At 65.6% G+C, this 56,312-nt stretch carries 52 protein-coding genes and 1 tRNA gene (2 of these 53 running past the window's edge); 40 read left to right on the top strand and 13 right to left on the bottom strand.

Features of this window, described 5'->3' with window-relative positions; genetic code table 11:
• The 14 genes from ACSFBF_RS06900 to ACSFBF_RS06835 form a co-directional block, all read left to right on the top strand.
• On the top strand, positions 1-673 hold the end of the coding sequence (locus tag ACSFBF_RS06900; protein ID WP_435465569.1) for a hypothetical protein. It extends 785 nt beyond the left edge of the window; only the last 673 of its 1,458 coding nucleotides appear in the window; its start codon lies off the left edge, out of view; its stop codon occupies positions 671-673.
• A complete protein-coding gene (locus ACSFBF_RS06895) occupies positions 670-1,578 on the top strand; it encodes a hypothetical protein (RefSeq protein WP_435465568.1) in 909 nt (302 codons plus the stop codon). Before ACSFBF_RS06900 ends, ACSFBF_RS06895 begins: the two co-directional genes overlap by 4 nt.
• Positions 1,575-2,000, top strand: coding sequence for a hypothetical protein (locus ACSFBF_RS06890; protein WP_435465567.1), 426 nt, complete (start codon positions 1,575-1,577; stop codon positions 1,998-2,000). Before ACSFBF_RS06895 ends, ACSFBF_RS06890 begins: the two co-directional genes overlap by 4 nt.
• Before the next feature lies 1 nt (position 2,001).
• Positions 2,002-2,703, top strand: coding sequence for a hypothetical protein (locus ACSFBF_RS06885; protein ID WP_435465566.1), 702 nt, complete (start codon positions 2,002-2,004; stop codon positions 2,701-2,703).
• Positions 2,700-3,218 (top strand): hypothetical protein, encoded by a 519-nt coding sequence (locus tag ACSFBF_RS06880; RefSeq protein ID WP_435465565.1) that lies wholly within the window; start codon positions 2,700-2,702, stop codon positions 3,216-3,218. Before ACSFBF_RS06885 ends, ACSFBF_RS06880 begins: the two co-directional genes overlap by 4 nt.
• Positions 3,200-3,979, top strand: coding sequence for a hypothetical protein (locus tag ACSFBF_RS06875; protein ID WP_435465564.1), 780 nt, complete (start codon positions 3,200-3,202; stop codon positions 3,977-3,979). Before ACSFBF_RS06880 ends, ACSFBF_RS06875 begins: the two co-directional genes overlap by 19 nt.
• A gap of 9 nt (positions 3,980-3,988) precedes the next feature.
• Positions 3,989-5,656, top strand: coding sequence for a hypothetical protein (locus ACSFBF_RS06870; RefSeq protein ID WP_435465563.1), 1,668 nt, complete (start codon positions 3,989-3,991; stop codon positions 5,654-5,656).
• Between the two features lies 1 nt (position 5,657).
• Positions 5,658-7,934 (top strand): hypothetical protein, encoded by a 2,277-nt coding sequence (locus ACSFBF_RS06865; RefSeq protein ID WP_435465562.1) that lies wholly within the window; start codon positions 5,658-5,660, stop codon positions 7,932-7,934.
• 121 nt (positions 7,935-8,055) lie between these two features.
• Positions 8,056-8,820, top strand: coding sequence for a phage tail protein (locus ACSFBF_RS06860; protein ID WP_435465561.1), 765 nt, complete (start codon positions 8,056-8,058; stop codon positions 8,818-8,820).
• 9 nt (positions 8,821-8,829) lie between these two features.
• Entirely contained in the window at positions 8,830-9,162 is a 333-nt protein-coding gene (locus ACSFBF_RS06855) for a hypothetical protein (protein ID WP_435465560.1), read from the top strand.
• Between the two features lie 32 nt (positions 9,163-9,194).
• On the top strand, positions 9,195-9,452 hold the full coding sequence (locus ACSFBF_RS06850; protein WP_435465559.1) for a hypothetical protein: 258 nt from the start codon (positions 9,195-9,197) through the stop codon (positions 9,450-9,452).
• Positions 9,449-9,961: a hypothetical protein gene (locus ACSFBF_RS06845; protein WP_435465558.1), complete on the top strand. Its 513-nt coding sequence runs from the start codon at positions 9,449-9,451 to the stop codon at positions 9,959-9,961. The genes ACSFBF_RS06850 and ACSFBF_RS06845 overlap by 4 nt, the downstream gene beginning before the upstream one ends.
• Before the next feature lie 2 nt (positions 9,962-9,963).
• Positions 9,964-10,380, top strand: coding sequence for a 3TM-type holin (locus ACSFBF_RS06840; RefSeq protein WP_435465557.1), 417 nt, complete (start codon positions 9,964-9,966; stop codon positions 10,378-10,380).
• A gap of 74 nt (positions 10,381-10,454) precedes the next feature.
• Positions 10,455-10,533, top strand: a tRNA-Val gene (locus ACSFBF_RS06835).
• A gap of 55 nt (positions 10,534-10,588) precedes the next feature.
• Here ACSFBF_RS06835 and ACSFBF_RS06830 read toward each other — a convergent pair.
• Both ACSFBF_RS06830 and ACSFBF_RS06825 read right to left on the bottom strand, forming a co-directional pair.
• On the bottom strand, positions 10,589-10,969 hold the full coding sequence (locus ACSFBF_RS06830) for a hypothetical protein (RefSeq protein ID WP_435465556.1): 381 nt from the start codon (positions 10,967-10,969) through the stop codon (positions 10,589-10,591).
• Entirely contained in the window at positions 10,960-11,562 is a 603-nt protein-coding gene (locus ACSFBF_RS06825) for a peptidoglycan recognition protein family protein (RefSeq protein ID WP_435465555.1), read from the bottom strand. The genes ACSFBF_RS06830 and ACSFBF_RS06825 overlap by 10 nt, the downstream gene beginning before the upstream one ends.
• Positions 11,563-11,958: 396 nt before the next feature.
• On the opposite strand from ACSFBF_RS06825, the gene ACSFBF_RS06820 reads away from it, so the two are divergent.
• The 3 genes from ACSFBF_RS06820 to ACSFBF_RS06810 all read left to right on the top strand — a co-directional run bounded on the left by ACSFBF_RS06820 (position 11,959) and on the right by ACSFBF_RS06810 (position 14,287).
• Positions 11,959-13,062 (top strand): NAD(P)/FAD-dependent oxidoreductase, encoded by a 1,104-nt coding sequence (locus ACSFBF_RS06820; RefSeq protein WP_435465554.1) that lies wholly within the window; start codon positions 11,959-11,961, stop codon positions 13,060-13,062.
• Between the two features lie 154 nt (positions 13,063-13,216).
• Entirely contained in the window at positions 13,217-13,513 is a 297-nt protein-coding gene (locus tag ACSFBF_RS06815) for a glycine zipper domain-containing protein (RefSeq protein ID WP_093052316.1), read from the top strand.
• Positions 13,514-13,567: 54 nt separating this feature from the next.
• On the top strand, positions 13,568-14,287 hold the full coding sequence (locus ACSFBF_RS06810) for a phage holin family protein (protein WP_435465553.1): 720 nt from the start codon (positions 13,568-13,570) through the stop codon (positions 14,285-14,287).
• 16 nt (positions 14,288-14,303) lie between these two features.
• On the opposite strand, the gene ACSFBF_RS06805 is transcribed toward ACSFBF_RS06810, so the two are convergent.
• Positions 14,304-15,383, bottom strand: a complete 1,080-nt coding sequence (locus ACSFBF_RS06805; RefSeq protein WP_435465552.1) for a quinone-dependent dihydroorotate dehydrogenase — start codon at positions 15,381-15,383, stop codon at positions 14,304-14,306.
• Positions 15,384-15,423: 40 nt separating this feature from the next.
• On the opposite strand from ACSFBF_RS06805, the gene rpiA reads away from it, so the two are divergent.
• A complete protein-coding gene (gene rpiA, locus ACSFBF_RS06800; RefSeq protein WP_435465551.1) occupies positions 15,424-16,137 on the top strand; it encodes a ribose-5-phosphate isomerase RpiA in 714 nt (237 codons plus the stop codon).
• Positions 16,138-16,165: 28 nt separating this feature from the next.
• On the opposite strand, the gene ACSFBF_RS06795 is transcribed toward rpiA, so the two are convergent.
• The 5 genes from ACSFBF_RS06795 to ACSFBF_RS06775 all read right to left on the bottom strand — a co-directional run bounded on the left by ACSFBF_RS06795 (position 16,166) and on the right by ACSFBF_RS06775 (position 23,001).
• Complete coding sequence (locus ACSFBF_RS06795) at positions 16,166-16,807, bottom strand: glutaredoxin family protein (RefSeq protein WP_435465550.1); 642 nt, start codon at positions 16,805-16,807, stop codon at positions 16,166-16,168.
• A 30-nt stretch (positions 16,808-16,837) separates the two neighbouring features.
• Positions 16,838-18,907, bottom strand: coding sequence for a M3 family metallopeptidase (locus ACSFBF_RS06790; protein WP_435465549.1), 2,070 nt, complete (start codon positions 18,905-18,907; stop codon positions 16,838-16,840).
• Between the two features lie 5 nt (positions 18,908-18,912).
• The gene (gene folD / locus ACSFBF_RS06785) at positions 18,913-19,764 is read right to left on the bottom strand and encodes a bifunctional methylenetetrahydrofolate dehydrogenase/methenyltetrahydrofolate cyclohydrolase FolD (protein ID WP_435465548.1); all 852 of its coding nucleotides are present in this window, start codon (positions 19,762-19,764) and stop codon (positions 18,913-18,915) included.
• A 76-nt stretch (positions 19,765-19,840) separates the two neighbouring features.
• Positions 19,841-20,473 (bottom strand): response regulator transcription factor, encoded by a 633-nt coding sequence (locus ACSFBF_RS06780; protein WP_012747279.1) that lies wholly within the window; start codon positions 20,471-20,473, stop codon positions 19,841-19,843.
• On the bottom strand, positions 20,470-23,001 hold the full coding sequence (locus ACSFBF_RS06775) for a PAS domain-containing sensor histidine kinase (RefSeq protein WP_093052292.1): 2,532 nt from the start codon (positions 22,999-23,001) through the stop codon (positions 20,470-20,472). The genes ACSFBF_RS06780 and ACSFBF_RS06775 overlap by 4 nt, the downstream gene beginning before the upstream one ends.
• A gap of 228 nt (positions 23,002-23,229) precedes the next feature.
• On the opposite strand from ACSFBF_RS06775, the gene aceE reads away from it, so the two are divergent.
• The 4 genes from aceE to lpdA (ACSFBF_RS06755) are packed head-to-tail and all read left to right on the top strand — an operon-like array spanning position 23,230 to position 30,050.
• On the top strand, positions 23,230-25,944 hold the full coding sequence (gene aceE, locus ACSFBF_RS06770; protein WP_435465547.1) for a pyruvate dehydrogenase (acetyl-transferring), homodimeric type: 2,715 nt from the start codon (positions 23,230-23,232) through the stop codon (positions 25,942-25,944).
• Between the two features lie 49 nt (positions 25,945-25,993).
• Positions 25,994-27,652: a dihydrolipoyllysine-residue acetyltransferase gene (gene aceF / locus ACSFBF_RS06765; protein WP_435465546.1), complete on the top strand. Its 1,659-nt coding sequence runs from the start codon at positions 25,994-25,996 to the stop codon at positions 27,650-27,652.
• On the top strand, positions 27,649-28,242 hold the full coding sequence (locus ACSFBF_RS06760; protein WP_435465545.1) for an Ntn hydrolase family protein: 594 nt from the start codon (positions 27,649-27,651) through the stop codon (positions 28,240-28,242). Before aceF ends, ACSFBF_RS06760 begins: the two co-directional genes overlap by 4 nt.
• A complete protein-coding gene (gene lpdA, locus ACSFBF_RS06755; protein ID WP_435465544.1) occupies positions 28,239-30,050 on the top strand; it encodes a dihydrolipoyl dehydrogenase in 1,812 nt (603 codons plus the stop codon). The genes ACSFBF_RS06760 and lpdA (ACSFBF_RS06755) overlap by 4 nt, the downstream gene beginning before the upstream one ends.
• 85 nt (positions 30,051-30,135) lie before the next feature.
• Here lpdA (ACSFBF_RS06755) and ACSFBF_RS06750 read toward each other — a convergent pair whose 3' ends face one another.
• Positions 30,136-30,711 carry a C40 family peptidase gene (locus ACSFBF_RS06750; RefSeq protein ID WP_093052277.1) on the bottom strand — a complete coding sequence of 192 codons (576 nt, stop codon included), beginning with the start codon at positions 30,709-30,711 and terminating at the stop codon, positions 30,136-30,138.
• Positions 30,712-31,033: 322 nt separating this feature from the next.
• On the opposite strand from ACSFBF_RS06750, the gene ACSFBF_RS06745 reads away from it, so the two are divergent.
• Positions 31,034-32,083 carry a PQQ-dependent sugar dehydrogenase gene (locus tag ACSFBF_RS06745; protein ID WP_435465936.1) on the top strand — a complete coding sequence of 350 codons (1,050 nt, stop codon included), beginning with the start codon at positions 31,034-31,036 and terminating at the stop codon, positions 32,081-32,083.
• Positions 32,084-32,099: 16 nt separating this feature from the next.
• Here ACSFBF_RS06745 and ACSFBF_RS06740 read toward each other — a convergent pair whose 3' ends face one another.
• Complete coding sequence (locus ACSFBF_RS06740; protein ID WP_435465543.1) at positions 32,100-32,897, bottom strand: alpha/beta hydrolase; 798 nt, start codon at positions 32,895-32,897, stop codon at positions 32,100-32,102.
• 10 nt (positions 32,898-32,907) lie between these two features.
• Positions 32,908-34,530 carry a 4-hydroxyphenylacetate 3-hydroxylase family protein gene (locus ACSFBF_RS06735; protein ID WP_435465542.1) on the bottom strand — a complete coding sequence of 541 codons (1,623 nt, stop codon included), beginning with the start codon at positions 34,528-34,530 and terminating at the stop codon, positions 32,908-32,910.
• 106 nt (positions 34,531-34,636) lie between these two features.
• Between ACSFBF_RS06735 and ACSFBF_RS06730 the strand changes: the two genes are divergently transcribed.
• The 8 genes from ACSFBF_RS06730 (at position 34,637) to ACSFBF_RS06695 (ending at position 45,581) form a co-directional block, all read left to right on the top strand.
• Entirely contained in the window at positions 34,637-35,308 is a 672-nt protein-coding gene (locus tag ACSFBF_RS06730) for a TetR/AcrR family transcriptional regulator (protein ID WP_435465541.1), read from the top strand.
• A gap of 12 nt (positions 35,309-35,320) precedes the next feature.
• Positions 35,321-35,923, top strand: a complete 603-nt coding sequence (locus tag ACSFBF_RS06725) for an isochorismatase family protein (RefSeq protein WP_435465540.1) — start codon at positions 35,321-35,323, stop codon at positions 35,921-35,923.
• 123 nt (positions 35,924-36,046) lie between these two features.
• Entirely contained in the window at positions 36,047-37,984 is a 1,938-nt protein-coding gene (locus tag ACSFBF_RS06720; protein WP_435465934.1) for a propionate--CoA ligase, read from the top strand.
• A gap of 179 nt (positions 37,985-38,163) precedes the next feature.
• Positions 38,164-41,040: a 2-oxoglutarate dehydrogenase E1 component gene (locus ACSFBF_RS06715; RefSeq protein ID WP_435465539.1), complete on the top strand. Its 2,877-nt coding sequence runs from the start codon at positions 38,164-38,166 to the stop codon at positions 41,038-41,040.
• A gap of 54 nt (positions 41,041-41,094) precedes the next feature.
• Positions 41,095-42,360: a 2-oxoglutarate dehydrogenase complex dihydrolipoyllysine-residue succinyltransferase gene (gene odhB, locus ACSFBF_RS06710; RefSeq protein ID WP_435465538.1), complete on the top strand. Its 1,266-nt coding sequence runs from the start codon at positions 41,095-41,097 to the stop codon at positions 42,358-42,360.
• Between the two features lie 14 nt (positions 42,361-42,374).
• Positions 42,375-43,805 carry a dihydrolipoyl dehydrogenase gene (gene lpdA / locus ACSFBF_RS06705; protein WP_435465537.1) on the top strand — a complete coding sequence of 477 codons (1,431 nt, stop codon included), beginning with the start codon at positions 42,375-42,377 and terminating at the stop codon, positions 43,803-43,805.
• A gap of 16 nt (positions 43,806-43,821) precedes the next feature.
• Positions 43,822-44,922, top strand: coding sequence for a cell division protein ZapE (gene zapE, locus ACSFBF_RS06700; protein ID WP_435465536.1), 1,101 nt, complete (start codon positions 43,822-43,824; stop codon positions 44,920-44,922).
• A complete protein-coding gene (locus ACSFBF_RS06695) occupies positions 44,919-45,581 on the top strand; it encodes a hypothetical protein (protein WP_435465535.1) in 663 nt (220 codons plus the stop codon). Before zapE ends, ACSFBF_RS06695 begins: the two co-directional genes overlap by 4 nt.
• Positions 45,582-45,592: 11 nt before the next feature.
• On the opposite strand, the gene ACSFBF_RS06690 is transcribed toward ACSFBF_RS06695, so the two are convergent.
• Positions 45,593-46,363: a PP2C family protein-serine/threonine phosphatase gene (locus ACSFBF_RS06690; RefSeq protein WP_435465534.1), complete on the bottom strand. Its 771-nt coding sequence runs from the start codon at positions 46,361-46,363 to the stop codon at positions 45,593-45,595.
• A 107-nt stretch (positions 46,364-46,470) separates the two neighbouring features.
• Between ACSFBF_RS06690 and ACSFBF_RS06685 the strand changes: the two genes are divergently transcribed.
• Positions 46,471-46,674, top strand: coding sequence for a YdcH family protein (locus tag ACSFBF_RS06685; protein ID WP_093052238.1), 204 nt, complete (start codon positions 46,471-46,473; stop codon positions 46,672-46,674).
• Positions 46,671-48,758 carry an ATP-dependent DNA helicase gene (locus ACSFBF_RS06680; RefSeq protein ID WP_435465533.1) on the top strand — a complete coding sequence of 696 codons (2,088 nt, stop codon included), beginning with the start codon at positions 46,671-46,673 and terminating at the stop codon, positions 48,756-48,758. Before ACSFBF_RS06685 ends, ACSFBF_RS06680 begins: the two co-directional genes overlap by 4 nt.
• A 43-nt stretch (positions 48,759-48,801) precedes the next feature.
• On the opposite strand, the gene ACSFBF_RS06675 is transcribed toward ACSFBF_RS06680, so the two are convergent.
• Entirely contained in the window at positions 48,802-49,608 is an 807-nt protein-coding gene (locus ACSFBF_RS06675; RefSeq protein WP_435465532.1) for an outer membrane protein assembly factor BamD, read from the bottom strand.
• A gap of 23 nt (positions 49,609-49,631) precedes the next feature.
• Between ACSFBF_RS06675 and ACSFBF_RS06670 the strand changes: the two genes are divergently transcribed.
• The 7 genes from ACSFBF_RS06670 to ACSFBF_RS06640 all read left to right on the top strand — a co-directional run.
• Positions 49,632-50,657 (top strand): RluA family pseudouridine synthase, encoded by a 1,026-nt coding sequence (locus tag ACSFBF_RS06670; protein ID WP_435465932.1) that lies wholly within the window; start codon positions 49,632-49,634, stop codon positions 50,655-50,657.
• 129 nt (positions 50,658-50,786) lie between these two features.
• Positions 50,787-51,710, top strand: coding sequence for an SMC-Scp complex subunit ScpB (scpB, locus tag ACSFBF_RS06665; RefSeq protein ID WP_435465531.1), 924 nt, complete (start codon positions 50,787-50,789; stop codon positions 51,708-51,710).
• Positions 51,707-53,578, top strand: coding sequence for a pseudouridine synthase (locus ACSFBF_RS06660; protein WP_435465530.1), 1,872 nt, complete (start codon positions 51,707-51,709; stop codon positions 53,576-53,578). The genes scpB and ACSFBF_RS06660 overlap by 4 nt, the downstream gene beginning before the upstream one ends.
• Positions 53,579-53,731: 153 nt before the next feature.
• A complete protein-coding gene (gene ndk / locus ACSFBF_RS06655; RefSeq protein WP_435465529.1) occupies positions 53,732-54,157 on the top strand; it encodes a nucleoside-diphosphate kinase in 426 nt (141 codons plus the stop codon).
• Between the two features lie 21 nt (positions 54,158-54,178).
• Complete coding sequence (gene rlmN, locus ACSFBF_RS06650) at positions 54,179-55,327, top strand: dual-specificity RNA methyltransferase RlmN (protein WP_435465528.1); 1,149 nt, start codon at positions 54,179-54,181, stop codon at positions 55,325-55,327.
• Between the two features lie 4 nt (positions 55,328-55,331).
• A complete protein-coding gene (gene pilW, locus ACSFBF_RS06645) occupies positions 55,332-56,186 on the top strand; it encodes a type IV pilus biogenesis/stability protein PilW (RefSeq protein ID WP_435465527.1) in 855 nt (284 codons plus the stop codon).
• Positions 56,179-56,312 carry the beginning of a helix-turn-helix domain-containing protein gene (locus tag ACSFBF_RS06640; RefSeq protein WP_435465526.1) on the top strand. The gene runs 826 nt beyond the window's last position, so the window shows 134 of its 960 coding nt (coding positions 1-134); it begins with the start codon at positions 56,179-56,181; its stop codon lies off the right edge, out of view. The genes pilW and ACSFBF_RS06640 overlap by 8 nt, the downstream gene beginning before the upstream one ends.

Genomic DNA, 56,312 nt, shown 5'->3' with positions numbered 1-56,312 from the left:
GCGGCCTACGCCACTGGGCGAGGGTGTGCTGCGCGACTGGTTCCGCCGCAACTCCAGTCAGACCTTCCGCTACCGCACGAAGTGCACCTACGACCGGCAGCGCAATCTGGTCTGGATTGCCTATCCATCCCCAACCTCTACCGGCGCATGCGATCGCACGCTGGCAATTCACATCGGAAACAAGCGTTGGGGCAGTTCCGACCGCGTGCTGCAGGCAGCACTGAACTTCACCGCGCCGGGCGTGACCATCGACGGCTTGGACGTCTATTCCTCCAGCATCGACAACCTGCCGCCCATCCCGTTTGACTCGCAGTACTGGCTGGCAGGTGGTCGGCTCTATGCCTACTTCGATTCCACCAACCAGTTGGTGTCCAACACCGGAGTGGCTGGCGCCTCCAGCTTCACGACCGGCGACATGGGCGACGAAGAGAGCGTCAGCACATTGGACGAATTCCGCGTGCGCTTCACGCGCGTGCCTGCAACGGCCCAGGCGACGGCGTTCTGGGCGATGAACGAAGGCGAAACGCTCACAACTGGCCCAAGCTGCGCGATTAACGAAGGGAAGTTTGACCTGCTGCAGAGCGGGCGCTTTCATCGGGTGCGCGTCGACATGACGGGCGATCATCGTGAGACAGCCTTCCGTCCGAAAATTCTGGATGAGAGCGGGCGATGAGGAAGCTTGACGCCGAGCCGCGCCTTAATGGGGTAAGCCCCACGGTGATGGAATGGGCCCGCTTGGTTGCGCAAGTCGTCAACACCGCGGTCGACCTGCTGCAGATCATCGCGGACTACTTCGTCAACGGTGTGTTGGGCATCGTGAATGGTGGAACTGGAGCTACCACCGCAGCGGGTGCCCGTGCAAATCTGGGTTTGGGCTCAGCAGGCTCCGCCGGGGGCCGCAATCTAGTCGACAACCGCACGTTCATCGTGAACCAGCGCAATAAGGCCGGCACCGTTGTGCTGGCAGCTGGTGCATATGGGCATGACCGCTGGAAGGCTGGTGCGAGCGGATGCACATATACCTTCGCGGCCTCCGGCAACGACATCGTGATCACGATCACGGCGGGCTCGCTGCTGCAGATCATCGACGCCGGTGCCATCGAGGGTGGCACCTACAGCATGTCGTGGTTCGGCACTGCACAAGGGAAGATCGCAGGCGGCTCCTATGGCGCCTCCGGCATCACGGCCGCCGGTGTCGCAGCCAATGCGGCCATGACCATCGAGTTCAACACCGGAACACTCTCTCGGGTGCAGGTTGAGCCAGGTGCCACGGTCACGACATTCGAGCGGCGCCTGGCGGACGCCGAGCTGATCCGATGCCAGCGCCGATACGAAACCGGTAGCGGGGAACTGCAGGCCTACAACAGCGCCGGCAACGGAACTGCGGTCCGGATTCCATTCAAGGTCACGAAAGCGACCACACCCGTTGCGCTGACCTACACGGTGGCAGCCAGCACGAACTGCAATGTCTTCGATGCGCGCACCTCGACCGTGGACGGCCTGACCTGGTTCGCCACGCCCATCGCCACCGGGACCATCGCATGGATTGGTGCCTGGACAGCCTCTTGCGAGCCATGACTTACACCATCTACCCCAACTACATCAAGTGTGATGACGGCGTGTGCTTCGCGCGCGATCCCGAGCACCCCGATTACAAGATCTTCGAGGCATGGGTGGCCGCGGGCGGCGTGCCCAAAGAGCCGCCAGAGCCTTCGCTCGAGCAGCGCATTGCTTTCTTGCAGGCGGGAGTGGATGAGCATCTGAATGCGGCGGCGCATGCGAAGCGCTACGACAGCATCCACACCGCTGCGCTGCGTGCCGGCTACCCTGGTCCGTTCCACGACGAAGGCATGGCGTTCGCTGTCTGGATGGATGCCGTGAATGCCAAGTGCTACGAGGTGCTCTCGCAATTCATGGCAGGTGCGATCAAAGAGCCCTCGTTGGAGCAACTCCTCGCGATGTTGCCCGCGCTGAATCTCCCCGACCCCAAAGGAGCCTGACATGGCATACGACCCCTACAACCTCGGGCTGGGCACCACGGCCACCAACCCGTATATCGGACAGGCGAATCCGAATCTGGATGCCGTCGTCGGCCAGGTGACGGGCGACCTGACGAAGCAATTCAACCTGACTGCGCAGCCGGCCTACAACGCCGGGATGATCAAGTCGGGGAGCTTCGGGAACTCAGCCATCGACGAGCTGAACCGCAACGCCCAGGGCCAGTTGCAACAGAGCATCGGAGATGCTGCCTCGAAGTTGCGCTTCAATGACTACACCCAGCAGCAGCAGATGTATCAGTGGCAGCAGCAGCAGGACGCGAACAACCAGCAATGGAACCTTGGGTTCGGCCGCAACTTGTCCAACGATGCTTACTCGCAGAACATGGGCAACCTGCAGGCCGGCATTGGACTGTTGGGCACGCTGGGCGGCTACAACCAACAGGACATTGCCAACAGCACGACGCAGCAGAACGCGCCGCTGAACTACTGGCAGCAGTTCCAGAACGCCGCGAACGGCCTGGCCAACGGCTTCGGCTCGACGACCAGCACCGCGGGCACCACCAGCAACCCGCTCGCCTCTCTGCTCGGCGGAGCGCAGCTCGGTAACTCGTGGTGGAACAGTCGCAACACCGGCACCAGCGGCTCGGGTAGCTCGAGCAGCACACCCAGCACCAGCGGCAGCGATACGAGTTGGTGGGCATGAGCATGAACGCGGTTTCGCTCTACAGCGTGCCGGGTGCGCCCAATCTGGCGCTAGGCGGCCCGGATCGGCACGCCAAGATTGATGCGCTCGAAACGGCCATCCGCGCGCAGCCGCGCACGACGCTGGAGTGGGAGACAGTGCACCACTTCGCGCCCGGCATCTATGCGCGCGAAATGCGCGTGCCCGCCGGCGCGGTGATCACCAGCAAGGTGCACAAGTTCGAAAACCTTTCGATCCTGTCCAAGGGCCGCATGGCTCTCTACATGGAAGACGGCACCGTGCGCGAGGTGTCGGCCGGTTTCCACATCGTCGCACCGCCTGGGGCGCGCCGCGTGGCCTTCGTGCTGGAAGACGCGGTGTGGACCTGCATGCACAACACCGACGAGCGCGACCTGCAAAAGATCGAAGCGCACTTCATCGCGCAAAACGTCGACGAGTACCTCGCCTTCATGCGGGACCAGAAACACATTGCGGCCACGGCCGAAGGAGAGACGCCATGTCTTGGGGAGCAGTGATCGGGGCCGGCGCGGGCCTGTTGGGCAGCGCGATGAGCAGCGACAAGAACGGCGGCGCGGGCACGCAAACGCAGAGCAAAGAGCCCTGGGCACCCGCGCAGCCCTGGCTGCTGTCGAACATCGTGCAGGGTCAGAACTTGCAGAACCAGTACACCGCGCAGCCCTTCAGCCCGAAGCAGCAGGCGGCGTACGACAACAGCTATGCGCAGAGCGACTACATGCGTGGCTTGATTCCCAGCCTGCTCAATCAGCTGCAGGGCCAGCCCATCGGGTTCGATCCCAGCAACCCCACGGCCAAACAGAAGGCATGGGACTGGAACGCTCTGGCCGATGGCGCGCTCGGGCAGCGCTCGGTCGCCAATGCGACGGCGGCGCCAGCGGCGGCGCCCGCGCAGCAGAGCCTGGGCGACTTCATCCAGCAGAACGGCGCGGTGAGCGGCATGAATCATTCCTCGTGGGATGGCACAACCATGCTGGGCGGCGGTGGCTACGGATCGTTCAAGTACGGCATGCCCACGCCGCAGCCGGGCACGCAGGCCTATCGCGACATGTCGGCCTACTTCGCGAACGGCGGCGCCGATCCGAACGGCTATTACGGTGCCACGGGCTCGAAGCCCTATGCAGACCCGAACGTCAATCCGCTGTCGCGCCTGTGGACGTCTGGCGGATTGCTGGGGGCTGGAGCCCCTGGCGAAGGCGAGGGCCCCAGCTCCGGCGCACCTGGTGGTGCCGCGAGCGCCGGCCCTGGCGGCACTTTCTAAGGAGCAGCCATGGCCGGACTTCTTGATTTCCTCTCCACCGACGATGCGCAGCTAGGCCTCGGTCTGCTCGCGGCCGGCGGCCCGTCGACCACGCCGATGGATTTCGGCCAGCGCATTGCCGCTGGCGTCGGCCAAGCGATGGCTGCGAAAGACGCCGGCTTGAATCGCAAGCTGAAGCAGTCGCAGATCGACGAGAACACCTCCCAGGACGCGCTGCGCCGCGCGCAACTGGAGCGCCAGGCCCGACAGGACGCCTACTACCTGGGCGGCAGCTTCAGCGCACCAGGTGCTGGCGCCGCATCGCCCGCAAGCACTGGCGGCTCGCCCGTGGCAGCTGGTGGTGCTCCTGCATCCGCTGGCGCCGCGCTGAAGGCCGCCGCCGGCGCGCCAGCTGACGCTCCGCCGCCCGGCCAGGGCAAGTTCACCGAATGGTCGAAGCAGTTCAACATCCCCGTCGACGCGCTGGTGGCCGACTACTTTTCCAACGGCGGCAAGGGCATCGCCGACATGCTGTTCAAGCGCGGCACGCCCGACATGCAGGTGACCAACGGCTATGCCTACGACAAGAACCGCGTGGGCCCGGGTTACCTGCCGCAACTCAACATCTCCAGCAACGGCCAGGCCACGCAGGTGCAGATCGGCCCGGACGGTCAACCGGTCGTGTCGGCGCCGCAGGGCGCTGTTGGCACCTTCGGCGCCTACCAGAACGCACAGGGCCAAGCCGCGGCTAACTGGCAGGAGGGAACGCCGGTTTTCAACGCGCAGGGGCAGAAGGTCATTCCATCGCGCGCCGATTTGCTAAATTCCTCGCGCGCGCCAGCACCGGTGCTGCCGGGCCGGCCGCTGGGCGCCGCTGGGCCAGGCTACGCAGGCGGTAGCGCGTCGGCGGCCGCTGGCGGCCAAGCCGAGATCCTGAACACCGAACTGCAGCGCGCCACACAAGAAACGGCAGCGGCGCAGCAGCGCGGTGATGCGGCGGCGGCCGCGCGGGCGCAGCAGGACGTTGCAGGTATCCAGCGTGAGCTGCAGCGGCTTCCTGGTGGGGTGCGCCCCGCAGCGCCTGCGCCGCTGATCGGCCCCGGTGCCGGCATTGTTCCGGGTGCAGGTCGCGGCACGATGGGCACCCCTGGCGCGCCGGTTGTCACCGCTGGCAATGTCGCCGAACTCTCGCCACAGCAGCAGGCAGAAAACGAGGCCAACCGCGTGGCCATGGTCGACCGCGCGAAGGCCGGCGTGGTCCGGGAAACAGCTTCTGCCGCCACGGGGCGCCAGATGTCGCAGATGCAGGAGGCGGCCAGCCTTGCGAACAGGTTGCTCGACGAAGGCCCCACCGGCTCGGGCGTGGGCGCGCTGGTCGATCGCGTCGGCAACTTTGTGGGGCAGCCCATCAAAGGCGCTTCGCAGGCCGCGCAGCTCAAGGCACTCGGAGGCTGGCTCGTTGCCAACGTCCCGCGCATGGAAGGGCCGCAATCCGACCGCGACGTGGCGAACTACAACACCATGGCCGGCCAGGTCGGTGATGAAACCCTGCCGCCGTCTACCCGCAAGGCGGCCCTGCAGACGGTGATCGCACTACAGAACAAGTACGCGGCCATCAACGGCGGCGCTGTACCCGATGGCCGGAGCAATTCGGCGCCGGGCACTCTGCCGTCAGGCTGGACTGTGAAGGTGAAGTGAAATGCCAACCTACGAATTCACCGCGCCCGACGGCAAGACCTATGAGGTAGGCGCGCCCGAGGGTGCGACGCAGGAGCAGGCCTTCCAAATACTGCAGGGGCAGATCTCCAGTGGCTCTGCGCCCGCTGCTGCGCCTGCCTCCGCCGCGTTCTCGGCTGGCCGTGCCGTCAACGATGTGGGCCGCCAGCTCGGGCTGTCCGCTCGCTACGCGCTGGAGGGCCCCGCACAGGCGCTGCAGGTGGTCACCGAGCCCATCCGCTACTTCACCGACAAGTTGCTGCCCGACCGCGGCGGGGTGTCCAACCTGGTGACCGGCCAGCCCGCGCCGCCGAAGTCCACGCCGCTGGGCGTGCAGGCATCCAAGCTCGCCGATGCCCTGGGCCTTCCAACGCCGCAGAATGCGAACGAGCGTGTGATCGGTGACGCCACGCGGCTGGTGGCTGGCGCTGGCGGCATGGCTGGCGCGGCGAATGCCGGTGCGCGGGCGCTTGCAACGCCTGTTTCTAACTTCGTCGCCGGGCTGGCGGATGCACCGGTGGTGCAGGGTGTGCAGAGCGCCGCACGTGCCGCAGTGCCTGCCGGCGAGAACCTGCTGCGCGGCCTGGCTGCAAACCCCACTTCGCAGCTCACCGCCGCGACTGGTGCAGGCCTTGCCGGCGGCGCATCGCGCGAGGCTGGCGGTGGCCCATGGCAGCAGGGCGGCGCGGCATTGATTGGCGCGGTGCTGGGCGGCGTCGCCCCTGGTGCAGCACAGCCAGTAATCGACGCTGGCCGCCGCGCGCTGGCGCCGAAGATGACGCCGCAGCAGCTCGACGTGCAGTTGTCGACGGTGCTGCAGCGCGCGGGCACTGACTACAGCCAGTTGCCGGCGAATGTGCAGCAGTCGCTGCGCACCGAACTGGCCGACGCCTTGCGCACCGGCCGTGAGCTCGATCCGGCCGCCGTGGCGCGCCTGGCAGAGTTTCGGGCGGTGGGCGCGACGCCGACGCGCGGCATGCTCTCGCAGAACCCGGTGCAGATCACGCGCGAGCAGAACCTCGCCAAGATGGCGGCCAACAGTGCCGACGGCGAGCTGCATGGCCTGCCGCTGATGCAAAACCAGAACAACCAGACGCTGATCGGGCGCCTCAACGACCTGGGCGGCCGCAGCGAGGTCGATCCTGTGACGGCCGGCCGCCTGGTCACTGGTCAAGTTCAGGGCACGCGGGATGCGCTGCGAGGTGCTGAGCGCACAGCGTGGACCGAGGCCCGCAATGCACCAGGCTACACGCAGCCGATCTACCCCGATGGCCTGAACGCAATCAACCGCGCGCTGGGCGACGAGGGAATGATGGGCTTCATGAACCCGACGATCTCGCGCTACATGGAGGCGTTCCAGACCGGGCAGCAGCCCTTCACGCCGCAGGCCTACCGCAACCTGCAGTCGATGTTGGCCGGCGAGCTTGCCAAGGGCGGCAACGAAGCGGCGGCCGCGGGCATCGCGCGTCGCGCGCTGGAGGCCTCGCCGATGCGTCCGATCACCAACCCGGGCGGCATCGACCTTGGCGCCTCTCCAGTGACTGCTGGCCTCGCCGGCGCCCTGCGCTCGGCAGATGAGCAACCAGGCGCGGCCATTGATGCTGTGAACCGTGCACGCGCTGCCACGCGCGCGGCCTATCAGTACGAGGACTCCTCGCCGCTGGTGCGCAGCGTGTTGTCGGATGGTGCTACCGCAGACCCGACGCGGATCGCGCAGCGCTTCGTGATCGGTGGCACGCCCGATGAGGCTGCGACGGTGGCGCGCGAGGTAGGCGATGCCGGCCGCGCAACGATCCGTGACGCCCTGACCACCTACATCAAGCGCCAGTCGCTGAGCGGTGCGGCCGACGAGGTGGGCAAGATTTCGCAGTCGCGGCTCAACGCCACGCTGAACAAGATCGGCGACGAGAAGCTACGCCTGTTCTTCTCGCCAGAGGAAGTCGCGCAACTGCGTTCGGTGGGTCGCGTGGCGAGCCTGATGCAGTCGCAGCCGGTGGGCTCAGCGGTGAACAACAGCAACAGCGGCGCGCTGATTTTGGGCCGCGGCATGGACATGCTGAACGGGGTGGCGGGGCGCATTCCCTTCGGGCAGGCGGCCATCGTCGACCCGCTGCGCAATCTGAATATTTCGATCAGCCAGCGTGCTGCGCAGAACGTGACGCCAGGACTTCTGCGCACTCCTCCGGCGGCCGCCGGCCCGGGTGCGCCTTTCTTGCTGCCTGGTGCAGCAGTGGCCGGAGGCCTACTTTCGGCCCCGTAGGTATCGGATCAGCGCCAGCACACAGAGGCCGGCAAGCCATCCCAGCACGATCGGATCGAATTTCAAGTCAGCACTCCAGAACCCGCTTCGGCGGGTTTTCGCATTCTAGAGGGACCACACCATGGCCATCACTACCACGCTCGCCGCATGCAACACCAACCCGACGCTGAACGGGCCGGACGGCGCTGACCTGCCATCCACGCTCGACGACGCGATCCGCTACGCGCTGAGCTTCATCGCCCAATTGCGCGACGGCGCTGGGTTGCCCGTGGGCATGGTGGCGCCTTTTGTCGGCGGCACCTCCGCACCGGGCTGGATCAAGCTGAACGGCGCGCTTGTCTCGCGCACCACCTATGCAGCGCTGTTCGCCTATGCGTCTGCACAAGGACTGGTGAGCGAGGCGACGTGGACAGCGTCGAACCAGGGCCGGTTCTCGGTGGGGGATGGCTCCACGACATTCCGCCTCCCTGACACCCGCGCGATGTTCATTCGCGGCCTCGACGAGTCGCGCGGAATTGATACCGGCCGCGGCATCGGCACTTTTCAGGACCAGGACAACTCGCCACATGCGCATGGTGTAAGCGATCCGACGCACAACCACGGCGACCCCGGGCACTTTCACACGGGCTCAACGAGCGACTCGGGAGACCACGCGCACATCTACTCCGGGTGGAATCCGTCCGGCGCCGGTGCGGGCGTGGGCGCAACCACCGTGTATGCGCCGTCGAGCACAGGCACCAGCCCGTCTGGCAATCACGCGCACACGTTCTCTACAACGACCCGCACCACCGGGATCCAAGCGGCATCCACCGGGGTGTCGATCCAGTCGCAGGGCACCGAGGGGCATCCGCGAAATCTCGCGTGGCCCATGTACATCAAATTTTGAGGTCTCACCATGTACGTCTTCCACTACGACCCCACCACCATGGGCTACACCGGCAACAGTCCGGTGGACTTCTGTCAACTGGAGCCCGGCACCGTCATCGTGCCAGCGTGGGCTACCAAGACGCCCCCGCCGGGCGGCTGGGACAGCAGGACGCATTTGCCGTTCTATGTGCCCGCGAAGGACGCGTGGCAGGTGCGCCCATTGCCGCCTGTCGAGCCTCTGGTCACGTCTGCGCCCGTCGAGTTCACCGACATCGAGATCATGCGGGCGACGCTGAAAAACCATCTGGAAGCCGCGCAGATGCTGATCGCGGAGTTGAAGGATCGGGAGGGCGCGGCGTGACTCAAGAAACCCAACCCGGGGAACTCGCACGCATGTCGCGCGTGATCGATCTGAAGCTACCCCTGACGTGGCTGCTCGGCGTGGCTTTCGCCATCGTCGCTGGTGGCTTCGGCCTCTACCACCAGATCGGCAGCCAGGGCGAGACGCTGAAGGACATGAAGGACCAGATCAAGGATTTGAAGATCACGGTCAACGCCGGCAACAGCCAAGCGATGACGCTGGCCGGCGAGATCGCGATCTTGAAGTTTCGGATTGAAAACCTCGAATCGGACAGAAAGGCAATGCGATGAACTTCGACCGACCAATGCAATTGGCTGATGTGATCGCCAAAATCGTCAATCCTGGACTGGCCATGTTGCCTCTGGCCATGGACTCGCCGCGGGCACGCCTGCTGCTGCTCACTATCGGCCGGCAGGAATCGAAATTCAAGGATCGCGCGCAGGTGCTCAATGGAGGCGGAAGGGGGCCGGCCCGCGGCTTCTGGCAATTCGAGCAGGGCGGCGCCGTCAAGGGCGTGATGAACCACCCGGCGACATGCGGGCATGCGCGGCGCGTCTGCGACGAGCGCGGCGTGCCGTGGGATCGCCCAACGATCTGGGCAGCGCTCGAGCAGGACGATCTGCTGGCCTGCGCCTTCGCGCGGCTGAACCTCTGGTGGGCGCCCGGCGCGCTACCCGAGATCGGCGACAGCGCTGCAGCGTGGAAGTTGTATGCCGACGTGACATGGCGGCCCGGCAAGCCGCACCCCGAAACTTGGCAGGGCTACTACAACGAGGCGCGAGCAGCGCTAGGAGTTTGACCATGGGCGCACTTCTTTCCCTCATCCCCGTTTTTTCCCAGCTGCTGGACAAGATCTTGCCTGACAAGGGTGCGGCTGACGCAGCGAAACTGGAACTGCTCCGCCTCGCTCAACAGGGCGAGCTCGCGCAGATCAACGCGGACGTGTCGATCGCCACCGCTCAGTCAGAGACGAACAAGATTGAGGCCGGCAGCACACGCCTGTTCGTGGCCGGATGGCGTCCCTTCGTCGGCTGGATCTGCGGCTTCGCGGTGGGTTTCAAGTTCATCGGCGGCCCGTTGCTGTTCATGGTGGGCCAGGCCCTCGGGCATCCAGTCGACTTGCCGGTGATTGAGACGTCCGAACTGTGGCCGTTGCTGCTCGGCATGCTGGGCCTGGGTGGACTTCGCACTGTCGAGAAGGTGAAGGGCGCGGCATAGCGCCCTGTGCAATTCCTGTGCAAAAAGCGGCTCGCGGGTACCGTTTTCTGACGGGCCAGATCGCCGCTTTCATTGGGAGTCAAGCCTACGGCGTGACGCGTGTTGGCATTCACACTGCTGGGGTCGGAGGTTCGAAACCTCCACCGCCCACCAAATCAAAAGCGACCTGGATCTCCAGGTCGCTTTTTTGTTGTGCGTCTTGGCTCGTCTATTTTGCGGTCCCGAACAGGTCACCGCAGGTGTCGCACGCGAAGTACAGCTTCTGCTCCCCGCATTGCACCGAGCCTGTTGCCCCCGCCCGGATCTGCCAGTCGCAGGACTTGCCCTGGCGGGTCAGCGTGCCCTCGGCATAGCAGGGCGCCAGTTCGTAGTGGTCATGCAGGGTCTTGTAGTCGACCTCGCGAGCCTTCGAGAAGAATTCGCGCGCCTGTCCGTGGTTCCGGGGCACGTCGGAACTGCGACAGGTGGCCGGTGCATCGGAATGGAAATCGGCGACGTAGACGTTCGCGAACGCAGCGTCGCGGGTCGCGCAGGATGCGACCAGCATGGCGCCGACCGCGAGGCACAGGACGCGGATTCTCACTTCCATATCGCCGAACTCGCTTCGCCGGGGTTCTTGTACGAGACCGTCGGGTGCCTGTAGACGTCGCTCGCCTTGAGGTTGAACTGCGCGTACAGCTCTTCGATCAGCCACTGAAGCGAGCTGTTCTGTGCCGCGGTCACTGCGTCATAGCTCTTGTCGTCGATGTGCTGGCCGACCAGCTCGATGCCGATCGAATCGCTGTTCACCGGATACCGGTCTGGGTACGGCTTCGCGCGCTCATGCGCATCGATGGCGTTGATCTGGTTGGTCCACGACATCGCCAGCATCTTGGCCATCGCGGCTGTGTCGCAGCTGCTCTTGTTGATGGTCAGGCATTTCGACTTGATCAGCTTGCCGACGTGGTAGCAGCGTGCGAAGACGCTGGCGGTCTGGTAGATCTGGCCGTTCTTGTCGATCAGGAAGTGAGCGCCGTTGCCGCCCACTTGGTAGCCGTTGAGGCTGGATTCGGCGGTGGCCGAGTCGGTCTGGTGGACGACGATGGCGAGCACGCTGGGCAGGGCGCCATGTTCGATTCCCGATGACCGTCTGAGGATCACCTTGGGATCGATCAGCATCCCGTTTGCATCGATGGTGGACATTTCTCTCCCTCAAGAAAGCAACACCTGCCGGGTCTTGGCAGCGCGTTGAAGTACAGCACATCCGCTGGCGATTCCCAAGCCGCAGTCGTAACGTGATTTGTCTGCGCCGGGTTCACGGCGTGTCGCGTTCTGGGCATTCGTCGATCGAGCTGTCGGTCCGCACTGACGGCAAGTGGAGCCAAGGGCTGTTGAACTTCGTCCGGCGGCGGCCTAGAACCAAAGGGCAAGGAGCACCGCCATGGCCACTCATCCCGATCTTCCGCCCCCCGTCACTCCAAACCTGCCCGTCGAGCCCGACGAAGGGGCCGAGACGTCACCCGACGAACCCACCGATCCCGAGCCGCCGCCCTCCGTGCAATAAGGAAATCTGCGCGCGAGCCGCGCTAAGCTCGCACGATGGACGAAATAGATTGCGCCGTCATCGGCGCTGGCGTAGTGGGGCTGGCAGTAGCACGCGCCTTGGCGCTCGCGGGCCGGGAAGTGCTGGTGCTCGAATCCGAAGGTGCCATCGGCACGGGGACGAGTTCGCGCAACAGCGAAGTTATTCACGCCGGCATCTACTACCCGCAGGGTTCGCTCAAGGCGAAGCTCTGCGTCGAAGGAAAGGAAATGCTGTACGCCTACGCGGCGGAACGCGGTGTGCCGCACCGGCGCTGCGGCAAGCTGATCGTGGCGACCTTGCCCGAGCAGGCGGACCAGCTCGAAGTCATCCGGATGAAAGCGGCTGCGAACGGCGTCGATGATCTGGCGCTTATCACCGCGCAGCAAGCCTTGGCGATGGAGTCGCAGCTGCATTGCGTGGCGGCGCTTCATTCGCCGAGCACCGGCATCGTCGATAGCCACTCGCTCATGCTGAGCCTGCTCGGCGACCTCGAGAACGCGGGCGGCATGTTGGCACTGAAATCACCCATCGTGCGTGCCGAATGCGGCGATGGTGCCATCGTCCTGGTGGCCGAGGATGGCACTGCGTTGCGTTGCCGCAGCGTGGTCAATGCGGCGGGTCTGGGGGCTCCAGCGCTGGCGCGGCGCTTCGAGGGTCTGTCGGCCTCGGCGGTGCCCAGGGAGTACTTTGCCAAGGGTAACTATTTCACCCTGTCGGGGCGGGCGCCGTTCGGGCGTCTGATCTATCCCGTGCCGGAGCCGGGCGGGCTGGGCGTGCACCTCACGATCGACCTGGGCGGCCAGGCCAAGTTCGGGCCCGACGTGCAGTGGGTGTCTTCGTCCGACGAACTGGTGGTGGACCCGGCCCGCGGCGAGGGCTTCTATGCCGAGGTGCGCAAGTACTGGCCCGCGCTGCCCGACGGCGCCTTGATCCCGGGCTACGCGGGCATGCGGCCCAAGATCTCGGGCCCGGGCGAGCCGGCGGCTGACTTCATGATCGACGGGCCCGCGTCGCATGGCGTGCCGGGGCTGGTCAATCTCTTCGGCATCGAGTCGCCTGGCCTCACGAGCAGCCTGGCCATCGGACGCCATGTGGCCGGCCTGCTGGCGGATGCGTGAAGCGCGCCTTGCACGCGACGAAGTGGCATCTCGCGTCAAAGTCTGCACATCTGTCGCGCCTGAGGGGCTTTTGAGCCTGTAACATGACAGCACGCCATTTGCTGGCGCGAAGCCGCCGGCGCGGTGCCGGTGTCATCACGGAGGAAAGTTTCCAATGAGTGCATCCCAAAATCTTGAAGCAGCAGCCGAAGACATTGCAAGCGACGTGCGCGGCGTGCTGGCAAGCAAGGACCTGGATTCGGTTCCCCACATCAAGGCGCTGCGCCAGCGTATCGACACCAAGCTGGCCATCGCACGCGAACTCGCGGCCGAGAAGAGCAAGCTCGCCGCCAAGAAGGCCCGCGAAGCGGCCACCTCCGCCAACGCCTACGCCCACGACGAACCATGGCAGATCGCCGGTGCCGCACTGGCCGTCGGCGTGCTGGTGGGTCTGTTGCTTGGCCGCCGCTGACCTGAGCACGCACGGCAGCAGCATCGTTCACCCGGACATGGCCGGAGCCAGCCCATGAGGCTGCTGTCCCTGTTCGGGCTGAACGCCCGGATTCGCCAGCTGCGCATAGCCGCGGCCGAAGGCGCCTTGGCGGCCGAAGACCGGGTGCAATTGCTGCGCATGGCCTGGGAGGACGAGAAACAGCGCCTCAAGCTGATGCTTGTCTTCAGTCTGGCCGTGTTGGGGCTGACCACGGTTACGGTGGCCTTGCTGTCCGTGGCGGTGGTGGTTCATTTCTGGGAAACACCGTACCGCATCACCGCTGCATGGTCGGTGGCGGGCATATGGATCGTGCTCTGGCTGGCGGCCGCCATCGGCTTGTTGCTGACCTTGCGCAATGCATCCAACAGCTTCGTGCCGGCGCGCCACGAGTTCGAGCGCGACTGGGCCTGGGTCCAGGACAGCTTCGGCCTGGGCAAGGATCCTGAGCAGGACGAAGAAGCGCCGCGCCCCCCGCGGCCGGCCACGCGCGAAGAGCTGCTGGCGCGTATGGAGCGTCAGCGCGAGCGCATCGCGACGCTGCAGGGCGGGCGCGAGGCACAGCCTGCGGGCGGTTCAGGCGAAGGCGAAGCGCCTCCGCCCAATGAATCCGCTGCTGCTGCTGCCTTGCGCATCGCCCGTGCGCATCCCGTGGCCACCGGCGTTGTTGCTGCGGCGGCCGTGGTGGTGATCAAGCCGAGGCGCTTACTGCGCTGGGCTGCGGTCATCGCGCCAGTGCTCTGGCGCATGCGCTGAAGAGGAAAGAAAAAGCTCAGGCCTTGCTGCGATCCCGCAGCAGCGCCTGAGCGGCTTCGCGGACCAGTGCCGGGCCGCGATAGATCAGGCCGGTGTAGATCTGCACCACGTCCGCACCCGCGGCGATCTTGGCCTTGGCATCCGCGCCACTGAGGATGCCGCCCACTCCGATGATCGGAAAGCCCGAGCCCAGCGCCGCGCGCAACTGAGCGATCACGCGGTTGCTTGCCTCGCGCACCGGCGCGCCCGACAGTCCACCCGCCTCCTCGGCATGCGGCAGGCCCTTGACCGCATCGCGCGCGAGTGTGGTGTTGGTGGCGATCACGCCGTCCATGCCATGGCGCTTCAGCGTGGCGGCGATGACCGCCACCTGGGCTTCGTCGAGATCGGGCGCGATCTTCACGAACAGCGGCGAGCGCTTGTTGTGGCGCGCGGCCAGAGCCTCGCGCCGTTCGGCCACCGCGCCGAGCAGCGCATCGAGCGCTTCGTCGCTCTGGAGCGTGCGCAGGTTGGCTGTGTTGGGGCTCGAGATGTTGATCGTCACGTAGTCGGCGTGCGGGTACACACCATCGAGGCAGATCAGATAGTCGTCCACCGCGCGCTCGATCGGCGTGGCGGCGTTCTTGCCGATGTTCAGGCCCAGCAGCATCGGCGACTTCGCGCTGCCGCCACCCTTGCGAAAGCGCGCCTTCTGCACGTTGGCCAGGAAGGCATCCAGCCCTTCGTTGTTGAAGCCGAGTCGGTTGATCAGCGCGTCGCGCTGCGGCAGGCGGAACATGCGCGGCTTGGCGTTGCCCGGCTGGGCCTTCGGCGTCACCGTGCCGACTTCGACGAAGCCGAATCCCATGGCGGCGAAGGCGTCGATGCAGCGGGCGTTCTTGTCGAGCCCGGCCGCCAGGCCCACGCGGTTCGGAAAGGCCAGCCCGGCGAGTTGGACCGGGTCGTCGACGCGTGGCGCCGAGTAAGCACAGGCCAGCGGTGTGTTCTGGGTGCGCGCCAGCCCGTCCAGCGTGATTTCGTGGGCATGCTCGGGGTCGAAACCGAACAGGAAAGGGCGGGCCAGGCCATAGAGCGAGGAGGGCATCAGCAGGGGCATCGGATAATTCTGGACTTCAATGAGCCAAGGATTCTCCGCGATGACCGCACCCGCCTCCCCAACCCCCTCCAACCCACTTTCTCAGGACGAACTCAAGGCCCAGGTCGGCCTTGCCGCGCTGGCCTATGTGGTCAAGGGCGAAATCGTCGGTGTCGGCACCGGCTCGACGGTGAACAAGTTCATCGATGCGCTGGCCACCATCAAGGGCGAGATCAAGGGTGCCGTCTCCAGCTCGGTGGCCTCGACCGAGCGCCTGCGGGCACTCGGCATTCCGGTGTTCGACAGCAACGAGGTGGAAGAGCTCGCGGTCTACATCGACGGCGCGGACGAAATCGACCACCGCGGTTTCATGGTGAAGGGTGGCGGCGCCGCACTCACGCGCGAGAAGATCGTTGCTGCCCAGTCGCGCAAGTTCGTCTGCATTGCCGACGCATCCAAGCTGGTCGAGGCGCTGGGCGCCTTTCCGCTGCCGGTGGAAGTGATTCCGATGGCCGCGCGCCGCGTGATGCGCCAGTTTGCCGGCATGGGCGGCATTGCCCAGGTGCGCGAGAAAGACGGCCTGCCGCTGGTCACGGACAACGGCCAGCACATCGTCGACGTGACGGGCCTGCGGATCACCGATCCGCTGGCTTTCGAGTCCGAAGTGAGCCAATGGCCGGGCGTGGTGACAGTGGGTGTCTTCGCGCACCAGAAGGCCGACGTGTGCCTGCTGGGCACCTCGACTGGTGTGAAGACGTTGCAGTTCGGCGCCTAGGGATGAAAGGCCGCGCGAGCGGCCTGGCTCAGAACTTGATGCCGGCGGGGTTGCTCGGGCTCGGCTCGCTCGATGCGGGCGGCGGCGGCGCGGGTTGTGCGGCTGGTGCCGTGGCGGCGCGCGGCGCGGGTGCTGCCTGCTGCGCGACCAGCGGTCGCGCCGGGCCGTTGCGGTAGCCCGCGGGCAGGCTGTTGCTCTTGGGGTAGCCGGCCGCGTCGAGGTACTGCGACCACTCGACATCCGAGAAGCCCTTGAGCTGCTGCGACCCGATGGTCAGCAATGGCAGCGAACTCTGGCTGCTCAGGCGCTGCAGCGCCTCGATTTCTTCGTTGCTCTTGACGGTTCGCTCGTCGAATGGAATGCCACGTGTGACGAGCAGCGAGCGGGCCATGTTGCAGGCCCCGCAGTCATCGCTGCTGTAGAGCGTGACGGGGTAGCGCTGAGCCACTTGCCGCAGCTCGTAGGGCAAGCCCGCATTCGCCGGCGTGGTGGAGCCGCCTTGCGAGGCCGAGGCCGGCTCGGTGCTGGCCGTGGGGGCGCGGTCCGAGAACGTGACCTTGCCATTCTTGTCGACCTGGCGATAGACCTGTTGTGCCATGGCGCCCGTGGCGACGAGCACAAGGGCGAGGCCGGTCAGGCGATGCAGTGAGAATTTGTAAATCGGATGCATCGCCCGAGTATCGCAAGCTTCAGCCCCGCATCAAGCGGGCTGGGGCTCCGCCATGCCCTGGTGTCGCAACAGCGCATCAAGCTGGGGCTCGCGGCCCCGGAAAGCCTTGAACGAATCCATGGCGCTGCGGCTGCCGCCGGCCTCCAGGATGGCCTGGCGGTACTTGCGGCCGGTTTCGATGTTCGGCTCGCCGTCGGTGCCCACGGTTTCCTCGAAGGCCGCGTAGGCGTCGGCGCTCAGCACCTCGGCCCACTTGTAGCTGTAGTAGCCGGCCGCATAGCCGCCCGAGAAAATGTGGCTGAAAGTATTCGGTGTGCGGCTGAACGGCGGCGAGGGCATCACCGCCACCTCGGCGCGCACCTTGCCGAGCAGCGCCATCACGTCGCCGGGCTTGGCGGCGGCCGCGTGGTACTCGGTGTGCAGCAGCATGTCGAACAGCGAGAACTCGATCTGGCGCAGCGTCTGCAGGCCGCTCTGGAAGTTCTTGGCGGCGGTCATCTTGTCGAACAGTGCGCGCGGCAGCGGTTCGCCGGTGTCGACGTGGGCGGTCATGTGCTTGAGCACGTCCCACTCCCAGCAGAAGTTTTCCATGAACTGGCTCGGCAGCTCGACTGCATCCCACTCGACGCCGCTGATGCCCGAGACATCGCGCTCGTTCACCTGGGTGAGCATGTGGTGCAGGCCGTGGCCGAACTCGTGGAAGAGGGTGGTCACGTCGTCGTGGGTGAGCAGCGGTGGCTTGCCGTCGACGCCGCTGGCAAAGTTGCACACCAGTTGCGCGATGGGGGTTTGCAGCGCGCCGTTGTCGGGGCGCAGCCAGCGGGCGCGCACGTCGTCCATCCAGGCGCCACCGCGCTTGGCGGCGCGGGCAGAAGGGTCGAGATAGAACTGGCCGACCTTCTGGACGCCTTGAGGGGTTTGGCGTTCGATGCGATAGAACTCGACGCTCGGGTGCCACGTGGGTGCCGAGTCGCGGCGAATCGACACTTCGAACAGCGTCTCGACGATCTTGAACAGCCCGGCCATGACCTTCGGCGCGGGGAAGTACTGCTTCACCTCCTGCTCGCTGAAGGCATAGCGCGCTTCCTTGAGCTTCTCGCCGATGTAGCTCCAGTCCCAGGGCTGCGGGTCGGTGATGCTCAACTGCTCCGCGGCGAAGACCCGCAGGTCGGCCAGGTCGCGCTCGCCATAGGGCTTGGCCTTGGTCGCGAGATCGCGCAGGAACTTGACGACCTGCTCGGGCGACTCGGCCATCTTCGGCACGACCGAGAGTTCGCCGTAGTTCTTGTAGCCCAGCAGCTTCGCTTCTTCCTCGCGCAGCGCGAGGATCTCGGTGATGAGTGCGGTGTTGTCGAAGGCGGCGTCGCCGAACTCGCTGGCGCGCGTGACGTAAGCGCGATAGAGCTTCTCGCGCAGCGCGCTGCTTTTGGCGAACTGCATCACCGGCAGGTAGCACGGCATCTTGAGCGTGAGCTTGTAGCCTTCCTTGCCATCGGCTTCGGCGGCTGCGCGCGCTGCGCTCACCACGTCTTCAGGCACGCCTTCGAGTTCGCCGAGCGCGGCGTAGTAGGCGAAGGCGTCGGTTGCGTCGAGTGCGTTCTCGCTGAACTTCTGGCTCAGCTCGGCCTGACGCTCCTGGATCTCGGCGAAGCGCTTCTTGGCTTCGCCCTGCAGCTCGGCGCCGCCCAGCACGAAGTTGCGCACGGCATTGCGATGCGCCTGGCGCTGCTCGGAATTGAGCGTGGCGATGTCGATGGACTTGTACTTGGCGTACAGCTGCTCGTCGGAGCCCAGCCGGGTCCAGAAGGCGGTCACGCGCGGCATCGCCTCGTTGTAGGCGGCGCGCAATTCGGGCGTGTCGGCCACGGCGTTGAGGTGGCCGACGGCGCTCCACGCACGGCTGAAACGTTCGGAGGCCACGTCGAGCACCTTCGAGATCGCATTCCAGTCAGCGGGAAAACCGGACGCCGTCACGGTCTGCAGTGCGGTCTCGGCATCGGCCAGCAGCGCGTCGACGGCGGGCGCGACGTGCTCGGGCTTGATGCGGTCGAACAGCGGGAGGTCGTTGAAATCGAGGAGAGGGTTGTTCGTCATGGCCATGAAAGTTACTTGGCGGCGCGTTCGGCCGCTTCAAGGGTGTTGGCGAGCAGCATGGCTCGCGTCATGGGGCCGACGCCGCCGGGCACCGGGGTGATCCAGCTGGCCACTTCCTTCACGCCGTCGAAATCGACGTCGCCGGCCAGCTTGCCGTCTTCCTTGCGGTTCATGCCCACGTCGATGACGACCGCGCCCGGCTTCACCATGTCGGCGGTCAGGAGATTGAGCTTGCCCACCGCCGCGACGATCACGTCGGCCTGGCGTGTGATGGCGCCCAGGTCTTTCGTGGCGCTGTGGCAGATGGTCACGGTGGCGCTCTTGGCGAGCAGCATCATGGCCATCGGCTTGCCGACGATGTTGCTGCGGCCGATGACTACGGCGTGCTTGCCGCGCAGGTCGTAGCCGATGGATTCGAGCATCTTCATGCAGCCGTGCGGCGTGCAGGGCCAGAAGCCGGGGGCGCCGGTCATCAGTGCGCCGGCGCTGGCGACGTGAAAGCCGTCGACATCTTTGGCGGGCGAAATCGTCTCGATGACCTTCTGGCTGTCCATGTGCTTGGGCAGCGGCAGCTGAACCAGGATGCCGTGCACCTTCGGGTCATCGTTGAGCGTGCGGACGCGGGCCAGCAGATCGGCCTCGCTCATGTCGGCGGGATAGGTCTCGAGCGTGGCCTCCAGGCCGGTTTGGGCGCTGTCGTTGACCTTGTGCTTCGTATAGACCTGACTGGCCGGGTCTTCGCCCACGAGGATGATGGAAAGGGCCGGGCTCACGCCACGGGCCTTGAGTGCGGCGGTGCGGCCGGCAACTTCGGCGCGAATGGTTTTGGCGAGGGCGTTGCCGTCGATCAGTTGGGCGGTCATCGGTTTCGATTTTCCAAGTAAAAACGCCCGCTTGCGCAGGCGTGGGATTCATTCGTCGCTATCTGCCGGATAGCTTCTAGGCCTTGGCAGCGGGCGCCGCCTGTCCCAGGGCGATCTTGAGCAGATCGGCCACGGTGTTGGCGTTGAGCTTTTCCATGATGTTGGCGCGGTGCGCCTCGACCGTCTTGATGCTGATGCCCAGGTCGTCGGCGATCTGCTTGTTCAGGCGGCCGGCGACGATGCGTTCGAGCACCTGCGCCTCGCGGCCCGTGAGCTTGGACAGCAGCGCGTCGCGGCTGGCCGACTGCTGGTGCTGCGTGAAGGCGCCGCGCGCATGTTCGAGCATGCGCTCGACCAGCGTGACCAGCTCTTCGTCGTTGAAGGGCTTCTGGATGAAATCCATCGCGCCCTTCTTCATGCTGTCGACCGCCATCGGCACGTCGCCGTGGCCGGTGATGACCACGATCGGCAGCGGGGAGCGCCTCTCGATCAGCCGATCCTGCAATTCGAGGCCGGTCATGCCGGCCATGCGGATGTCGACGATCAAACAGGCGACTTCGCGCGGGTCGTATCGGGAGAGAAAGGATTCGGCGGAATCGAAACAGCGGACTCTGTAGTCCTTGCCTTCGAGCAGCCATTGCAGCGAATCGCGTACGGCTTCGTCGTCGTCGACGACATAGACCGTGCCCTTCTTCGGAATCAAACTCATGCAGGTACCTTTGCCTCGTCGCTAGCTACGGAACTGATAGCGTCCAACACCGGAATCCAGAAGGAAAAGCGGCATCCGATCACATCCGGGCCATTGTAGATGTTCTCCGCCTGCATCCGGCCGCGATGCGACTCGACGATGGTGCGGCACAAATTGAGCCCGATGCCCATGCCTTCGGGCTTGGTGGAGAAGAAGGCTTCGTAGAGCCGGTCCATCACTTCAGGCGCCAGGCCCTTTCCTGTGTCCTGCACCGAGAACTCGATGGCGTTGTGGCCCTCGATCACCTTGGGCAGCACGCGCAGTTCGACGCTGCGGCGTGCCAGCGGGCGGTCGGCGATGTCGATGGATTCGGCCGCGTTCTTCAGCAGGTTGACCATCACCTGCTCGATGAGGATCGGGTCGACGCGCACCACCGGCAGCCGCGCGGCCACGTAGTGGTTCAGGCGCACATTGCGCCGGCGCAGCTCGATGCCGGCGAGCTCGACCGCCTCGCTCACCATGGTGGCCACGTCGGCCGGCGTGCGGTTGGGTTCGCTGCGCTTCACGAAGGAGCGGATGCGCTGGATGATCTGGCCCGCGCGCTGCGCCTGCTTCGAGGTTTTTTCGAGCGCGGCGAGCAGGGCCTCGGTGTCGATCGACTGGCCCTTGATGCGCGACATCATCCCGTTGCAGTAGTTTGTGATGGCGGTCAGCGGCTGGTTGAGTTCGTGCGCCACGCTCGACGCCATTTCGCCCATCGTGATGAGGCGGCTGGCGGCCTGGGCTTTGTCGGCCTGTGCAGCGGCCTGCTCTTCGGCATCGCGGCGCGGCGTGATGTCGGTGGCGATGACGAGTTGCGCCAGGCGGCCGTCGACCCAGGTCAGGTAGCGCGAACGCACTTCGAGCCACTTGCCGAGGTGGGGCACGAAGATTTCGTTATTGGCGGTCTGCGCGGCGGTGAGCGTGTCGATGGGCAGGCCGGCATACGGGTCCACGTCGTCGAGGCCTTCGTCGTGCGCGTTCGATGCGGGCACGCCCGCCTGCGCGACCATGCCCAGGTGGCCCACGGTGTCCGAGCCGAACCACAGGCGATACAGCTTGTTGGCGAACAGCAGTTCCTCGCTGCCGATGGGGGCGACCGACACTGCCGCGTCGAGCGCTTCCAGCACGGTGGTGAAGCGCTCGTAGGAGGCGGAGAGCTGCTCGCGGATGCGCGTGGGCTCGGTGATGTCGGTCATCGACGTCATCCATCCCGTCTGGTGGCCGCGCGCGTCGATCAGCGGCGACACATACAGCCGCGCGTTGAACACGCTGCCGTTCTTGCGCTTCACGCGCACCTGGAAGCCGCCGGGAAGGGCGCGGCCGTGCAGCTCTTCTTCCAGCCGCTCGTTCATTACCTCGCGGTCGGATTCGAGCCAGTAGGGGAAGGGTGGCGTCTGGCCGACCAATTCTTCCTCGCTCCAGCCCGTCATGGCGCAGAAGGCTGCGTTCACGTAGGTGATGCGCCCCTGCAGATCGAGCACGCGCATGCCCGTGAGCATGGAGTTTTCCATCGCCCGGCGGAAGTTGGTCTCGGCCACCAGCCGTTGCTGAGCCTGAAGCCGTCGTCGCGTGTGGCGCCAGGTGCCGATCAACATCCAGCTCGTAAGTACGCTGAGCGCGCAGACCAGCCAGAACAGGCCGTTGCCGACCACGCCCTGCGAGGTGCGGTAGGCCTGCGCTCGCAGCACCAGCGCATTGCCCACGGGCGACACCGGCACTTCGTACTCGTTGGTTCGCTCGCTCCAGGGCAGCAGGCGCGTGCCGCTGTCTTTGAGGTTGGTGGTGTTGCCGGCGATCACATGGCCCTTGGCGTCGAGCAGCGACACCGCGTAGCGCGCCTGAACCTCGGACGGCATGCCGTAGCGCAGCAGCCCATCGACAGAGAACTCGCCCAGCACCACGCCCGCGAACAGGCCCTGGTCGAAAAGGGGAATGTGCAACTGCAGCATCGCCGCAGGGTCGCCCCCGGCCACAGGCTGCGAATACACCGGCTGGCGCAGTTCGCGCGCCAGCGCGTAGTTGCTCTCGATGTCGCCGGGGCGCAGCACATCGCCGATCAGATGCTGCTGAGCCGGGTGCACGCTGGGCGCCGCATAGCCGGCCTTGAAACGGCGGCGGTCGTCGATCCAGGTGATGGTCTGCAGTTCGGGGAACTGGCTCACCAGGGACTCGGCGCGGCTGGTGAATTCGACCGGGTCGATCTCGCGGTTCGACGCATCACGCGCGATGCGCATCAATTGCTCTTGCCGCTCCAGCAGCCGCAGCCGCATGCGCTGCTGTGCGTATTCGACGTCGCGGCGCACCGACTCCTGCTCGCGCTCGACTTCTTCAGTGCGCAGGTACCAGAAGGCGGAAACGATGGCGGCAAGAAACAACAGCACGGCCGCCATCGGCGCGAGCATGGCGACCGCGTCCTGCAGCACCGGCGTCTGCCGGCGCCACCACCTGCGCCACCAGGACAGGGGCGAGGCACTGCGGGCAACGGCCAGCGGGGAGGAAAGAGGCATCACCCGAGTTTAGGTGAAGCCCCTCTCGGAAGCGATGCGGGGCTGCCGTGGAATGAGCTTGGTAATGGTTGCGGGATGGTTGCCGTCCGGATCAGTGTGTTGTCATAAATATCACATTAAGAAATCGTCACGCACTATTTGAAATCCCGATGTTTCTATGAGAAACTCCGCCGCGCTGATCCCATAGCGCACTAAATTACCGCCACAGCCCTAAAAGGAGAGACAAGCATGTCGGCAAATCCCGAGAACCTGTTCGGCTCGGCCGCAAACGATGCGGACGCCCAGGAAACCCGTGAATGGATGGATGCACTGTCCTCCGTCATCCAGAGCGAGGGTCCGGAGCGGGCCCACTTCCTTCTCGAGCAACTGCTCGAACATGCCCGCCAGAACACGGTCGACATGCCGTTCTCGGCCAACACCGGCTATGTCAACACCATCGAGCCCTCGCAGGAGGCTCGCAGCCCCGGCAATCTCGAGATCGAACAGCGCCTGCGCGCCTACATGCGCTGGAACGCAATGGCCATGGTGGTCAAGGCCAACCGCCACCATCCGGCCGAAGGCGGCGACCTGGGTGGCCACATCGGCTCCTTCGCCTCGCTGGCCAGCATGTTCGGCGCCGGCTTCAACCACTTCTGGCACGCCGAGAGCGAAAACCACGGCGGCGACCTGCTCTACATCCAGGGCCACGTTTCTCCCGGCATCTATGCCCGCGCCTACCTCGAAGGCCGCCTCTCCGAAGAGCAACTGCTCAACTTCCGCCAGGAAGTGGACGGCAAGGGCCTGTCGAGCTACCCGCACCCCAAGCTGATGCCGGAGTTCTGGCAGTTCCCTACCGTGTCGATGGGTCTTGGCCCGCTGATGGCGATCTACCAGGCGCGCTTCCTCAAGTACCTGCATGCACGCGGCATCGCCAACACCGAGAACCGCAAGGTGTGGGTGTTCTGCGGCGACGGTGAAATGGACGAGGTCGAATCGCTGGGCGCCATCGGCCTCGCAGCGCGCGAGAACCTCGACAACCTGATCTTCGTCATCAACTGCAATCTGCAGCGCCTGGACGGCCCGGTGCGCGGCAACGGCAAGATCATCCAGGAGCTCGAAGGCGAGTTCCGTGGCGCCAACTGGAACGTCGTCAAGCTGATCTGGGGCAAGGGCTGGGACGCCCTGCTCGAAAAGGACCATGACGGCGCGCTGCGCAAGATCATGATGGAGTGCAACGACGGCGACTACCAGTCGTTCAAGGCCAACGACGGCGCCTACGTCCGCAAGAACTTCTTCGGCCGTGACCCGCGCACGCTGAAGATGGTCGAGCACCTGACCGACGACGAGGTCTGGAACCTCCAGCGCGGCGGTCACGACTCGCAGAAGGTGTTTGCCGCCTTCCACTCCGCCCAGAACCACACCGGCCAGCCCACTGTGCTGCTCGTCAAGACCGTCAAGGGCTTCGGCATGGGCAAGATCGGCGAGGGCAAGAACACGGTCCACCAGACCAAGAAGCTCAGCGACGAGGACATCAAGGCCTTCCGCGACCGCTTCAACATCCCGATCCCCGACAGCCAGATTGCCGAGCTGCCGTTCTACAAGCCGGCCGACGACACGCCGGAAATGCGCTATCTGCACGAGCGCCGCAAGGCCCTGGGCGGCTACCTGCCGCACCGCCGCGTCAAGGCCGACGAGAGCTTCACGGTGCCGTCGCTCGACACCTTCAAGGCGGTGATGGAGCCCACGGCCGAAGGCCGCGAGATCTCGACCACGCAGGCCTACGTGCGCTTCCTCACGCAGCTGCTGCGCGACAAGGCGCTGGGCCCGCGCGTGGTGCCGATCCTCGTGGACGAGGCGCGCACCTTCGGCATGGAAGGCCTGTTCCGCCAGATCGGCATCTACAACCCGCATGGCCAGCAGTACACCCCGGTCGATAAAGACCAGGTCATGTACTACAAGGAAGACAAGGCTGGCCAGATCCTGCAGGAAGGCATCAACGAAGCCGGCGGCATGTCGAGCTGGATCGCGGCGGCCACGTCGTACAGCACGAACAACCGCATCATGGTGCCGTTCTACGTGTACTACTCGATGTTCGGCTTCCAGCGCATCGGCGACTTGGCCTGGGCGGCCGGCGACATGCAGGCCCGCGGCTTCCTGCTCGGCGGCACCTCGGGGCGCACCACGCTGAACGGCGAAGGCCTGCAGCACGAAGACGGTCACAGCCACATCCTGGCCAACACCATTCCGAACTGCGTGAGCTACGACCCGACCTTCGCGCATGAAGTCGGCGTCATCCTGCACCATGGCCTCAAGCGCATGGTCGAAAAGCAGGACAACGTCTACTACTACCTGACGCTGCTCAACGAGAACTACGCAATGCCTGGCCTGCAGCCCGGTACCGAAGAGCAGATCATCAAGGGCATGTACCTGTCGAAGCAGGGTCCCGCGCTCAAGGCCAAGGCACCCACGGTGCAACTGCTGGGCAGCGGCACCATCCTGCGCGAAAGCTTTGCCGCGCAAGAGCTGCTCGAAAAGGACTGGGGCGTGTCGGCTTCCGTGTGGAGCTGCCCGAGCTTCAACGAGCTCACCCGCGACGGCCAGGACGCCGACCGCTGGAACCTGCTGCACCCCGACCAGACGCCGCGCGTGCCCTTCGTGGCCGAGCAGCTCGGGGCCTCGACCGGCCCGGTGGTCGCATCGACCGACTACATGAAGGCCTATGCCGAGCAGATCCGCCCCTTCATCCCGAAGGGCCGCACCTACAAGGTGCTCGGCACCGATGGCTTCGGCCGCAGCGACTTCCGCAACAAGCTGCGCGAGCACTTCGAGATCAACCGCCACTACATCGTGGTGGCCGCGCTCAAGGCGCTGAGCGAAGATGGCACCGTGCCGGTGGCCAAGGTGGTGGAAGCGATCAAGAAGTACGGCATCAATGTCGACAAGGTCAACCCGCTTTACGCTTGAACATCAACAACCAACGAACGAACGGCGCCTTACGGCGGGAGACAACGATATGGCAGCAGTGGAAGTGAAGGTGCCGGACATCGGCGATTTCGATGAAGTCGCGGTGATCGAGGTGCTCGTGAAGGTGGGCGACACGGTCAAGGCCGAACAGTCGCTCATCACGGTCGAATCGGACAAGGCGTCGATGGAAATCCCGTCGTCCACGGCCGGTGTGGTCAAGGAACTGAAGGTCGAAGTCGGCAGCAAGGTGAAGGAGGGCTCGGTGGTGCTCGTGCTCGAGGCCGAGGGAGCGGGTGCTGCGGCAGCCCCGGCCCCTGCGCCTGCAGCGGCTCCCGCAGCCGCAGCGCCGGCCGCTGCAGCGCCCGCGCCGGCTCCTGCTGCCGCCCCGGCAGCCTCGGGCCCGGTCGAGATCAAGGTGCCGGACATCGGCGATTTCAAGGACGTCGCCGTCATTGAAGTGCTCGTGAAGCCGGGCGACGCGATCAAGGTCGAACAGTCGCTGATCACGGTGGAGTCGGACAAGGCCTCGATGGAGATTCCGTCGTCGGCTGCCGGCGTGCTCAAGGAGCTCAAGGTCAAGGTGGGCGACACGGTCAACATCGGTGACTTGATCGCCGTGCTCGAAGGTGCTGCCGGCGCTGCTGCCCCGGCGCCAGCACAGGCTGCGGCTGCCGCACCGGCAACTGCAACCGCCAGTGCGCCCGCGCCGGCCGCTGCATCGGCGCCTGCTGCAGCCGCCCCGGCTCATCAGCCGACGGTCGCGCCCAGCGCCAGCCTGCCGCACGCCTCGCCCTCGGTGCGCAAGTTCGCCCGCGAACTCGGCGTGCCGCTCGAAGAGGTCAAGGGCTCCGGTCCCAAGGGCCGCATCACGCAGGAAGACGTCCAGAGCTTCACCAAGGCCGTGATGAGCGGCCAGGCCAGCACCAAGGCCTCGGCGGCCAAGGTGCCGGCAGGTGGCGGCGCCGACGGTGCGGCACTGGGCCTCATTCCGTGGCCGAAGGTCGACTTCACCAAGTTCGGCACTGTCGAGCGCAAGGACCTCTCGCGCATCAAGAAGCTCAGCGGCGCGAACCTGCACCGCAACTGGGTGATGATTCCGCACGTCACCAACAACGACGAAGCCGACATCACCGAGCTCGAAGCCTTCCGCGTCTCCACCAACAAGGAGAACGAGAAGTCGGGCGTCAAGGTCACGATGCTGGCCTTCGTGATCAAGGCGGTGGTTTCGGCGCTGAAGAAGTTTCCCGACTTCAACGCCAGCCTCGACGGCGACCAGCTGGTCTACAAGCAGTACTTCCACATCGGCTTCGCGGCCGACACGCCCAACGGCCTCGTGGTGCCTGTGCTCAAGGATGCCGACAAGAAGGGCATCCTGCAGATCAGCGCCGAGATGGGCGAACTCGCCAAGAAAGCGCGCGACGGCAAGCTCGGTTCGGCCGACATGCAGGGCGGCTGCTTCTCGATCAGCTCGCTCGGCGGCATCGGTGGCACGCACTTCACGCCCATCATCAACGCTCCTGAAGTGGCCATCCTCGGCCTCTCCAAGGGCCAGATGAAGCCGGTGTGGGACGGCAAGCAGTTCGTGCCGCGTCTCACGCTGCCGCTGTCGCTGTCGTACGACCACCGCGTGATCGACGGCGCCCTGGCTGCGCGTTTCAACGCCTACCTGGGGCAAGTGCTCGCGGACTACCGTCGAATCCTGCTATGACCACGGTAGTGGCCGTCCGCAAGGGCGGCCAGGTCACGATGGCAGCCGATTCTCTGGTGACCTTCGGCGACACGCGGCTTTCGCACCGCGCCGAGGCGAACCAGAAGATCTTCACCGTCGAGGACGCGGCGGGGCAGAGCCTGTTCGCGGTGGCCGGTGCCGCCGCGCACTTCCTGGTGCTGCAGCATGCGCTGGCCGCGCAACCGCGCGAGCAGCTGATGTTCGGCAGCAAGCACGAGATCTTTCGCACCTTCACGATGCTGCATCCGGTGCTGAAGGACACGTTCTTCATGCAGACCAAGGAAGACGAGCACGAGCCCTACGAGTCGAGCCAGTTCACGATGCTGATGGCCAACCAGAGCGGCATCTATGGCATCTACAGCTACCGCGAGGTGTTCGAGTTCAAGGAGTTCTGGGCCATCGGCTCGGGACGCAGCTTTGCACTCGGCGCCATGCACGCGGCCTATGACATCAAGTCGCGCAACTCGCGCGACGTGGCGGAGGCAGGCATTGCCGCCGCCTGCGAATTCGATCGCAATTCGGCCCCGCCGGTCGACGTTCTCACACTCAAACTGAAAGTGTCCAAATGAGCGAACAACAAATCAAGGTGCCCGATATCGGCGACTTCGACGAAGTCGCGGTGATCGAGGTGCTGGTCAATGTCGGAGACACGGTCAAGGCCGAGCAGTCGCTGATCACGGTCGAATCGGACAAGGCCTCGATGGAGATTCCGTCGTCCGCCGCCGGCGTGGTGAAGGCGCTGGCCGTGAAGGTGGGCGACAAGGTCAAGGAAGGCTCGGTCGTGCTGACGCTGGAGGTGAGTGGCGCAGCGGCGCCCGCGCCCGCAGCGGCGGCGCCTGCGCCAGCGGCTGCAGCCCCGGCGCTGAAGGCGGCTGCTCCGGTGGCAGCACCTGTGGCATCCAGCTACGGCGGCAAGGTCGATGTCGAGTGCGACGTGATCGTGCTCGGCGCCGGCCCCGGCGGTTATTCGGCCGCCTTCCGCGCGGCCGACCTCGGCCTGAAGGTCGTGCTGATCGAGCGCTACGCCACCCTCGGCGGCGTGTGCCTGAACGTCGGCTGCATCCCGTCGAAGGCGCTGCTGCACGTGGCTTCCGTCATGGACGAGGTCAAGCACTTCGCCGACCTTGGCGTCAGCTTTGCCGCGCCCACGGTCGACCGTGCCAAGCTGCTCGGCCACAAGAACAAGGTGGTGGGCAAGCTCACCGGCGGCCTCACGGCCATGGCCAAGATGCGCAAGGTGACGGTGCTGCGCGGTGTCGGTAACTTCATCGACCCGTACCACATCGAGGTCGAAGAAACCTCCGGTACCAGCTGGGACACCACGGGCAGCAAGCAGACCGTGAAGTTCCGCAACGCGATCATCGCGGCCGGTTCGCAGTCGGTGAGCCTGCCCTTCATGCCGAAAGACCCGCGCGTGGTCGATTCGACCGGTGCGCTCGAGATGGGCACCGACCCCAAGCGCATGCTGGTGCTGGGCGGCGGCATCATCGGCCTTGAAATGGGCACGGTGTATTCCACGCTGGGCGCGCGCCTGGACGTGGTTGAAATGCTCGATGGCCTGATGCAGGGCGCCGACCGCGACCTCGTGAAGGTCTGGCAGAAGATGAACGCGCCGCGCTTCGACAACATCATGCTCAAGACCAAGACGGTCGGCGCCGAAGCAACGAAGGAGGGCATCAAGGTCACCTTCGAGGGCGAGCAAGCACCGAAGGAGCCGCAGGTGTACGACCTGGTGCTGCAGGCCGTGGGCCGCAGCCCCAACGGCAAGAAGATCGGTGCCGAGAAGGCTGGCGTGGCCGTGAGCGACCGTGGCTTCATTCCGGTCGACATCCAGATGCGAACCAACGTGCCCCACATCTTCGCCATCGGCGACATAGTGGGCCAGCCCATGCTGGCGCACAAGGCGGTGCATGAGGCGCATGTGGCGGCCGAAGTCATTGCCGGCGAGCAGAAGGGCGACAAGGAGCTCTCGAGCGCGGCGTTCAACGCCCGCGTGATCCCGAGCGTGGCCTACACCGACCCCGAGGTGGCGTGGGTCGGCCTGACCGAAGACCAGGCAAAGGCCGAAGGCATCAAGATCAAGAAGGGCCACTTCCCGTGGACGGCCTCGGGCCGAGCCATTGCCAACGGCCGCGACGAAGGCTTCACCAAGCTGCTGTTCGATGCCGAGACGCATCGCATCCTTGGCGGCGGCATCGTCGGCACGCATGCCGGCGACATGATCGGAGAGATCGCGTTGGCCATCGAGATGGGCGCGGACGAGATCGACATCGGCAAGACCATTCACCCGCACCCGACGCTGGGCGAAAGCATCGGCATGGCGGCGGAAGTGGCGCACGGCACTTGTACCGATCTGCCGCCTGCGAAGAAGGGCTGACAAGACACAAGGGCGCTGCTGATCGAGCGCCCATGAAAAATCCCGCCTAGGCGGGATTTTTTTCGTTCTGAGTTCGGGGGAGGGCTCAGTTGCCGGTATTGGCGACGGCCGCAGCCTTCACTTCATCCGTCGGGCCGCCCAGCACGCGGCGGGCGCCGTCGAAGCGGCGTTGCCAGTAGCTGCCGTTCATGTCTTCCACGCGAACCTGGGCGCCGGAGCGGGGCGAGTGGATGAACTTGCCTTCGCCGACATAGATGCCGACATGGCTGAAGGCGCGGCGCATGGTGTTGAAGAACACGAGGTCGCCGGGCTTGAGCTGGCTGGCGTCGATCTTCTCGGTGGCGGCGGCTTGCTCTTCGGCGCGGCGCGGGAGCATGTGGCCGACCGTCTGGTTGTACATGGCGCGGACGAAGCCGCTGCAATCAAAGCCTGATTCGGCGGTGTTGCCGCCGCGGCGATAGGGGACGCCGAGGAAACCAATGGCGGTCACCACCAAGTCGGAAGTGCGCTCGGTGACAGTTTGGCGAACCTGCTTGAGCTGTCCGATGATGCCTTTGTCGGCGAGCATTCGCGCCAACTCGTCATCGGTTTTTTCCTGTTGGGGGGCCGCATGGACAGCGACGGCAAATAGGAGGGACGCGGGTAGGACGAAAAAACGCATGGCGCGTAGGATATTGATGACGCGCGGTTATGTCAATTTAATCAGAATTAGCGAATGCATCTGTAAGTCATTGATTTACATGAAAAATTTCGACACGGCCAAAGAAAAAATGTAACGGTGAACGTTTATTGGCCATAAGTGGTTGACCGCGAATGGGCCCTCGGGTCTCGGGTGAACAGACAATCAAGCTGGATTCGGTTGCTATTTCTCGCCAAGATCGTCGCAACTACCCGGAAAAGTCATGAACTTGCAGATTCAGCCGTCCTTTTTCCTTGTTTGCCGCCTTGCGGTGGTTGCCGCACTGGGTTTTTGTGTCAATGCCATGGCGCAGATGCGCCCCGAAACGATAGCCGCAGGCCTCGAAAACCCTTGGGGTGTCACCTTTTTGCCGGGCGGTCGATTCGTGGTGACAGAGCGGCCCGGCCGTCTCCGTTTGATCGGTGCGGACGGGAAGATCGGTGCACCCATCGCGGGTTTGCCTCCCATCGCAGCGGGCGGTCAGGGCGGCTTGCTCGACGTGCTAGCCGACTCAGGCTTCGAGAAAAACCGCGCGCTGTACTTTTGCTTTTCCGAACCTGATGCTGGCGGCTCCGCCAATAGCACGGCGCTGGCCCGCGCCAACCTGTCTGCCGACGGCAGGAAGCTCGAAGACCTGAAGATCATCTTCAGCCAGCAGCCCAAGGTGGCGAGCCGCAATCACTTCGGCTGCCGCATCGTCGAGGCGCGCGACGGCACGCTGTTCCTTACGCTCGGCGACCGTTTCAGCCGCAAGGAAGATGCACAGAAGCTCGACAACCACCTCGGCAAGATCGTGCGCATCGGCAAGGACGGCACGGCGCCCAAAGACAACCCCTTCATCGGCAAGGCGGGCGCGTTGCCCGAAATCTGGAGCTACGGCCACCGCAACGGGCAGGGCGCCACGCTCGCGCCCGACGGTCGTTTCTGGATGACCGAGCATGGCCCGCAGGGCGGCGACGAAATCAACATCCCGCAGGCCGGCCGCAACTACGGCTGGCCCGTGATCACCTACGGCGAGAACTACGGCGGCGGCAAGATCGGCGACGGCATCACCGCCAAGGACGGCATGGAGCAGCCGCTGCACTACTGGGTGCCGTCGATCGCGCCGTCCGGCATGGCGTTTCTGACGAGCGACCGCTACGGCGCGGCCTGGAAGGGCAATCTGTTCGTGGGTTCGCTCAAGTTCGGCTATCTCGACCGCATCGAATTGAAGGGCGGCAAGGTGGTGGCCGAGCACAAGCTGCTGGCTGAAGGTCGTGCCCGCATCCGCGACGTGAAGCAGGGGCCCGACGGATTGCTCTATGTGTTGACCGACGAGGCCGACGGCAAGTTGCTGCGCCTGCGGCCGAACTGAGGCGCGGCGCTTGCATTCAGCCGGGGCAACCCGGCAGCGGCAGGGTGGGCAGCATGCGGCGCCAGAGGCGCGTCCATTCGGGCCAGTCGTGGCCGCCCTCGGTCGTGAATACGCGCTCGGCCGGCAATACGTCCGCGAGCAGCCGGTTGCTGAAGGCAAAGCGGTCGTCGAGGCCGTAGCCCAGGTAGAGCGGCGGCCGGGCGCTCGCCGTGTGCGTGAAGCCCGCGTAGCCGCGCAGCCATTGCCAGAGCTGTGTTTCGTTGGGCGTGCGGGGAGGGCTCTCGGCCGGATCGACGAGCGGGCCGTTCCACCTGGCAAGGCCGCCGGCATTGGCGATGTCCGTGCCGAGCACGCGCTCGCCGAGGTAGGGCGCGTGCGTCACCAGCCCCGCAAGCTCGCCGGGGTGCGTCTGCGCATAGAGCATTCCGCCGAAGCCGCCGAGAGAAATGCCGACGAACCAGATGTGGCGGTAACCCTGGCTGCGCGCCGGCGCCATCACGTCGGCGCTCAGGCGCTCGAGGATGGTCTTGTTGTTGTAGTAGCCGAGGTGGGCGTCGACCAGCATCACGTCCGCCGCGATGCGGTTCTCGCGGACGGCGCGGACGAAGCCCTCGCGCTCGAACTCTTCGGGCGTCGAGTACGCGCCGGGGAGCATCACCAGCAGCGTGTCGACATCGTTGCGTGCGCAGCTGCTCTTTTCGAGCGAGGTCGTCATCGGCACCGTGGCCTTGCGCACGCCGCCGCAGGCCACGACGAGCAGCGCGGTACCCACGCCCAGCGCCGCCAGGCACAGCCGCTTCGAGAAGAACTTCATCGGCCGGAGTCTAGGCGCGCCGCGATGCCGGCAGGTCGACCATCACGGGTTGCCCGGGCGTGGCGCAGCCGGTGTCGCAGCATTTGCCGGGCTGGCGGTTGCGGGTGATGGCACGGCCCGGGTCGTGCGGCGCGGCGGCGGGCGAGCCGTCGGCCGCGATGCCGCGTTCGAGGATGCGTTCGACCAGCTCGACCTTGGAGCCGACCGGGTAGTTGCGCCAGATCTCCTGCTTCATGGCCGCGGGTGAGCCGCCGCCGTGCAGGCTGATCACGCTGTACCAGCCACCCTGGTAGCCGGCCGTCAGGTCTTCGATGAAGCGGGCCGTTTCGATGCGCTGCTCGTAGGGAATGGCCGGGTTGGCCCGCAGCACGTCCGACAGGCGGGCGGCGGTCTCGGGGTTGTGGTCTTCGTCGGGGCCGGGGAGGGTGACGATCAGCCCGCCGCTCACGTAGTGCGCGATGCGGTGCATGTCGTAGATCTTCGTGGCCAGCAGCAGCTTGCCGATGTTGCTGAACACCGCATCGGGCATGAAGACGTCGCAGTGCTCGTCGGCCTTGCCGTAGACGCTGGCGGCCACGCCGCAGGCGAAGAAACTCTCGGTGATGGTGATGAGCTCGACCATCTGCTCGCGCAGGTGGCTTTCCTTGCCCGGGTCGAAGCCGTTGGCCTCGCACATCAGCGCGCCGGCGCCGATCAGCAGGTCGCCGAAGCCGGCGCGCGCGCCGATGCAGCTGTGGCGGTGGTGCGTGGCGTAGCTGTAGGTCAGGTGGCCGGAGTGCTCCCACTCGCCGGCGTAGAACACGCGCTCCCACGGCACGAAGACCTTGTCGAACATGCACACGCCGGTGCTCTGGCCGTACTTGCGGCTGAAAAGTGCGTCGCCGTGCTCGAGCTTTTCGCCGGGGCGGCCTGCCGGCCGGGCGACGATGGTGAGGCCTGGTGCGTCCAGTGGCACGGCGCAGCAGACGGCGAAATCGGCATCCTCCTTGCCCATGTTGCGGCAGGGCATGACCAGCAGTTCGTGCACGTAGGGAGCGCCAGTCACGATCGCCTTGGTGCCCGAGATGACGATGCCGCGCGCGTTGCGCTCCACCACGTGAAGGTAGCTGTCGACGTTGGCCTGCTCGTGCGGCCGGCGGCTGCGGTCGCCCTTGGCGTCGGTCATGGCCACGCCCAGCGTCAGGTCCTGGTCCTGCACGCGGTGCAGGTAGTCGTGGAAGCGGGCGGTGTGCTCGGTGCTGCCGCGGGCGTCGTCGATGCGGGCCGACACCTGGGCGATGGCGTTGAGCGCATCGTGCGTCAGGTAGCGCTGGGCGCAGCCCGTTTCCTGGCACACCAGCCGCACGGCTTCGAGCTTGTTGAGCAGGTCGCCGGCGCTCGTGTTGATGTGGGACAGCCGGTTGACCCGCTTGCCGCTGGTGTGCTGCACGGCGGTCATCAGCGGCTCGTATTCCTTCTTCAGGGCGTAGTCGTAGGTGAGGGCGATGGCATTGATGCCGGGCTGGAAGGCCGGCTCGTCGGCCACGCTGTCGACGCGGCGGCCGTCTACGAAGACGTTGGGGCGGTAGCGGCGCAGCGACTCGCGGTAGTCGGCGCCGGACATGAGGGTGGCTCTGGGAAGCGGGGCGTTCATCGTGTTTGTCTCCTGGGTTTTGGTCTAAATTTAAACATCGTTCAATTTTTCAATCAACGATTAAAAAATCGGATGATCGATCAATCCGGAGGCTATAGTCCCGCCCATGCACGCCAAGCTCCAACGCCGCCAGGCGCTTACCGACGCCCGCCGCACGCTCGTGCTCGACGCCGCTCGCGCAGTCTTCCTGGAGGCCGGCATCGAGGGCGCGAGCATTCGCGAAATTGCCCGCAAGGCTGGCTACACGCCAGGCGCCATCTATTCTTACTTCGAGAGCAAGGAGGCGATCTACGCGGCCTTGCTCGGCGAATCGATCCAGCGCTTGCAAGCTGCCGTGGCCGATGCCCCCGTGTCGCCGGACCGCCCCGACCAGACGCTCGCCGCCAGGGCGCAGGCGTGGTTCGACTTCTACGCCGCGAACCCGCGCGAACTCGACCTGGGCTTCTATCTGGTGCAGGGCATGCGCCCGCGCGGCCTGACCAGCGAACTCGATCACGAACTGAACGACCACCTCTACCAGGCCTTGCGCCCGTGCGAAGAGGCGCTACAGGCAATGGGGCTCAACGCAGACGGCGCCCTGCAGGAAAACACTTCGCTGTTCGCGCACGGCGTCGGCCTGCTGCTGATGCAGCACACCGGGCGCATCCGCTTGTTCAGGCAGTCGGCCAATGCGCTGTTCAAAGCTTACGTGGCGCAACTCGTGCAGCGCATCGATGGCGGCCCGCGCCAAGCCGGTCTTTTCGGTGGTACGGTTCAGCCCAATTCAACCGATACCTGAAAGAAACTGTTCATGCTGCTCGACGCCTCGCTATCCCAACTCGTTCTGGTCGACTACCAGGCGCGGCTGATGCCGGCGATCTTCGAGGGGGAGGCGGTCGCGCAGAACGCGGTGCGGCTCGGCAAGATGGCGCGGCTGTTCCAGATGCCGGTGTTTGGCACCGAGCACAACCCCTCCAGTCTGGGCGAGAACCTGCCCGACATTCGCGCGCTGTGCCAGCGCACCCTGTCAAAGATGCACTTCAGCGGCGTGGAAGAGGGCTTGGGCGAGTGGCTGCGCGTGCCGGCCAAGGCGCCGCAGGGCAATGCCCGCAGCCTGCCCAAGCATCTGCAGAAGCCCGCTGCCGCCGTCGAAGAGCGCAACACCATCGTGATTGCCGGCTGCGAAGCCCACGTCTGCCTGCTGCAGACCGCGCTCGACCTGCTGGAAGACGAATTCGAAGTCTGGGTCGTCACCGATGCCTGCAGTTCGCGCACCGAGCGCAACCGCGATGCCGCCTTCGACCGGCTGGCCGGCGCCGGCGCCGAACTTGTGACGACCGAGATGGTCGGCTTCGAGTGGCTGCGCACGGCGGAGCATCCCGCGTTTCCTGAATTGCTTTCGCTCGTCCGGTAACCGGACCGCAGGCCTTGCAGCCTGCTGCGACAGGGGCTCGGCCGGATTGTTCCGGCCGTCAGCTTGCTGCAAGATCGGTCTCCATAATTATGAATTCAGTTTTGGCGTTGCCGCCGGAGCCGAATACATACAAGGAGACAAATCCAGATGAGCCGCTACGAAGAGTTCTATCGCCAATCCGTCGACGCGCCCGAGGCCTTCTGGGCCGAGCAGGCGAAGCTGATCGACTGGCAGGCGCCCGCGCAACAGATCCTCGACGCCAGCCAGCCACCCTTCGCGCGCTGGTTCGTGGGCGGCACGACCAACCTCTGCCACAACGCCATCGACCGGCACCTGGCGGCGCGGGGCGACCAGCCCGCGCTGATCTTCGTTTCCACCGAAACCGGCGTCGAGAAGAGCTACAGCTTCACCGAACTGCATGCCGAGGTGCAGCGCACTGCCGCCAGCCTGGTCGAACTGGGTGTGGGCAAGGGCGACCGCGTGCTCATCTACATGCCGATGATTCCGGAGGCCGCCTTCGCGATGCTGGCCTGCGCGCGCATCGGCGCCGTCCACTGCGTGGTGTTCGGCGGCTTCGCAAGCGGCTCGCTGGCCACGCGCATCGAGGACGCCGAGCCCAAGGTGATCGTGAGCGCCGATGCCGGCTCGCGCGGCGGCAAGGTCATCGCATACAAGCCGCTGCTCGACGAGGCGATCCGGCTGTCGAAGCACAAGCCTGCGGCGGTGTTGCTGACCGACCGCGGGCTCGCACCGATGGAGCTGACGGCCGGCCGCGACCATCTCGCCGCCGAACTGCGCCGCAAGCACTTCGACGCCAAGGTGCCCTGCGCGTGGCTCGCCTCCACCGACATCAGCTACACCATCTACACGAGCGGCACCACCGGCAAGCCCAAGGGAGTGCAGCGCGACGTGGGCGGCTATGCGGTCGCGCTGGCCGCGAGCATGAAGCACATCTTCGACGGCCGGCCCGGGGAAACCTATTTCTCGACCAGCGACATCGGCTGGGTGGTGGGCCACAGCTACATCGTCTACGGCCCGCTGATCGCCGGCATGGCGACGATCATGTACGAGGGCCTGCCCACGCAGGGCATCGACCGGCAGCCCGATGGCGGCATCTGGTGGCGCCTCGTCGAGAAGTACAAGGTCACGGTGATGTTCAGTGCACCCACGGCCGTGCGCGTGCTCAAGAGGCAAGACCCGGCACTGCTGAAAAAGTACGACTTGTCGACGTTGCGCGCGCTGTTCCTGGCCGGCGAGCCGCTCGATGAGCCGACCGCGCGCTGGATCAGTGAAGGCCTGGGCGTGCCGATCATCGACAACTACTGGCAGACCGAATCGGGCTGGCCGATGATCACGATCGCCAACGGCGTCGAAGCCAAGGCCAGCAAGTTCGGCAGCCCGGGCGTGCCGATGTATGGCTACCGCATCAAGATCCTGCACGAATCGACCGGCGAGGAGCTGACGGGCGCGAACGAGAAGGGCGTTGTCGTGGTCGAGGGGCCGACCCCGCCGGGCTTCATGCAGACCGTGTGGAAGGACGATGCGCGCTTCGTCAATACGTACTGGAAGAGCGTGCCCGGCAAGATGGTCTATTCGACCTTCGACTGGGGCATTCGCGACGAGGACGGCTATTTCTACATCCTCGGGCGCACCGACGACGTGATCAACGTGGCGGGCCACCGCCTCGGCACGCGCGAGATCGAGGAGAGCATTTCGGGCCACGCCAATGTGGCCGAAGTGGCGGTGGTCGGCGTGGCCGACGCCCTGAAGGGGCAGGTCGCGATGGCCTTCGTGGTCCCCAGGGACGGCAAGGCCGTGACCGACGCCGACGTGGCACTCAAGCTCGAGGGCGAGATCATGAAAGTAGTCGCCGACCAGCTCGGCGCCCTGGCGCGGCCGGCCCGCGTGCGCTTCGTCGGTGGCCTGCCGAAGACCCGCAGCGGCAAGTTGCTGCGCCGCGCCATCCAGGCCGTGTGCGAGCAGCGCGACCCCGGCGACCTGACCACCATCGACGACCCCGCGACGCTGCAGCAGATCAAACAGTTACTTTCTTCGGGCTGAGTGAGCGGGTCAGGGGGTTGCGAAGCCCCGCTGAACCGTCATATGGTTGACGTGGCACAATGCCAAGGTACTCAGGCCCTTCCCCAGCCACAGTCGCATCCGCCAATCGGTTCAGCCGTGTCGCGGAAGGTTTCTTAACCAGCTAGTGCTTCCTTCAGGGAAGCGAAGGTCAGCGGATCATGAGCGATTCATCGACGCCATCGGCGTATACCGCCTATCAAGGCAACACGTACCTCTTCGGCGGCAACGCGCCCTATGTCGAGGAGATGTACGAGAACTACCTCTCCAACCCCGGCAGCGTGCCCGACAACTGGCGTTCGTACTTCGACGCGTTGCAGAACGTTCCCGCTGCCGACGGCACCAACACCCGCGACGTCCCGCACCTGCCGGTCATCAACGCTTTCGCCGAACGCGCGAAGCAGGGTACGACCAAGGTCGTGCAGGCCAGCGGTGCCGACTCGGAACTCGGCCGCAAGCGCACCTCCGTCCAGCAGCTGATTGCCGCCTACCGCAACGTCGGCGCCCGCTGGGCCGACCTCGATCCGCTCAAGCGCGCCGAGCGTCCCGCCATTCCGGAACTCGAGCCCTCGTTCTACGGCTTCGCTGATGCCGACCTCGAGACGGTGTTCAACACCAGCAACACCTTCTTCGGCAAGGAGACCATGTCGCTGCGCGACCTGCTCAACGCCTTGCGCGAAACGTACTGCGGCACGATGGGTGCCGAGTACATGTACACCACCGACCAGAACCATAAGCGCTGGTGGCAGCAGCGACTCGAAGGCGCCCGCACCAATCCCAAGCTCAGCGCCGAGCAGAAGAAGCACGTGCTCAACCGCCTGACCGCGGCCGAAGGCCTCGAGCGCTTCCTGCACACCAAGTACGTCGGCCAGAAGCGCTTCTCGCTCGAAGGCGGCGAAAGCTTCATCGTCTCGATGGACGAGCTGATCAACCAGGCCGGCATCAAGGGCGTGCAGGAAATCGTGATCGGCATGGCCCACCGTGGCCGCCTGAACGTGCTGGTCAACTCGCTCGGCAAGATGCCGGCCGACCTGTTCGCCGAGTTCGATCACACCGCCCCCGAAGACCTGCCCAGCGGCGACGTCAAGTACCACCAGGGCTTCAGCTCGGACGTGACCACCCCCGGCGGCCCGGTGCACCTGAGCCTTGCGTTCAACCCCTCGCACCTTGAAATCGTGAACCCCGTGGTCGAAGGCTCGGTGCGTGCCCGCATGGACCGCCGCGCCGACCCGCTGGGCAAGCAAGTGCTGCCCGTGATCGTGCACGGCGACGCCGCCTTCGCAGGCCAGGGCGTCGTGATGGAAACGCTGGCGCTGGCCGAAACCCGTGGCTACTCCACCGGCGGCACGGTGCACATCGTCATCAACAACCAGATCGGCTTCACCACCAGCGACCCGCGCGACAGCCGCTCGACGCTGTACTGCACCGACATCGTCAAGATGATCGAAGCACCGGTGCTGCACGTGAACGGCGACGACCCCGAAGCCGTGGTGCTCGCCACCCAACTGGCGCTGGACTTCCGCATGGAATTCCAGAAGGACGTGGTCGTCGACATCATCTGCTTCCGCAAGCTGGGCCACAACGAGCAGGACACGCCTTCGCTCACCCAGCCGCTGATGTACAAGAAGATCGCCCAGCACCCCGGCACGCGCAAGCTGTACGCCGACAAGCTGGCCGCTCAAGGCCTGGGCGACACGCTCGGCGACGACATGGTCAAGGCGCAGCGCGCGGCTTTCGACGAAGGCAAGAACACGGTCGACCCCGTGCTCACCAACTTCAAGAGCAAGTACGCCGTCGACTGGAGCCCGTACCTCAACAAGAAGTGGACCGACGCCGGCGACACAGCCATTCCCTCGTCCGAGTGGAAGCGACTGGCCGAGAAGATCACCACGCCGCCGCAAGGCTTCACCGTGCATCCGCTCGTGAAGAAGGTGCTGGACGACCGCGCAGCCATGGGCCGCGGCGACGTCAACGTCGACTGGGGCATGGGCGAGCACATGGCCTTCGCCTCGCTGGTGGCCAGCGGCTACCCGGTGCGCCTGTCGGGTGAAGACTCGGGTCGCGGCACGTTCACGCACCGCCACGCCGTGCTGCACGACCAGAACCGCGAGAAGTTCGACACCGGCACCTACACGCCGCTGCAGAACGTGGCCGACAACCAGGCTCCGTTCGTCGTGATCGACTCGATCCTGTCGGAAGAAGCCGTGCTCGCGTTCGAATACGGCTACGCCTCGAACGACCCGAACACGCTCGTCATCTGGGAAGCCCAGTTCGGCGACTTCGTGAACGGCGCGCAAGTGGTGATCGACCAGTTCATCGCCTCGGGCGAAGTGAAGTGGGGCCGCGTCAACGGCATCACGATGATGCTTCCGCACGGCTACGAAGGCCAGGGCCCCGAGCACAGCTCGGCACGCCTGGAGCGCTTCATGCAGCTGAGCGCCGACACCAACATGCAAGTGGTGCAGCCGACCACGGCCAGCCAGATCTTCCACGTGCTGCGCCGCCAGATGGTGCGCAACCTGCGCAAGCCGCTGATCATCATGACGCCGAAGTCGCTGCTGCGTAACAAGGACGCGACCTCGCCGCTGTCCGAGTTCACCAAGGGCAGCTTCCAGACTGTCATTCCCGACAGCAAGGGCCTGAAGGCCGAGAAGGTCAAGCGCCTGATCGCCTGCTCGGGCAAGGTGTACTACGACCTGGCCAAGAAGCGCGAAGAACGCGGCGACGAAGACGTGGCGATCATCCGCGTCGAGCAGCTCTATCCGTTCCCGCACAAGGCATTCGCCGCCGAGATCAAGAAGTACCCCAACCTCGTCGACGTGGTCTGGTGCCAGGACGAGCCGCAGAACCAGGGCGCCTGGTTCTTCGTGCAGCACTACATCCATGAAAACATGCAGGACGGCCAGAAGCTCGGCTATTCCGGCCGTGCCGCTTCGGCATCGCCGGCGGTGGGCTACTCGCACCTGCACCAGGAACAGCAGAAGGCGCTCGTCGATGGCGCGTTTGGCAAGCTCAAGGGCTTCGTGCTGACCAAGTAAAACCAGTTTCTTTTCACACGAACACCCTGAAGAACAAAACGGAGCTCACTCCAAATGTCTATCGTAGAAGTCAAAGTCCCCCAGCTTTCCGAATCCGTGGCCGAAGCCACCATGCTCACGTGGAAGAAGAAGGCCGGCGAAGCCGTCGCCGTCGATGAAATCCTGATCGAGATCGAGACCGACAAGGTCGTGCTCGAAGTGCCCGCGCCCTCGGCTGGCGTGCTGGCCGAAATCGTGCAGCCCGATGGCGCCACCGTGGTGGCCGATCAGCTGATCGCCAAGATCGACACCGAAGGCAAGGCTTCGGCCGCCGCACCGGCGGCAGCGCCCGCCGCAGCAGCTCCGGCTGCCGCTGCACCTGCCCCGGCGGCAGCTGCAGCCGCCACCGGCGGCTCGAAGTCCGACGTGGCCATGCCCGCCGCCGCCAAGCTGCTGGCCGACAACAACCTGAAGACCAGCGACGTTGCCGGCACCGGCAAGGACGGCCGCGTCACCAAGGGCGACGTGCTCGGCGCGGTTGCCTCGGGTGCCAAGCCTGCTGCTGCCACCATCGCGGCACCCGCCGCCAAGCCAGCACTGCCGCAAGTCGCCGCACCGGCCGGTGCGCCCGATCTGGGCGAGCGTCCGGAACAGCGCGTGCCGATGAGCCGCCTGCGCGCCCGTATCGCCGAGCGCCTGCTGCAATCGCAGTCGACCAATGCCATCCTGACCACGTTCAACGAAGTCAACATGGCGCCCGTCATGGAACTGCGCAAGCGCTTCCAGGACAACTTCACCAAGGAACATGGCGTGAAGCTCGGCTTCATGTCCTTCTTCGTGAAGGCCGCGGTGCACGCGCTGAAGAAGTACCCGGTGATCAACGCATCGGTCGACGGCAACGACATCCTGTACCACGGCTACTTCGACATCGGCATCGCCGTCGGTTCGCCGCGCGGCCTGGTGGTGCCGATCCTGCGCAACGCCGACCAGATGAGCTTTGCCGATATCGAGAAGAAGATCGCCGAGTTCGGCAAGAAGGCGCAAGACGGCAAGCTGGGCATCGAAGACATGACCGGCGGCACGTTCTCCATCTCGAATGGCGGCACCTTCGGCTCGATGCTCTCGACCCCGATCATCAACCCGCCCCAATCGGCCATCCTCGGCGTGCACGCCACCAAGGACCGCGCCGTGGTTGAAAACGGCCAGATCGTGATCCGCCCGATGAACTACCTCGCCATGAGCTACGACCACCGCATCATCGACGGCCGCGAAGCCGTGCTGGGCCTGGTTGCCATGAAGGAAGCGCTGGAAGATCCGTCGCGCCTGCTGTTCGACATCTGAGGAGAAAGAATCAGATGGCAAACAAGCAATTCGACGTCGTCGTCATCGGTGGCGGCCCCGGCGGCTACATCGCCGCGATTCGCGCCGCGCAACTCGGCTTCAACGTCGCCTGTATCGACGAATGGAAAAACGGCAAGGGCGGCCCTGCACCGGGCGGCACCTGCACCAACGTCGGCTGCATCCCGTCGAAGGCGCTGCTGCAATCGTCGGAGCACTTCGACCAGGCCGGCCACCACTTCGCCGACCATGGCATCAAGGTCGAAGGCCTGGGCCTCGACCTCGACAAGATGCTGGCCCGCAAAGACCAGGTCGTGAAGCAGAACAACGACGGCATCCTGTACCTGTTCAAGAAGAACAAGATCACGTTCTTCCACGGCCGCGCCTCGTTCGTGAAGACCGACGAAATCGGCTACGAGATCAAGGTGGCGGGCGCCGCCGAAGAGTCGATCAGCGGCAAGCACATCATCGTGGCCACGGGCTCCAACGCCCGCGCGCTGCCGGGTGCACCGTTCGACGAGGAAAACATCCTTTCGAACGACGGCGCGCTGCGCATCGGCGCGGTGCCGAAGAAGCTGGGCCTGATCGGCTCGGGCGTCATCGGCCTCGAAATGGGTTCGGTGTGGCGTCGCCTCGGCGCGGAAGTCACGGTGCTCGAAGCACTGCCGACCTTCCTCGGCGCAGTGGACGAGCAGATCGCCAAGGAAGCCAAGAAGGCCTTCGACAAGCAGAAGCTCAAGATCGAACTCGGCGTCAAGGTCGGCGAGATCAAGTCGTCGAAGAAGGGCGTGAGCGTTGCGTGGACCAATGCCAAGGGCGAAGCCCAGACGCTGGAAGTCGACAAGCTGATCGTGTCGATCGGCCGCGTGCCCAACACCATCGGCCTGAACGCCGAAGCCGTGGGCCTGAAGCTCGACGAACGCGGCGCCATCGCCGTGGACGACGAGTGCAAGACCAGCCTGCCCAACGTCTGGGCCATCGGCGACGTGGTGCGCGGCCCGATGCTGGCGCACAAGGCCGAGGAAGAGGGCGTTGCCGTGGCGGAGCGCATTGCGGGCCAGCACGGTCACGTCAACTTCAACACGATCCCGTGGGTGATCTACACCAACCCCGAGATCGCGTGGGTCGGCCAGACCGAGCAGCAGCTCAAGGCCGCGGGCCGTGCCTACAAGGCCGGCACTTTCCCGTTCCTCGCGAACGGCCGCGCGCGCGCGCTGGGCGACACGACCGGCATGGTCAAGTTCCTGGCCGACGCTGCCACCGACGAGATCCTGGGCGTGCACATCGTGGGCCCGCAGGCCAGCGAGCTGATCTCCGAAGCCGTCGTGGCAATGGAGTTCAAGGCCAGCGCCGAAGACATCGCGCGCATCTGCCACGCGCACCCGTCGCTGTCGGAAGCAACGAAGGAAGCGGCACTCGCCGTGGACAAGCGCACGCTGAACTTCTGATCTCGCGATCTTTCCTTTGACCAGCGTCAAACAGGCCTATGAGGCGGAACTCGCAGCGCGCGGGTTCCACAGCGATCCCGCGCAGCTGCACGCCGTGGAGGCGCTGGATCGCTGCGCCAACGAGTGGGCCGAGTACAAGGCCCAGCGCTCGAATGCGCTGAAGAAGTTCATCAACCGGCCGGAGCTTCCGCGCGGCGTCTACATGTACGGTGGCGTCGGGCGGGGCAAGAGCTTCCTGATGGACCTGTTCTTCAACGCCGTGCCGCTGCGGCGCAAGACGCGGCTGCACTTTCACGAGTTCATGCGCGAAGTGCACCGCGAGCTGCGTGAGCTGCAGGGCACTGTCAATCCGCTCGACGAGCTCGGGCTGCGCATTTCCAAGCGCTACAAGCTGATCTGCTTCGACGAGTTCCACGTGGCGGACATCACCGACGCGATGATTCTTCATCGGCTGCTGGTGTCGCTGTTCGAGAACGGCGTGGGTTTCGTCACCACCTCGAATTTCAAGCCGGACGATCTGTATCCCGGTGGCTTGCACCGCGATCGCATCCTGCCCGCCATTGCGCTGCTGAACGAAAAGCTCGAAGTGCTGAGCGTCGACAACGGCACCGACTACCGGCGCCGCACGCTCGAACAACTGCGCATGTACCTCACGCCGAACGACGGGGCGGCCGAGAAGGAAATGCGCAAGGCTTTCGACAAGCTGGCCGAGACAGCCGACGAAAACCCGGTGCTGCACATCGAGCAGCGCGAGATTCGCGCGCGGCGCAAGGCCGGCGGCGTGGTCTGGTTCGATTTCAAGACGCTGTGCGGCGGCCCGCGCTCGCAGAACGACTACCTCGAAATCGCGAGCCAGTTCCACACTGTGCTGCTGTCCGACGTGCCGCACATGCCGGTGCGCATGGCTTCGGAAGCGCGCCGTTTCACCTGGCTGGTCGACGTCTTGTACGACCGGCGCTGCAAGCTCATCATGTCGGCTGAGGTTCCGCCCGAGGCGTTGTACACCGAGGGGCCGCTGTCGCACGAGTTTCCGCGCACGGTCTCCCGGCTCACCGAAATGCAATCGAGCGAGTTTCTCGCCCTGGAACGCCGCATCGTCGACACCCGACTCACATGAAAAAATTCGCTCTTGCCCTGCTCATGACGTTGGCCAGCCTGCCGCTGTGGGCGCAGTCCAACGCCGCCGCGGGCAATGCCGATCTCGAGGGCGAAAAGCGCCGGCTTTCCTCCGAGCGCGAAGCCATCGAAAAACGCTTCGTCGAAGAGCGGGCCGCCTGCTACAAGAAGTTCGCGGTGGAAGACTGCCTGCGCGAGAGCCGCAGCCGTCGCCGCACGGAAACCGACAACATCAAGCGGCAGGAAACTGCCATCAACGACATCCTGCGCCAGCGCAGCGGCGCGGCCGAGTTGCAGAAGCTCGACCAGAAGGCCGGCACCCAGCGCCCGCAGGACTCTCGCGAGAAGCAGGAACAGTCGATCCAGGGCCAGAAGGAGCGCGAACAGCGCGCTGCAGACCATGCGGCCAGCCGCGCCGCCACGGCGGCCGAGACGGCCGAGCGCGAGCGTCAGTTCCAGTCCAAGCAGCAGGCGCACGCCGACGAGCAGGCCAAGGCCGCCCAGCGTCAGGCTGAGGCGCCCACGGCCGCCAAGCGTTTCGAGGACAAGCAGAAACGCGCCGAAGAGCACAGGGCCAGCCGCGACCGGCAGAACGCCAATCGCAGCAAGCCGCGCGGGGCGCCGTTGCCGGCACCGGCAGCTTCGTCGCCCACGCCCTGACCGGGAGCCGTTCAGGCGGCGACCGGCAGCGGATCGAGTTTCAGAACGGCAATCGAAATGTTGTCGCCCGTGCCCCGGGCCCGGCGGCGCGCTTCACCCACCAGGATTTCGACCGCATCGCGCGGCGGCTGTGCATACAGCACGCTCGCCAGCTCTTCTGGGCTGAAGTAGTGCCAGAGCCCATCGCTGCAGGCCATCAGCAGATCGCCCGACGCCAGCTTCGGGATGTAGTAGGGGTCGATGGGCGGCGGCGTGGTCGTCATGCCCAGGCAGCCGAGCAGGATGTTGCCCTGCGGATGGATGTTGGCCTCGGCCTCTGTGATCTGGCCGCGATCGATCAGCACCTGCACGTACGAATGGTCGCGCGTGCGCCTGATGAGCTGGCCGTCGTGGAAGTGATAGATGCGCGAGTCGCCGGCATGGATCCAGGCGCAGTCGCCCTTGGGGGTCATGAGGAAGGCCGCGAGCGTGCTGTGCGGCTCCTGTTCGCTGGAGACGGCGGTGAGCTTGATGACCGTGTGCGAATCTTCGAGGATCTGCTTCAGCACGGCTTCCGGGTCGTCGCGGCCGGGCTGGTAGCGGGTGAAGAGCTGGCGTGCCGTCATCAGCACCTGATCGGAGGCCTTGCGGCCGCCGCTGCGGCCGCCCATGCCGTCGGCCACGATGCCCAGCACGCAGCCAGGCACGCGCGGATGGCTCATCAGCAGCACCTGGTCTTGTTGGTACGGGCGGTCTCCCTTGTGGAGTCCGGTGGCCGCGGCGAGTCGAAAGCCTTGGGTCATGAGGCATATGCGCCTGAAGCGCGTGTTTCTGTCTGCTCGGAGATTCGTGTCAGGACGTATTATCGAATGAACATGCGCCGCAAAAACTTCGCGTGCGCTCCCCACCGTTGGACTCCAATCTTCACTCCCTTTCCCGTCAGCTGATCGAACTGCGTATCGAGCACGCCGATCTCGACGCCACCATCGACCGGTTGGCCGAAGGCTCGCCGCAAGACGAGCTGCTGCTGCGGCGCCTGAAAAAGCGCCGCCTCGCGTTGCGCGACCAGATCACGCGCCTCGAAAACGACCTCGATCCGAAAGAGCCGGCGTGACAGGTGCGCTCGAAGACAAGGTGCGCGACGCCTTCGCGCAGGACGGCGCGCTGTCGCGTGCCGCCGACCAGTTCCGCGAACGCTCGGGCCAGACCGAAATGGCAATGGCCGTGGCCCGCACCATCGACCAGGGCGGTGTGCTGGTGGTCGAGGCAGGCACTGGGGTGGGCAAGACCTTTTCGTACCTCGTGCCGGCCCTGCTGAGTGGCGAGCGCGTGTTGCTCTCGACCGCTACCAAGACGCTGCAGGACCAGCTGTTCGGCCGTGACCTGCCGCGTCTTGTTGAAGCTTTCGGCCTGCCGGTGCGCACGGCGCTGCTCAAGGGGCGCGCCAGCTACCTGTGCCTGCATCGGCTCGACCAGGCGCGCCACGATGCTTCGTTGCCGGAGCGCGGCAGCCTGCGCACGCTCGCCAAAATCGAGCAATGGTCGAAGGCCACGCGCACGGGCGACCTGGCCGAGCTGCCGGGGCTCGACGAGCGCTCGCCGCTCATTCCACTGATCACCTCCACGCGAGAAAACTGCCTGGGCGCGCAATGCCCGCAGTTCAAGCCCTGCCATGTCAACCTGGCGCGGCGCGAGGCGCTGGCGGCTGACATCGTGGTCATTAACCACCATCTTTTCTTTGCCGACCTCGCGGTGCGCGAGACCGGCATGGCCGAACTGCTGCCGACCGTGAGCGTGGTGGTATTCGACGAAGCCCACCAGCTCAACGAAACCGGCGTGCAGTTTCTCGGCGCGCAGCTCGGCAGCGGCCAGGCGCTCGACTTCGCGCGCGACATGCTGGCGGCTGGCTTGCAGCATGCGCGCGGCCTCGTTGACTGGCAGCAACTGGTCGGCGCGCTCGAGCGCGCCGCGCGCGAACTGCGGCTGGTGGTCGGCAAGCAATGGCCGGGCGCCAAGCTGCGCTGGCTTGGCGCGTCGCCCGAGGGCATCGATCCCGGCGCATGGCAACGCGCGCTTGATGATCTGTTGCATGCGTTCGAGCTGGCGGCAGAGGGGCTTGCCACCGTCAGCGAAATCTCGCCCGACTTTGTGCGGCTGCACGAGCGGGCCCGCCAACTCGGGAAACGCACCGCGCGCTTCGCCTTGCCGTGCGAGGTCGATTCGGTGCGCTGGGTCGACGTAGGCACGCAGTTGCGGCTCATCGAATCGCCGCTGGACATCGCCGATGCCATGCGCAAGCGGGTGCTCAAGATCGTCGACGCAGACGCTGATGTCGGCGTCGATGACGACGACGAAGATCTCGACGGGTATGGCGAGCGGCCTCCGCGCGAGGCAGCAGCGGCGGTGCAGGAAGACAGTGGCCGTGCCTGGGTCTTCACCTCGGCCACGCTGGGCGACGAGCCCACGCTGCGCTGGTTCACCGAGCCCTGCGGCCTGCAGGACGCGGAAGTGCTTCGCGTGCAGAGCCCGTTCGACTATGCCTCGCAGGCCGCGCTCTATGTGCCGCGTGCCTTTCCCAAGCCCAACGATCCGTCGCACAGCCAGCGCGTCGCGGAATTGGCTGCGCGCGGCGCGACGGAGCTCGGCGGCCGCACGCTGGTGCTGACGACCACGCTGCGCGCACTGCGCACTATCGGCGATGCGATGAAGCAGCAGTTCGAACTGCTCGACGCGCAAGTGCGGCCGGAGGTGCTGGTGCAGGGCGAGCTGCCCAAGCGCGTGCTGATGGACCGCTTCCGCGAAGGCGCGAGCGCCGGGCGCGCTGGCTGCGTGCTGGTGGCATCGGCATCGTTCTGGGAGGGCTTCGACGCGCCGGGCGACGCGCTGCAACTGGTGGTGATCGACAAGCTGCCGTTCCCGCCGCCCAATGATCCGCTGGTCGAGGCGCGCTCGCAGCGCCTGGAATCACAGGGACGCAGTTCGTTTGCCGACTATTCGCTGCCCGAGGCGGCCGTGGCGCTCAAGCAGGGAGCGGGGCGGTTGATTCGGCGGGAAACCGACAGTGGTGTGCTGGCGATCTGCGATACGCGGCTGGTGGCCATGGGCTATGGCCGCCGGTTGCTGTCGGCACTACCACCGATGCGGCGGCTCGAGAACGAATCGGACTTCGAGGCCGCGCTGGACGCGCTCAAGACCTAGCTTTTAGCTGGGAAGAGCGCGTGAGAGCCTGTGCTCTAGCGGCTTACCAGAGCTTCCACCAAGGGTCGTCCTTGCCCTTGAAGCCGTTCGCGAGGTAGGTGCTCTGCGGATAGTTGCTGGTCAGCACGCGCTGGGCGTCGTCGCGCAGTTCCTTCATGCCGAGGGCGTCGTACGACTTCACCATGATGAACAGGGCTTCTTCGAGCGCCGGCACTTCGCGGTAGTCGGCCAGCGCGATCTGGGCCCGGTTGATGGCTGCCAGGTAGGCACCGCGCGAGTAGTAGTAGCGTGCCACGTGAACTTCGTACTGCGCGAGCGAGTTCACGATGTAGTTCATGCGCTGGCGCGCGTCAGGGGCGTAGCGCGAATCGGGGAAGCGCGTGACGAGGTCCTTGAACGACTCGAACGATTCCTTGGCCGCCTTCTGGTCGCGCTCGGACAGGTCCTGGCGCGTGAGGAACGCGAACATGCCGAGGTCGTCGTTGAAGTTGATCACGCCCTTGAGGTAGAGCGCGTAGTCGAGAGCCGTGCTCGCCGGATGCAACTTCATGAAGCGGTCGATGGTGGCGATGGCGCTCGCCTTTTCGCCCGACTTGTACTGGGCGTAGGCCTTTTCCAGCTGCGCCTGCTGCGCGAGTGGTGTGCCGGCGGCGCGGCCTTCGAGCTTCTCGTAGAGCGGAACGGCCTTGTCGTAGGCGCCCGATCCGGCCTCTTCCTTGGCTTCAGAGTAGATGCGGTTGGGGCTCCAGTTGGCGGTCTTGTCGACGGAGGTCGACGAGCAGCCAGCTGCCAGCAGAGCCGCCGTGCTGAGCGCGATCCAGCTGGGGACCGATAATTTGGCGCGAAACATCACATACGGCTTTCGTGAAACAGTTGCCCTCAATTATATCGACCGACCCTTTGGGCAATACCCCCGAGACCGCCGAGGTGGCCGAGCTCGAAGAGGGCGCCGATCCGATCGAGCCCAGCGAGCAGCGGCCTTTCGTCATCGACCCGGCCCAACACGGCCAGCGGCTGGACCGCGCGCTTGCCGCGCTGGTACCCGAGTTTTCCCGCAGTTACCTGCAGCAACTGATCGAGGCTGGGGCTGTGGAGCTGCAGGGCCGCACGCTCACCAAAGTCTCGGCCACAGTGAAGGTGGGGCAGGCCGGCCGCATCGAATTGCGCCCCACGCCCCAGAGCCAGGCCTTTCGGCCCGAGGCGATGGATATCGTCACTGTGCACGAGGACGAGCACCTGCGCATCATCGACAAGCCCGCCGGGCTGGTCGTGCACCCCGCGCCTGGGCACTGGAGTGGCACGCTACTGAACGGCCTTCTAGCGCTGGACCCGAAGGCCGTGCTGCTGCCGCGCGCTGGCATCGTGCACCGGCTCGACCGCGACACCAGCGGCCTGATGGTGGTGGCGCGCACGCGCGCCGCCATGGATGCGATGGTGGCGCTGATCGCCGCCCGCGAGGTCAAGCGGCAGTACCTGGCCGTCGGCCACAAGCCGTGGGAGGGCGCCGCGGCTCGCCAGGTCGACGCCCCCATCGGCCGTGACCCGCGCAACCGGCTGCGCATGGCCGTGGTCGACCTCGAACGGCATGCGGGCAAGACGGCGCGCACGCTGATCGAGCGGCTCGACAGCAACGCCGAAGGCTGCGCCGTGCGCTGCACGCTCGAAACCGGGCGCACCCACCAGATCCGTGTGCACATGGCATCGATCGGCCATCCGCTGGTGGGCGATGCGCTCTATGGCGGCGCGCCGGCTGCCGGGCTGTCGCGCCAGGCGCTGCATGCATTCAGGCTGGCCTTCGTGCATCCCGTCACGCAAGCGGCGATGGAGTTCCGCTCGTTGCCGCCGCCCGATCTCGTCCAGGCTTTGCAGTCCTGGGGGCTGGATTACAATCGCGCCTGACGGCCCGAGGGCCGCGCCGGTCACCCGAGGCCGGCCTTGCGTTGCATTTGCCGCGTGCCTGCAGCGCCTACTCCTTTCATCCTTCTGAACAAGCGTCCCTGAGGCGCCTTTTCCCGGATAACGCGAACCATGAATACGGCGGATGCCAAGCGCATTCTCGAAACCGCCTTGATCTGTTCGAGCCAGCCGTTGCCGGTGCGCGATATGCGCGTGCTGTTCGACGACGAACTGGGTGTGGACACCATCAAGGTGCTGTTGCTTGAACTGCAGGAAGACTGGGCGCAACGCGGCCTGGAGCTTGTGAGCGTCGGCAGCGGCTGGCGCTTCCAGAGCCGGCCGGAAATGCGCGACCACCTCGACCGCCTGCACCCCGAGAAGCCGCCGCGCTACACGCGGGCCGCACTCGAAACGCTGGCCATCATTGCCTACCGGCAGCCGGCCACGCGGGGCGACATGGAAGACATCCGCGGCGTGACGATCAATTCGTTGATCCTCAAGCAGCTGGAAGATCGCGGCTGGGTCGAAGTCATCGGTCATCGCGAAACGGTCGGCCGTCCGGCGCTGTATGCGACCACGCGCCAGTTCCTCGACGACCTGGGCCTGGCCTCGCTCGATCAGCTGCCTTTGATCGAGACGCCCGCGCAGCAGGCCGCGCTGGTCGATGCGCTCGAACGGGCGTCGGGTGAGCAGCAGGGGCTGCCTATCGATGCCGCGCCGGAGGCTGAAGCACTGGCCGAGGGTGATGCGGATGCCTCTGCGATGGCGGAGCTGGAGCCAGCCGCCGAAGCCGAAGCAACCGAAGCGGAGCAGGAAGTCGCTGCCTCGCAGCAGGACGAAGAAGTGCCGGCAGAAGAGCCCGCCGAGCCCGCCGTCATCGACATGGCGCCAGAAGTCGCCGAAGAAGCGGTCGAAGCCGCCGAAGCGCAGTTTGCCGAGAACGCGGCAGACACCGAATCCCCCGCCGAGCCCGCCCAGGCGCCGTCGCCAGAACCCGATGCCCCGTCCCAGGACGAGGCCGACCCTCACGCTCCCTCTCCCGGAAAAACCTCATGAGCACAACCGACACCGAAGACGCGGCGATGCTGCCGGCCGAGCCCGAAGTCAAAAAGAAGAAGAGGGCGGCTGCGCCCAAGAAGGCTGCAGGTGATGCTATTGAATCGGTAGCGTCCGAGGTCGCAGCGCAGGAAGTTGCTGCGCCGGCAGAGGCTGAAGTACCCAAGAAGCCGCGCGCGCCCCGCAAGAAGAAACCGGTGGAACAGGACGAGGCTTTGGTGTCGCCTGGCGCGGATGCGCCCGAAGTGGCTGAGCCAAAAGCCGCTGCTGCTGTTGTCGCCGAGGAAGCCCCGATTGCCGTCGCCGCTGCCGCAGAGGAAGTTCGTGAGCCCGTGCCCGTCGAGGCTGCTCCCCAAGCGCCTCGGCCCGAACAGGCCGATCGCATCCACGACCGTGACGACGAAGAACGGGACGAGGAAGAAGACGAGGACGAAGAAGAGCCCGACGAGGAAGAAGACGACCTCGACCGTGCCCGCCGCGCCGCCGAGCGCGAGCAGCGCAATGCGTTGCCGCCCGAGCCGATCCGCTTCGCGGACGTCATCTCCGGCCAGTTCGATGCCGACGAAGAAAGCCCCGAAGTCCCGCCGCTCAAGCGCGTGCTGCTGCCCGAGGCCGATTCGCCCAAGCTGCACAAGGTGCTGGCGCAGGCCGGCCTCGGCTCGCGGCTCGAAATGGAGCAGCTGATTCTCCAGGGCCGCATTTCCGTCAACAACGAGCCAGCCCACATCGGCCAGCGCATCCAGTTCGGCGACCAGGTCAAGATCAACGGCAAGCCGATCCGCTACCGGATCGCGCCCCCGCCGCCCCGCGTGATCGCGTATCACAAGCCCGTGGGCGAAGTGGTGACGCATGACGATCCGCAGAACCGCCCGACCGTGTTTCGCAAGCTGCCGCGCCTGCAACAGGGCAAGTGGCAGTCGGTCGGCCGTCTCGACCTGAACACCGAAGGCCTGCTGCTGTTCAGCAGCTCCGGCGACCTGGCCAACCAGCTCATGCACCCGCGCTTCGGTCTGGAGCGCGAGTACGCCGTGCGCGTGCTGGGCGCGCTCACCAGCGAAGAAAAGCAGAAGCTGCTCGACGGCGTGCGCCTCGACGATGGCATGGCGCAGTTCGGCACCATCGAAGACGGCGGCGGCGAGGGCTCGAATTGCTGGTACCGCGTGACCATTTCCGAAGGCCGCAACCGCGAAGTGCGCCGCCTGTTCGAGTCGGTGGGCCATGCGGTCAGCCGGCTGATCCGCATCCGCTACGGCGCCATGGTGCTGCCGCGTGGCCTGAAGCGCGGTGCCTGGATGGAGCTCGACGAGCGCGACATCCGCGCGCTGTTCCAGGCCTCCGGCGGCGCGGCTGCCCGGCCCGGCCCGCAACAGCAGCAGCGCGGCCCGGGGCAAGAGGGCGGTGGCGGCAATGGCCGCAACGGACGGAACAAGAAGCGCCGGGGCAACCGCAATGCTGGCGGTGGTGGCCAGCCGCCGCGCGACATGCGCGATGCACGCGACGAGGGTGGGCGCGAAGCGCCGATTCCGAATCCGCTGGGCGACGGCCGTCCGCCGCGTGGCGACCGGGGTGCCCGCCCCAATCGTGGCGGTGGCGGTGGCAATGGCGGCCCGCCCCAGGGGCAGGGACGCCGCGGCAACAGCGGCAATCGCCAGGGCGGTGGCAATCGCCAGCAGGGCGACGACCGTCAACCGAGCGGCGCCAACCAGCCCGATCCGATGAAGACCTCGCTGGGCTATATCGGCGCCGACAGCTTCTCGCGCCAGCGCAAGGAGCAGCGCGGAGGTCCGCGTCGCGGTGGAGGGGGCGGTGGTGGCGGCTTCGGCGGTCAGGGCGGCCAGGGCGGCGGCGGACGCCGTCGCGGGCGCTGAAAGCCAGCCGTCGGAGCGCGGCCTTTCGCGGGGTTTTCACCAATCCGCAAGGCCGCGCCGGTTAAAATCAGAGGCTTTGTCGACATGTGACGCAACAAATTCGTTGCAGTTGTGACAAAACACTTCAAAATCAAAGCTCCAGGAAGCATTTCAATGGCTATCGAACGTACCCTTTCCATCATCAAGCCCGACGCAGTTGCCAAGAACGTCATCGGCAAGATCGTTTCCCGTTTTGAAGCTGCTGGCCTCAAGATCGTCGCCGCCAAGCTGGTGCACCTGTCGCGCAACGAAGCCGAACAGTTCTACGGCGTGCACAAGGAACGCCCCTTCTTCAAGGACCTGGTCGAGTTCATGATCTCGGGCCCCGTGTTCGTGCAAGTGCTCGAAGGCGAAAACGCCATCGCCAAGAACCGCGACCTGATGGGCGCCACCGACCCTAAGAAGGCAGCCGCCGGCACCATCCGCGCCGACTTCGCCGACAGCATCGACGCCAACGCCGTGCACGGTTCGGACGCTGCCGAAACCGCAGCGAACGAAGTCGCTTTCTTCTTCGCCGGCCTCAACGTCTACGCACGCTGAAGCCGTATCTCGACCGATTCCATGACCACGGCCAATCTGCTCGACTTCGATCTCGAGGGGTTGGCTGCGTTCTGCGAAAAACTCGGCGAGAAAAAATTCCGCGCCACGCAACTGTTCCGCTGGATTCACCAGCGTGGCGCCAGCGACTTCACCCAGATGACCGATCTGGCGAAGTCGCTGCGCGAGAAGCTCGCGACCACCGCGCGCGTGGAGGCCTTGCCGGTCATCACGCAGCACGAATCCAAGGACGGCACGATCAAGTGGCTGTTCGACGTCGGTGACGGCAATGCCGTCGAAGCCGTATTCATTCCCGAGGACGACCGCGGCACCTTGTGCGTGTCGTCCCAGGCCGGCTGTGCGGTCGGTTGCCGCTTTTGCTCGACCGGGCATCAGGGCTTCAGCCGCAACCTGAGCACGGGCGAAATCGTCGCCCAGCTCTGGTTTGCCGAACACTTCCTGCGCAAGCACCTCAAACGTGACGAACGCGTCATCTCCAACGTGGTGATGATGGGCATGGGCGAGCCGCTGCAGAACTACTCGGCGCTGGTGCCTGCGCTGCGCACCATGCTCGACGACAACGCCTACGGGCTGTCGCGCCGTCGCGTGACGGTGTCGACCTCTGGCGTAGTGCCGATGATCGACCGCCTGGGCGCCGATTGCCCGGTGGCCATGGCCGTTTCGCTGCATGCGCCCAACGACGCGCTGCGCGACGACCTCGTGCCGCTCAACCGCAAATACCCGATCGCTGAATTGATCGAGGCCTGCAAGCGCTATCTGGCGCATGCGCCGCGCGACTTCATCACCTTCGAATATTGCATGCTGGATGGCGTGAACGACCAGCCCGAGCATGCGCGGCAACTCGTCGAGCTGGTGCGCAAGCACGACATCTCGTGCAAGTTCAACCTGATCCCGTTCAACCCGTTTCCGGCCTCGGGCCTGCTGCGCTCGCCGCAGCCGCGCGTGCTGGCATTCGCCAGGACGCTGAGCGAAGCCGGTCTTGTGACCACCGTGCGCAAGACGCGCGGCGACGACATCGATGCCGCCTGCGGCCAGCTCGCCGGCGACGTCAAGGACCGCACTCGTGCGGCCGAGCGCATGGCCCAGCGCCGTGCAACGGAGCGCCCTATTGTTTTGCATCCGGTCCGCAAGGCCGCCCCCCAGGAGCATTGAACCGATGAGCATGGCCATTCCGAGGACGACCGCGAACGTGCAGCGGATGCTGACTACAGGTTTCGCGGGTGTCGCCGTGGCGTTGCTGCTTGCGGGCTGCGTGAACACGCGCACCACCACCACCAGCCTGGCCGACACCAGCTCGGGCAAGGGCACCGAGGTGGTCACCGAATCCGACGAGTCCAGCCGGCAGCGCCGCGCGCGCCTGCGCATGGAGCTGGCCGCCGGCTATTTCGAGCATGGCCAGACCACTGTCGCACTCGACGAGCTCAAGCAGGCCCTGGTCGCCGACCCCAACAACGCCGACGCCTACAACCTGCGCGGCCTGGTCTACATGCGGCTCGACGACGCCGGCATGGCCGAAGACAGCTTCCGCCGTGCCATCGCCATCAATCCGCGCGACCCCAACGCGCGCCACAACTACGGCTGGCTGCTGTGCCAGCAGAACCGCTATGGCGATGCGGCTGCGCAGTTCACCGAGGCCCTGGCTGTGCCGAGCTATGCCGACCGCGCCAAGACGCTCATGACGCAGGGCGTGTGCGAGCTCAAGGCCGGTCAGCGCGAGAAAGCCGAGCGCAGCCTCATGCAAGCTTACGAGATCGACGCCGGCAATCCGGTGGTTGGCTTCAACCTTGCTTCGGTGCTCGCGCAGCGCGAGGAATGGTCGCGCGCGCAGTTCTACATTCGCCGCGTCAACAACAGTGCCTCGGCCAGCGCCGAGACGCTCTGGCTCGGCATCAAGATCGAACGAAAGCTGAACAACCGCGAGGCAGTCGCGCAGTTGGGAGGCCAACTGCAACGACGCTTCCCCCAGTCGCGGGAGGCAACAGCGTACGAGCGCGGGAATTTCAATGACTGATCGGGTTTCGGAGTTCGGCACTTCTGCAGCACTGCCGCTGGAAGAAGGCGACATCACGCACAAGACGGCCGGCGATCTGCTGCGCGAGGCCCGCGAGGCCCATGGCCTGCACATCGAGATGGTGGC

The organism is Variovorax nivicola, assembly GCF_051216475.1.
In the GTDB taxonomy this organism is placed as follows: Bacteria; Pseudomonadota; Gammaproteobacteria; order Burkholderiales; family Burkholderiaceae_C; genus Variovorax.
Note: the sequence above shows the minus strand (reverse complement) of the source record. Positions and strands in the feature narration are given on the sequence as shown.

Excerpts from the sequence above, each read along its gene's own strand:
- ACSFBF_RS06895 (WP_435465568.1), top strand. The coding sequence starts at position 670 with ATGAGGAAGCTTGACGCCGAGCCGCGCCTTAATGGGGTAAGCCCCACG.
- ACSFBF_RS06890 (WP_435465567.1), top strand. The coding sequence starts at position 1,575 with ATGACTTACACCATCTACCCCAACTACATCAAGTGTGATGACGGCGTG.
- ACSFBF_RS06885 (WP_435465566.1), top strand. The coding sequence starts at position 2,002 with ATGGCATACGACCCCTACAACCTCGGGCTGGGCACCACGGCCACCAAC.
- ACSFBF_RS06880 (WP_435465565.1), top strand. The coding sequence starts at position 2,700 with ATGAGCATGAACGCGGTTTCGCTCTACAGCGTGCCGGGTGCGCCCAAT.
- ACSFBF_RS06875 (WP_435465564.1), top strand. The coding sequence starts at position 3,200 with ATGTCTTGGGGAGCAGTGATCGGGGCCGGCGCGGGCCTGTTGGGCAGC.
- ACSFBF_RS06870 (WP_435465563.1), top strand. The coding sequence starts at position 3,989 with ATGGCCGGACTTCTTGATTTCCTCTCCACCGACGATGCGCAGCTAGGC.
- ACSFBF_RS06865 (WP_435465562.1), top strand. The coding sequence starts at position 5,658 with ATGCCAACCTACGAATTCACCGCGCCCGACGGCAAGACCTATGAGGTA.
- ACSFBF_RS06860 (WP_435465561.1), top strand. The coding sequence starts at position 8,056 with ATGGCCATCACTACCACGCTCGCCGCATGCAACACCAACCCGACGCTG.
- ACSFBF_RS06855 (WP_435465560.1), top strand. The coding sequence starts at position 8,830 with ATGTACGTCTTCCACTACGACCCCACCACCATGGGCTACACCGGCAAC.
- ACSFBF_RS06850 (WP_435465559.1), top strand. The coding sequence starts at position 9,195 with ATGTCGCGCGTGATCGATCTGAAGCTACCCCTGACGTGGCTGCTCGGC.
- ACSFBF_RS06845 (WP_435465558.1), top strand. The coding sequence starts at position 9,449 with ATGAACTTCGACCGACCAATGCAATTGGCTGATGTGATCGCCAAAATC.
- ACSFBF_RS06840 (WP_435465557.1), top strand. The coding sequence starts at position 9,964 with ATGGGCGCACTTCTTTCCCTCATCCCCGTTTTTTCCCAGCTGCTGGAC.
- ACSFBF_RS06830 (WP_435465556.1), bottom strand. The coding sequence starts at position 10,969 with ATGGAAGTGAGAATCCGCGTCCTGTGCCTCGCGGTCGGCGCCATGCTG.
- ACSFBF_RS06825 (WP_435465555.1), bottom strand. The coding sequence starts at position 11,562 with ATGTCCACCATCGATGCAAACGGGATGCTGATCGATCCCAAGGTGATC.
- ACSFBF_RS06820 (WP_435465554.1), top strand. The coding sequence starts at position 11,959 with ATGGACGAAATAGATTGCGCCGTCATCGGCGCTGGCGTAGTGGGGCTG.
- ACSFBF_RS06815 (WP_093052316.1), top strand. The coding sequence starts at position 13,217 with ATGAGTGCATCCCAAAATCTTGAAGCAGCAGCCGAAGACATTGCAAGC.
- ACSFBF_RS06810 (WP_435465553.1), top strand. The coding sequence starts at position 13,568 with ATGAGGCTGCTGTCCCTGTTCGGGCTGAACGCCCGGATTCGCCAGCTG.
- ACSFBF_RS06805 (WP_435465552.1), bottom strand. The coding sequence starts at position 15,383 with ATGCCCCTGCTGATGCCCTCCTCGCTCTATGGCCTGGCCCGCCCTTTC.
- rpiA (WP_435465551.1), top strand. The coding sequence starts at position 15,424 with ATGACCGCACCCGCCTCCCCAACCCCCTCCAACCCACTTTCTCAGGAC.
- ACSFBF_RS06795 (WP_435465550.1), bottom strand. The coding sequence starts at position 16,807 with ATGCATCCGATTTACAAATTCTCACTGCATCGCCTGACCGGCCTCGCC.
- ACSFBF_RS06790 (WP_435465549.1), bottom strand. The coding sequence starts at position 18,907 with ATGGCCATGACGAACAACCCTCTCCTCGATTTCAACGACCTCCCGCTG.
- folD (WP_435465548.1), bottom strand. The coding sequence starts at position 19,764 with ATGACCGCCCAACTGATCGACGGCAACGCCCTCGCCAAAACCATTCGC.
- ACSFBF_RS06780 (WP_012747279.1), bottom strand. The coding sequence starts at position 20,473 with ATGAGTTTGATTCCGAAGAAGGGCACGGTCTATGTCGTCGACGACGAC.
- ACSFBF_RS06775 (WP_093052292.1), bottom strand. The coding sequence starts at position 23,001 with ATGCCTCTTTCCTCCCCGCTGGCCGTTGCCCGCAGTGCCTCGCCCCTG.
- aceE (WP_435465547.1), top strand. The coding sequence starts at position 23,230 with ATGTCGGCAAATCCCGAGAACCTGTTCGGCTCGGCCGCAAACGATGCG.
- aceF (WP_435465546.1), top strand. The coding sequence starts at position 25,994 with ATGGCAGCAGTGGAAGTGAAGGTGCCGGACATCGGCGATTTCGATGAA.
- ACSFBF_RS06760 (WP_435465545.1), top strand. The coding sequence starts at position 27,649 with ATGACCACGGTAGTGGCCGTCCGCAAGGGCGGCCAGGTCACGATGGCA.
- lpdA (WP_435465544.1), top strand. The coding sequence starts at position 28,239 with ATGAGCGAACAACAAATCAAGGTGCCCGATATCGGCGACTTCGACGAA.
- ACSFBF_RS06750 (WP_093052277.1), bottom strand. The coding sequence starts at position 30,711 with ATGCGTTTTTTCGTCCTACCCGCGTCCCTCCTATTTGCCGTCGCTGTC.
- ACSFBF_RS06745 (WP_435465936.1), top strand. The coding sequence starts at position 31,034 with ATGGCGCAGATGCGCCCCGAAACGATAGCCGCAGGCCTCGAAAACCCT.
- ACSFBF_RS06740 (WP_435465543.1), bottom strand. The coding sequence starts at position 32,897 with ATGAAGTTCTTCTCGAAGCGGCTGTGCCTGGCGGCGCTGGGCGTGGGT.
- ACSFBF_RS06735 (WP_435465542.1), bottom strand. The coding sequence starts at position 34,530 with ATGAACGCCCCGCTTCCCAGAGCCACCCTCATGTCCGGCGCCGACTAC.
- ACSFBF_RS06730 (WP_435465541.1), top strand. The coding sequence starts at position 34,637 with ATGCACGCCAAGCTCCAACGCCGCCAGGCGCTTACCGACGCCCGCCGC.
- ACSFBF_RS06725 (WP_435465540.1), top strand. The coding sequence starts at position 35,321 with ATGCTGCTCGACGCCTCGCTATCCCAACTCGTTCTGGTCGACTACCAG.
- ACSFBF_RS06715 (WP_435465539.1), top strand. The coding sequence starts at position 38,164 with ATGAGCGATTCATCGACGCCATCGGCGTATACCGCCTATCAAGGCAAC.
- odhB (WP_435465538.1), top strand. The coding sequence starts at position 41,095 with ATGTCTATCGTAGAAGTCAAAGTCCCCCAGCTTTCCGAATCCGTGGCC.
- lpdA (WP_435465537.1), top strand. The coding sequence starts at position 42,375 with ATGGCAAACAAGCAATTCGACGTCGTCGTCATCGGTGGCGGCCCCGGC.
- ACSFBF_RS06695 (WP_435465535.1), top strand. The coding sequence starts at position 44,919 with ATGAAAAAATTCGCTCTTGCCCTGCTCATGACGTTGGCCAGCCTGCCG.
- ACSFBF_RS06690 (WP_435465534.1), bottom strand. The coding sequence starts at position 46,363 with ATGACCCAAGGCTTTCGACTCGCCGCGGCCACCGGACTCCACAAGGGA.
- ACSFBF_RS06675 (WP_435465532.1), bottom strand. The coding sequence starts at position 49,608 with ATGTTTCGCGCCAAATTATCGGTCCCCAGCTGGATCGCGCTCAGCACG.
- scpB (WP_435465531.1), top strand. The coding sequence starts at position 50,787 with ATGAATACGGCGGATGCCAAGCGCATTCTCGAAACCGCCTTGATCTGT.
- ACSFBF_RS06660 (WP_435465530.1), top strand. The coding sequence starts at position 51,707 with ATGAGCACAACCGACACCGAAGACGCGGCGATGCTGCCGGCCGAGCCC.
- ndk (WP_435465529.1), top strand. The coding sequence starts at position 53,732 with ATGGCTATCGAACGTACCCTTTCCATCATCAAGCCCGACGCAGTTGCC.
- rlmN (WP_435465528.1), top strand. The coding sequence starts at position 54,179 with ATGACCACGGCCAATCTGCTCGACTTCGATCTCGAGGGGTTGGCTGCG.
- pilW (WP_435465527.1), top strand. The coding sequence starts at position 55,332 with ATGAGCATGGCCATTCCGAGGACGACCGCGAACGTGCAGCGGATGCTG.